General features: G+C 49.7%; 59 protein-coding genes and 1 pseudogene (1 of these 60 only partly in view). 39 read left to right on the top strand and 21 right to left on the bottom strand.

All coding sequences use genetic code 11. From position 1 onward, the window contains the following. Positions 1–243 precede the first annotated feature (243 nt). The gene (locus L6J37_RS06155; protein WP_237794570.1) at positions 244–1,203 is read left to right on the top strand and encodes a DMT family transporter; all 960 of its coding nucleotides are present in this window, start codon (positions 244–246) and stop codon (positions 1,201–1,203) included. 94 nt (positions 1,204–1,297) lie between these two features. Here the strand turns inward: L6J37_RS06155 and L6J37_RS06150 are convergent, their stop codons facing one another. Together L6J37_RS06150 and aceB are read right to left on the bottom strand one after the other, a co-directional pair. Beyond that, positions 1,298–1,738, bottom strand: coding sequence for a GlcG/HbpS family heme-binding protein (locus L6J37_RS06150; protein ID WP_218386408.1), 441 nt, complete (start codon positions 1,736–1,738; stop codon positions 1,298–1,300). Between the two features lie 188 nt (positions 1,739–1,926). Continuing rightward, positions 1,927–3,447 (bottom strand): malate synthase A, encoded by a 1,521-nt coding sequence (gene aceB, locus L6J37_RS06145; RefSeq protein ID WP_237794569.1) that lies wholly within the window; start codon positions 3,445–3,447, stop codon positions 1,927–1,929. 390 nt (positions 3,448–3,837) lie between these two features. On the opposite strand from aceB, the gene gcl reads away from it, so the two are divergent. The 4 genes from gcl (at position 3,838) to L6J37_RS06125 (ending at position 8,877) form a co-directional block, all read left to right on the top strand. Beyond that, positions 3,838–5,613: a glyoxylate carboligase gene (gene gcl, locus L6J37_RS06140; RefSeq protein ID WP_218386411.1), complete on the top strand. Its 1,776-nt coding sequence runs from the start codon at positions 3,838–3,840 to the stop codon at positions 5,611–5,613. Between the two features lie 29 nt (positions 5,614–5,642). Continuing rightward, positions 5,643–6,425: a hydroxypyruvate isomerase gene (gene hyi, locus L6J37_RS06135; RefSeq protein WP_237794520.1), complete on the top strand. Its 783-nt coding sequence runs from the start codon at positions 5,643–5,645 to the stop codon at positions 6,423–6,425. 10 nt (positions 6,426–6,435) lie between these two features. After that, complete coding sequence (locus L6J37_RS06130; RefSeq protein ID WP_192016497.1) at positions 6,436–7,323, top strand: 2-hydroxy-3-oxopropionate reductase; 888 nt, start codon at positions 6,436–6,438, stop codon at positions 7,321–7,323. A gap of 270 nt (positions 7,324–7,593) precedes the next feature. Beyond that, entirely contained in the window at positions 7,594–8,877 is a 1,284-nt protein-coding gene (locus L6J37_RS06125; RefSeq protein WP_218386412.1) for a glycerate kinase type-2 family protein, read from the top strand. Between the two features lie 478 nt (positions 8,878–9,355). On the opposite strand, the gene L6J37_RS06120 is transcribed toward L6J37_RS06125, so the two are convergent. After that, positions 9,356–10,096: a GntR family transcriptional regulator gene (locus tag L6J37_RS06120; protein ID WP_370630705.1), complete on the bottom strand. Its 741-nt coding sequence runs from the start codon at positions 10,094–10,096 to the stop codon at positions 9,356–9,358. A gap of 196 nt (positions 10,097–10,292) precedes the next feature. Beyond that, complete coding sequence (locus tag L6J37_RS06115) at positions 10,293–10,925, bottom strand: transglutaminase-like domain-containing protein (protein ID WP_237794518.1); 633 nt, start codon at positions 10,923–10,925, stop codon at positions 10,293–10,295. Positions 10,926–11,183: 258 nt separating this feature from the next. Between L6J37_RS06115 and L6J37_RS06110 the strand changes: the two genes are divergently transcribed. The 6 genes from L6J37_RS06110 (at position 11,184) to ald (ending at position 16,836) form a co-directional block, all read left to right on the top strand. Next, positions 11,184–12,245, top strand: coding sequence for a lipase family alpha/beta hydrolase (locus L6J37_RS06110; RefSeq protein ID WP_192016501.1), 1,062 nt, complete (start codon positions 11,184–11,186; stop codon positions 12,243–12,245). A gap of 142 nt (positions 12,246–12,387) precedes the next feature. Next, the gene (locus L6J37_RS06105; RefSeq protein WP_237794516.1) at positions 12,388–12,999 is read left to right on the top strand and encodes a 2OG-Fe(II) oxygenase; all 612 of its coding nucleotides are present in this window, start codon (positions 12,388–12,390) and stop codon (positions 12,997–12,999) included. Between the two features lie 342 nt (positions 13,000–13,341). Beyond that, positions 13,342–14,454 carry an S-type pyocin domain-containing protein gene (locus L6J37_RS06100; RefSeq protein ID WP_237794514.1) on the top strand — a complete coding sequence of 371 codons (1,113 nt, stop codon included), beginning with the start codon at positions 13,342–13,344 and terminating at the stop codon, positions 14,452–14,454. Continuing rightward, the gene (locus tag L6J37_RS06095) at positions 14,435–14,692 is read left to right on the top strand and encodes a bacteriocin immunity protein (protein WP_218384710.1); all 258 of its coding nucleotides are present in this window, start codon (positions 14,435–14,437) and stop codon (positions 14,690–14,692) included. The genes L6J37_RS06100 and L6J37_RS06095 overlap by 20 nt, the downstream gene beginning before the upstream one ends. 315 nt (positions 14,693–15,007) lie before the next feature. After that, on the top strand, positions 15,008–15,274 hold the full coding sequence (locus L6J37_RS06090; protein ID WP_192016504.1) for a hypothetical protein: 267 nt from the start codon (positions 15,008–15,010) through the stop codon (positions 15,272–15,274). A gap of 446 nt (positions 15,275–15,720) precedes the next feature. Further along, positions 15,721–16,836, top strand: coding sequence for an alanine dehydrogenase (gene ald / locus L6J37_RS06085; protein WP_237794512.1), 1,116 nt, complete (start codon positions 15,721–15,723; stop codon positions 16,834–16,836). A 341-nt stretch (positions 16,837–17,177) separates the two neighbouring features. On the opposite strand, the gene L6J37_RS06080 is transcribed toward ald, so the two are convergent. Further along, positions 17,178–17,825, bottom strand: a complete 648-nt coding sequence (locus L6J37_RS06080; RefSeq protein ID WP_192016506.1) for a murein L,D-transpeptidase catalytic domain family protein — start codon at positions 17,823–17,825, stop codon at positions 17,178–17,180. A gap of 467 nt (positions 17,826–18,292) precedes the next feature. Beyond that, positions 18,293–20,605: pseudogene (locus L6J37_RS06075) on the bottom strand (chitinase C-terminal domain-containing protein); the annotation flags it as partial. Positions 20,606–21,010: 405 nt separating this feature from the next. Here L6J37_RS06075 and L6J37_RS06070 point away from each other — a divergent pair. From L6J37_RS06070 to cyoE, 6 genes are all read left to right on the top strand, one after another. Continuing rightward, positions 21,011–21,769: a sulfite exporter TauE/SafE family protein gene (locus L6J37_RS06070; RefSeq protein ID WP_218384807.1), complete on the top strand. Its 759-nt coding sequence runs from the start codon at positions 21,011–21,013 to the stop codon at positions 21,767–21,769. Between the two features lie 536 nt (positions 21,770–22,305). Continuing rightward, complete coding sequence (gene cyoA, locus L6J37_RS06065) at positions 22,306–23,205, top strand: ubiquinol oxidase subunit II (protein WP_237794510.1); 900 nt, start codon at positions 22,306–22,308, stop codon at positions 23,203–23,205. Positions 23,206–23,213: 8 nt separating this feature from the next. After that, a complete protein-coding gene (gene cyoB / locus L6J37_RS06060; protein ID WP_237794508.1) occupies positions 23,214–25,244 on the top strand; it encodes a cytochrome o ubiquinol oxidase subunit I in 2,031 nt (676 codons plus the stop codon). Continuing rightward, entirely contained in the window at positions 25,234–25,839 is a 606-nt protein-coding gene (gene cyoC, locus L6J37_RS06055; RefSeq protein ID WP_237794506.1) for a cytochrome o ubiquinol oxidase subunit III, read from the top strand. The genes cyoB and cyoC overlap by 11 nt, the downstream gene beginning before the upstream one ends. After that, positions 25,839–26,150: a cytochrome o ubiquinol oxidase subunit IV gene (gene cyoD, locus L6J37_RS06050; protein ID WP_120510650.1), complete on the top strand. Its 312-nt coding sequence runs from the start codon at positions 25,839–25,841 to the stop codon at positions 26,148–26,150. The genes cyoC and cyoD overlap by 1 nt, the downstream gene beginning before the upstream one ends. Before the next feature lie 14 nt (positions 26,151–26,164). Beyond that, on the top strand, positions 26,165–27,028 hold the full coding sequence (cyoE, locus tag L6J37_RS06045; protein WP_237794504.1) for a heme o synthase: 864 nt from the start codon (positions 26,165–26,167) through the stop codon (positions 27,026–27,028). A gap of 247 nt (positions 27,029–27,275) precedes the next feature. Here the strand turns inward: cyoE and L6J37_RS06040 are convergent, their stop codons facing one another. Together L6J37_RS06040 and L6J37_RS06035 are read right to left on the bottom strand one after the other, a co-directional pair. After that, positions 27,276–28,466 (bottom strand): class I SAM-dependent methyltransferase, encoded by a 1,191-nt coding sequence (locus tag L6J37_RS06040; RefSeq protein WP_192016512.1) that lies wholly within the window; start codon positions 28,464–28,466, stop codon positions 27,276–27,278. 211 nt (positions 28,467–28,677) lie between these two features. After that, on the bottom strand, positions 28,678–30,078 hold the full coding sequence (locus tag L6J37_RS06035) for a methyl-accepting chemotaxis protein (RefSeq protein WP_237794502.1): 1,401 nt from the start codon (positions 30,076–30,078) through the stop codon (positions 28,678–28,680). An 85-nt stretch (positions 30,079–30,163) separates the two neighbouring features. Here L6J37_RS06035 and yccX point away from each other — a divergent pair, with 85 nt between their 5' ends. Then, positions 30,164–30,436 (top strand): acylphosphatase, encoded by a 273-nt coding sequence (gene yccX, locus L6J37_RS06030; RefSeq protein ID WP_192016514.1) that lies wholly within the window; start codon positions 30,164–30,166, stop codon positions 30,434–30,436. Positions 30,437–30,464: 28 nt separating this feature from the next. On the opposite strand, the gene L6J37_RS06025 is transcribed toward yccX, so the two are convergent. The 7 genes from L6J37_RS06025 to flgA all read right to left on the bottom strand — a co-directional run bounded on the left by L6J37_RS06025 (position 30,465) and on the right by flgA (position 35,535). After that, a complete protein-coding gene (locus L6J37_RS06025; RefSeq protein WP_218384800.1) occupies positions 30,465–30,794 on the bottom strand; it encodes a TusE/DsrC/DsvC family sulfur relay protein in 330 nt (109 codons plus the stop codon). A 162-nt stretch (positions 30,795–30,956) separates the two neighbouring features. Further along, entirely contained in the window at positions 30,957–31,619 is a 663-nt protein-coding gene (locus L6J37_RS06020; protein ID WP_192016516.1) for a Bax inhibitor-1/YccA family protein, read from the bottom strand. A gap of 216 nt (positions 31,620–31,835) precedes the next feature. Further along, positions 31,836–33,032: an amino acid ABC transporter substrate-binding protein gene (locus tag L6J37_RS06015; protein WP_237794490.1), complete on the bottom strand. Its 1,197-nt coding sequence runs from the start codon at positions 33,030–33,032 to the stop codon at positions 31,836–31,838. A gap of 113 nt (positions 33,033–33,145) precedes the next feature. Continuing rightward, positions 33,146–33,919, bottom strand: a complete 774-nt coding sequence (locus L6J37_RS06010) for a lytic transglycosylase domain-containing protein (protein ID WP_192016517.1) — start codon at positions 33,917–33,919, stop codon at positions 33,146–33,148. Between the two features lies 1 nt (position 33,920). Then, positions 33,921–34,352, bottom strand: a complete 432-nt coding sequence (gene flgN, locus L6J37_RS06005) for a flagellar export chaperone FlgN (protein ID WP_237794489.1) — start codon at positions 34,350–34,352, stop codon at positions 33,921–33,923. Between the two features lie 8 nt (positions 34,353–34,360). After that, a complete protein-coding gene (gene flgM, locus L6J37_RS06000; RefSeq protein ID WP_218384798.1) occupies positions 34,361–34,642 on the bottom strand; it encodes a flagellar biosynthesis anti-sigma factor FlgM in 282 nt (93 codons plus the stop codon). 80 nt (positions 34,643–34,722) lie between these two features. Then, positions 34,723–35,535 carry a flagellar basal body P-ring formation chaperone FlgA gene (gene flgA / locus L6J37_RS05995; protein WP_237794488.1) on the bottom strand — a complete coding sequence of 271 codons (813 nt, stop codon included), beginning with the start codon at positions 35,533–35,535 and terminating at the stop codon, positions 34,723–34,725. 64 nt (positions 35,536–35,599) lie between these two features. On the opposite strand from flgA, the gene flgB reads away from it, so the two are divergent. The 17 genes from flgB to L6J37_RS05910 all read left to right on the top strand — a co-directional run bounded on the left by flgB (position 35,600) and on the right by L6J37_RS05910 (position 48,468). Continuing rightward, positions 35,600–35,959, top strand: coding sequence for a flagellar basal body rod protein FlgB (gene flgB / locus L6J37_RS05990; RefSeq protein ID WP_027252394.1), 360 nt, complete (start codon positions 35,600–35,602; stop codon positions 35,957–35,959). Positions 35,960–35,964: 5 nt separating this feature from the next. After that, positions 35,965–36,402, top strand: coding sequence for a flagellar basal body rod protein FlgC (flgC, locus tag L6J37_RS05985; protein ID WP_192016521.1), 438 nt, complete (start codon positions 35,965–35,967; stop codon positions 36,400–36,402). Then, the gene (gene flgD, locus L6J37_RS05980; RefSeq protein ID WP_192016522.1) at positions 36,399–37,076 is read left to right on the top strand and encodes a flagellar hook assembly protein FlgD; all 678 of its coding nucleotides are present in this window, start codon (positions 36,399–36,401) and stop codon (positions 37,074–37,076) included. The genes flgC and flgD overlap by 4 nt, the downstream gene beginning before the upstream one ends. Before the next feature lie 26 nt (positions 37,077–37,102). Then, positions 37,103–38,290, top strand: a complete 1,188-nt coding sequence (flgE, locus tag L6J37_RS05975; RefSeq protein WP_192016523.1) for a flagellar hook protein FlgE — start codon at positions 37,103–37,105, stop codon at positions 38,288–38,290. 10 nt (positions 38,291–38,300) lie between these two features. Then, a complete protein-coding gene (gene flgF, locus L6J37_RS05970; RefSeq protein WP_192016524.1) occupies positions 38,301–39,032 on the top strand; it encodes a flagellar basal-body rod protein FlgF in 732 nt (243 codons plus the stop codon). A 17-nt stretch (positions 39,033–39,049) separates the two neighbouring features. Then, positions 39,050–39,835 carry a flagellar basal-body rod protein FlgG gene (gene flgG / locus L6J37_RS05965; RefSeq protein ID WP_218384790.1) on the top strand — a complete coding sequence of 262 codons (786 nt, stop codon included), beginning with the start codon at positions 39,050–39,052 and terminating at the stop codon, positions 39,833–39,835. Between the two features lie 23 nt (positions 39,836–39,858). Then, positions 39,859–40,521, top strand: a complete 663-nt coding sequence (gene flgH, locus L6J37_RS05960) for a flagellar basal body L-ring protein FlgH (protein ID WP_192016526.1) — start codon at positions 39,859–39,861, stop codon at positions 40,519–40,521. A 29-nt stretch (positions 40,522–40,550) separates the two neighbouring features. After that, positions 40,551–41,642 (top strand): flagellar basal body P-ring protein FlgI, encoded by a 1,092-nt coding sequence (locus tag L6J37_RS05955; RefSeq protein ID WP_225445250.1) that lies wholly within the window; start codon positions 40,551–40,553, stop codon positions 41,640–41,642. Between the two features lie 9 nt (positions 41,643–41,651). After that, positions 41,652–42,173 carry a rod-binding protein gene (locus L6J37_RS05950; protein ID WP_237794486.1) on the top strand — a complete coding sequence of 174 codons (522 nt, stop codon included), beginning with the start codon at positions 41,652–41,654 and terminating at the stop codon, positions 42,171–42,173. Beyond that, complete coding sequence (gene flgK, locus L6J37_RS05945) at positions 42,173–43,546, top strand: flagellar hook-associated protein FlgK (protein WP_192016529.1); 1,374 nt, start codon at positions 42,173–42,175, stop codon at positions 43,544–43,546. Before L6J37_RS05950 ends, flgK begins: the two co-directional genes overlap by 1 nt. Before the next feature lie 9 nt (positions 43,547–43,555). Next, the gene (gene flgL / locus L6J37_RS05940; protein WP_237794485.1) at positions 43,556–44,455 is read left to right on the top strand and encodes a flagellar hook-associated protein FlgL; all 900 of its coding nucleotides are present in this window, start codon (positions 43,556–43,558) and stop codon (positions 44,453–44,455) included. A gap of 15 nt (positions 44,456–44,470) precedes the next feature. Continuing rightward, positions 44,471–45,505 (top strand): flagellin, encoded by a 1,035-nt coding sequence (locus L6J37_RS05935; RefSeq protein ID WP_192016531.1) that lies wholly within the window; start codon positions 44,471–44,473, stop codon positions 45,503–45,505. Between the two features lie 377 nt (positions 45,506–45,882). Continuing rightward, the gene (locus L6J37_RS05930) at positions 45,883–46,359 is read left to right on the top strand and encodes a GNAT family N-acetyltransferase (RefSeq protein ID WP_192016532.1); all 477 of its coding nucleotides are present in this window, start codon (positions 45,883–45,885) and stop codon (positions 46,357–46,359) included. 62 nt (positions 46,360–46,421) lie between these two features. Then, positions 46,422–46,895 (top strand): GNAT family N-acetyltransferase, encoded by a 474-nt coding sequence (locus tag L6J37_RS05925; RefSeq protein ID WP_192016533.1) that lies wholly within the window; start codon positions 46,422–46,424, stop codon positions 46,893–46,895. Between the two features lie 137 nt (positions 46,896–47,032). After that, entirely contained in the window at positions 47,033–47,392 is a 360-nt protein-coding gene (locus L6J37_RS05920; protein WP_192016534.1) for a DUF805 domain-containing protein, read from the top strand. A gap of 24 nt (positions 47,393–47,416) precedes the next feature. Next, positions 47,417–47,959, top strand: coding sequence for a DUF4157 domain-containing protein (locus tag L6J37_RS05915; RefSeq protein ID WP_192016535.1), 543 nt, complete (start codon positions 47,417–47,419; stop codon positions 47,957–47,959). 104 nt (positions 47,960–48,063) lie between these two features. After that, a complete protein-coding gene (locus L6J37_RS05910; protein WP_218384772.1) occupies positions 48,064–48,468 on the top strand; it encodes a DUF1801 domain-containing protein in 405 nt (134 codons plus the stop codon). A gap of 66 nt (positions 48,469–48,534) precedes the next feature. Here the strand turns inward: L6J37_RS05910 and L6J37_RS21305 are convergent, their stop codons facing one another. Continuing rightward, positions 48,535–48,669: a hypothetical protein gene (locus L6J37_RS21305; protein ID WP_255557992.1), complete on the bottom strand. Its 135-nt coding sequence runs from the start codon at positions 48,667–48,669 to the stop codon at positions 48,535–48,537. On the opposite strand from L6J37_RS21305, the gene L6J37_RS05905 reads away from it, so the two are divergent. The 4 genes from L6J37_RS05905 (at position 48,668) to L6J37_RS05890 (ending at position 52,370) form a co-directional block, all read left to right on the top strand. Beyond that, a complete protein-coding gene (locus tag L6J37_RS05905; protein WP_218384770.1) occupies positions 48,668–49,030 on the top strand; it encodes a VOC family protein in 363 nt (120 codons plus the stop codon). The genes L6J37_RS21305 and L6J37_RS05905 overlap by 2 nt on opposite strands. Before the next feature lie 458 nt (positions 49,031–49,488). Further along, entirely contained in the window at positions 49,489–50,616 is a 1,128-nt protein-coding gene (locus L6J37_RS05900; protein WP_237794484.1) for an endonuclease/exonuclease/phosphatase family protein, read from the top strand. Between the two features lie 72 nt (positions 50,617–50,688). After that, positions 50,689–51,762 (top strand): DUF2278 family protein, encoded by a 1,074-nt coding sequence (locus L6J37_RS05895; RefSeq protein ID WP_237794483.1) that lies wholly within the window; start codon positions 50,689–50,691, stop codon positions 51,760–51,762. Positions 51,763–52,052: 290 nt separating this feature from the next. After that, positions 52,053–52,370: a DUF4144 family protein gene (locus L6J37_RS05890; RefSeq protein ID WP_192016539.1), complete on the top strand. Its 318-nt coding sequence runs from the start codon at positions 52,053–52,055 to the stop codon at positions 52,368–52,370. 79 nt (positions 52,371–52,449) lie between these two features. Here L6J37_RS05890 and L6J37_RS05885 read toward each other — a convergent pair whose 3' ends face one another. The 5 genes from L6J37_RS05885 to L6J37_RS05865 all read right to left on the bottom strand — a co-directional run. Then, positions 52,450–53,055 carry a hypothetical protein gene (locus tag L6J37_RS05885; RefSeq protein WP_237794482.1) on the bottom strand — a complete coding sequence of 202 codons (606 nt, stop codon included), beginning with the start codon at positions 53,053–53,055 and terminating at the stop codon, positions 52,450–52,452. A 193-nt stretch (positions 53,056–53,248) separates the two neighbouring features. Further along, positions 53,249–53,869: a bactofilin family protein gene (locus L6J37_RS05880; RefSeq protein WP_237794480.1), complete on the bottom strand. Its 621-nt coding sequence runs from the start codon at positions 53,867–53,869 to the stop codon at positions 53,249–53,251. Beyond that, entirely contained in the window at positions 53,773–54,723 is a 951-nt protein-coding gene (locus tag L6J37_RS05875; RefSeq protein WP_192016542.1) for a peptidoglycan DD-metalloendopeptidase family protein, read from the bottom strand. Before L6J37_RS05875 ends, L6J37_RS05880 begins: the two co-directional genes overlap by 97 nt. 135 nt (positions 54,724–54,858) lie before the next feature. Beyond that, positions 54,859–55,170 carry a hypothetical protein gene (locus tag L6J37_RS05870; protein WP_081669253.1) on the bottom strand — a complete coding sequence of 104 codons (312 nt, stop codon included), beginning with the start codon at positions 55,168–55,170 and terminating at the stop codon, positions 54,859–54,861. Positions 55,171–55,231: 61 nt separating this feature from the next. Next, a protein-coding gene (locus tag L6J37_RS05865) for a flagellar motor protein MotB (RefSeq protein ID WP_192016543.1) crosses the window boundary here: on the bottom strand, positions 55,232–56,107 show its 3' portion. The gene runs 90 nt beyond the window's last position; the window shows 876 of its 966 coding nt (coding positions 91–966); its start codon lies off the right edge, out of view; the stop codon is at positions 55,232–55,234.

The following is a 56,107-nucleotide window of genomic DNA, read 5'->3' as shown; positions in this document are numbered from 1 at the left end:
TAATTTTGGTAATGGGGCGTGTGGCTGCGGCTGGGTTAGTTTTTGCAAGAATGGCCGTCACTGACATGATGGCCATTTTTTATGCCTGACGCTCAATTCTTTCGTCTTAAGTCCACACGAAAAAACCAATCCCGTGCATCCCCATAGAAACCATTGCCAGCCTGGCGGTTTAGTGTTGATATGATTGTTACCGTGCTTTTGCACGAGTGTAATTGTCTGTTGTGGCACTAAAAAGGAGCGTTTCTGTTGAATCCGAACTATAAAGCAAGCGCGATTCTGGTGCTGACGACTATGCTCGCGGCTATCGGGTGGATTTTCTCTAAGGAAACGCTGCAGGGCTTGCCGCCTTTTCTGTTTATTGGCATGCGATTTCTGCTCGCTTCACTGTGTCTGCTGCCGTTTTGTTATGCGGCATTAAGGCGTACAACGCTCAAGACAATCAGTTTTGCTGCAATGGTGGGCGTGCTGCTGGGGGTGGCCATGATGTGCTGGATCCATGCCATGTCTAATACGGAAGCCTTAGCGGAAGGGGCATTTATTGCCAGTTTGTCAATGCTGTTTGTGCCGGTTGTCGCCTGGGTGCTCTTCAGGCAGAAACCGCCGCGGTCATTTTGGATTTCTATGCCAGTCGCGGTGGCTGGCATGGCGCTGTTATCACTATCCGGCGGCTGGCAGCAATCTGACAGCCAGATCTGGTTTGCCGCCTGTGCCTTTATGCTGGCGATTCATTTCAACGTGAACAGCCGGTTTGCCCAGCAGATACCGATACTCTTGCTTGCCTGTATTCAGTTATTTGTCACCGGCTTGCTGTCGTTGACTATGTCATTGACCGTTGAGCAGATACCTGCGCAAGTGCCGGCGTCTGTCTGGGGCTGGTTCGCCCTCAGTACCCTGCTGGCCACCAGTTTACGTTACGTGTTGCAAACGGTAGGGCAAAAACAGATCACTGCATCGAACGCGGCATTGATTATGTTGCTGGAACCTGTGTGGACAGCGACGCTCAGCGTGCTGTGGTATGGCGAAGTGTTCACTTTGAATAAAGCGCTGGGATGTGCGCTGATTTTGTCATCTCTGGTGTTGTACCGCGTGGGAGCCCGGCCATTTTGGGCAGTGCGCCGGGTAGCTCGCATTGAGCGCGGCTCTGATTCTTTTATCAACGCTTCAGCTGAAAAGCAGGCATGCAGTAAGAAGCGAGAAGAGTAACAGAAGCCACCATTTACTAACGTGTATGACTCGTCCTGAACAGTAAAAGGGCCATCAATGATGGCCCTTTACATAGCGAACGGGGTATCTGTGGTTACTCCACGACTTCCACTTCGTCCGGTACCAGATTCGCTGCTTTGATGCCGGCGATGGCACACAGCTCATCCAGTTCGGATAAATCACCGCTGATGCCAACCGCACCCAGCAGGCAGTTGTTGCTGCCGCGGATCAGTACGCCACCCGGTACAGGCAACAAGTTGCCTTCGGCCAGCACATTGACCGCCGACATGAACGCCGGACGCTGTTGGGCATCAATGGCGAGTTTACGGGAAGAACAACCCAGCGCCAGGGCTCCCCAGGCTTTGGCGATGGCAATTTCAGGGCGGAGCATACTGGAGCCGTCCTGACGTTGCAGAGAAATAAGTTTACCGCCGCTGTCGAGAACAGCCACAGTGAGAGGTGCAGCACCTTTGGTCAGGGCAGTGCTGAATGCGCCCTTGGTAATTACCAGTGCTTCGTCCAGTGTTAAGCTCATAGTGATCCCTCCGATCAAGAATTAATTGACTAACTTTTTGAGCGGCAGCCGGTTCCCGACTGCCGGGTATGTTGTTTATGTGCCACCAATCCATGCTCGGTGAGCGGCTTTACTCCTAAAATGCCATTCATACATGATGACCGGGAGTAAACGTCTCTACCGCTCTGGGAAATCCCCTGAGCAGACAATCAGCCTACCAACAGCGGGTAGCTTGGCAATGTCAGGAATGGTGCAAATTCGTCTGATGTCGACAGTTCATCAAACAGTTTGGCCGCATCGTCAAAACGACGATTCTGGCTGTTATCCGTTTGTTCAAGCTTGAGGCTGTCCACTTCCTGTTGCAGCCAGTGGCGGAACAGCTCTGCGGTAAATAGCTGACCATCGTCCAGCGTGACACCGTGGTGTATCCACTGCCAGATATTGGCCCGCGAGATTTCAGCGGTTGCCGCATCTTCCATCAGGCCATGGATTGGCACGCAGCCAAGCCCGCGGATCCAGGCTTCGATATACAGCAAAGCGATGCGCACATTCTTGCGAACACCGGCTTCATTACGGTGACCTTCACAAGGAGCCAGCAGATCGGCAGCTGTGATGTCGTTGGCGGCCGATGGCAGGTAATCAAGCTGGTTTGGCTTACCGCCGAGGCGCTGGTTAAACACTGTCATTGCGGTATCAACCAGACCAGGGTGGGCCACCCAGGTGCCGTCGTGACCATTGCTGGATTCACGCTCTTTGTCTTCGATGACTTTTTCAAGAACCTGCTTCATTTCTTCAGGGTCTTTACTTGGAATAAAGGCAGACATACCGCCCATTGCCAGCGCGCCACGCTGGTGACAGGTAGCAATCAGCAACTGGCTGTATGCCGTCAGGAAAGGCTGCGCCATGGTCACATCGTGACGGTCAGGCAGAATGCGGTCTTTATGTTGCTTGAGGGTTTTGATGTAACTGAAGATGTAATCCCAGCGGCCGCAGTTCATGGCAACGATGTAATCGCGCATGGCGTACAGGATTTCATCCATTTCAAAAACAGCGGGCAGGGTTTCGATCAGCACGGTCGCTTTGATGGTGCCTGTCTGCGCACCGAAGTAGTTCTCGGTGAAACGGAACACATCGGCCCACCACTGGCCTTCTTCCATCGACTCCAGTTTTGGCAGGTAATAGTACACACCTAAGCCTTTTTCAGCCCGGGTCTGGTAGTTATGGAAGAAATACAAGCCGAAATCCATCAGGCAGCCAGGGATAGATTTGCCCTGATACTGAATGTGCTGCTCAGGCAGATGCAGGCCACGAGGACGCGCGATCAGCAGGGCCGGATCATCATTCAGTACATATTCTTTCTGACGCTTGTCGTCGAAATAGCGCATTTCGCCCAGGTTGGCATCACGCAGGTTGATCTGGCCTTGTACCATGTTGTCCCAGCTCGGCGCAGTGGCATCCTCGAAACAACACATAAAGACTTTCGCGCCTGAGTTCAGCGCATTGATCACCATCTTGCGATCAACCGGACCCGTAATTTCCACCCGGCGATCCTGAAGCGGAGCAGGGATATCAGCAATTCGCCAGCTTTTATCATTTCTGATGTCTGCTGTGTCGGCTCTGAAACCAGGCAGTTTGCCATTGTCGAATTCACGCTGACGTGCTTCACGGCGGGCAAGCAGATCGTCCAGACGGCCTGAAAACTGACTGACAAGTGCAGTCAGAAACGCCATGGCATCGTCGTTCAGGATAGCCTGATAGTCGGGTGACAGTGAACCAACGGCGAGCTGTAGGGAATCGGCTTGTGCCTCATGATGTTGTTGGGTATCCAATTGCGTCTCCTTAGAACAAACGGTCTATCGTTTTGTATACATTTTATAATTTTCCTATTATCTATAACCTATATGGGCGTATCAGGTAAAGTGGTTTTTATCACTATGTAAATCTGATGTTGTTTTTATGTGTCGCTATTTTTTAAGATAACCTACTGTTATTTAAATAAATAGTGGGATAGCGGCATATTAAGTTTGTTTTAAATCGTAACAGCCCCCTTGCTAAGATCAATTATGTATGTCTAGAATACAATCATACACAACATTGTATACAATTATGCAGGAGGCAGTATGGCGAAGATGAAGGCAATTGAAGCCGCCGTTGAAGTTTTGAAAAAAGAAGGTGTTATTCAGGCATTTGGTGTACCAGGTGCAGCGATTAACCCAATGTATGCTGCACTGAAAAAACTGGGTGGCATTGATCATATTCTGGCTCGACATGTGGAAGGTGCTTCTCACATGGCTGAAGGTTACACGCGTACCAATACCGGTAATATCGGTGTTTGTATCGGTACTTCAGGCCCGGCGGGTACAGATATGATCACAGGATTGTATTCAGCAGCTGCTGACTCCATTCCAATTCTGTGTATCACCGGCCAGGCACCACGTGCTCGTCTGCACAAGGAAGATTTCCAGGCGGTTGATATCGAGAGTATCGCTAAACCCGTTGCTAAGTGGGCAACCACAGTACTGGAGCCAGCTCAGGTGCCACGTGCATTCCAGCAGGCTTTCCATCTGATGCGCTCAGGCCGTCCGGGCCCGGTATTGATTGACTTGCCTATTGACGTTCAGCTGGCTGAGATCGAATTCGATATCGACAGTTATGAGCCTCTGGAAGCGTACAAGCCAACAGCCAGCCGTGCTCAGATTGAAAAAGCATTAACCATGCTGAACCAATCCGAGAAACCACTGATTGTTGCGGGTGGCGGTGTGATTAATGCCGGCGCGTCTGACTTGCTGCAGCAGTTCGCTGAAATCACCGGCGTACCAGTGATTCCAACGCTGATGGGCTGGGGTTCGATTCCGGACAACCACGAATTGATGGTAGGTATGGTGGGTCTGCAAACAGCACACCGTTACGGTAACGCCAACATGCTGGCTTCCGACTTTGTGTTTGGTGTTGGTAACCGCTGGGCAAACCGCCACACAGGTTCTGTAGATGTGTACACCAAAGACCGTAAGTTTGTTCACATTGATATCGAGCCGACTCAGATTGGCCGAGTATTCTGCCCGGACTTAGGTATCGTATCGGATGCAAAAGCGGCACTGGAACTGATTGTTGAGGTTGCCCGCGACATGAAAGCCGCTGGTAAGCTGGCCGACCGCAGCGCCTGGGTTTCTGAATGTCAGCAGCGTAAAGCCACTATGCTGCGTAAGACGCACTACACTGAAACGCCAGTGAAGCCAATGCGTGTTTACGAAGAAATGAACAAAGTGTTTGGCGAAGAGACCTGCTACGTGAGCACTATTGGTCTGTCTCAGATTGCCGCTGCTCAGTTCCTGCATGTGTACAAGCCAAATCACTGGATTAACTGTGGTCAGGCTGGTCCTCTGGGCTGGACAATTCCTGCCGCGCTGGGTGTGCGTGCAGCGGATCCGCAACGTCCGGTTGTGGCACTGTCTGGTGACTATGACTTCCAGTTCATGATCGAAGAGCTGGCTGCGGGTGCGCAGTTTAACCTGCCGTATATCCACGTACTGGTGAATAACTCTTACCTGGGTCTGATCCGTCAGGCACAGCGTCAGTTTGACATTGATTACTGTGTACAACTGGCGTTCGAGAACCAGAATGCGCCGGAGCTGAACGGCTATGGTGTTGACCACGTTGCTGTGGTTGAAGGTCTGGGCTGTAAAGCCATTCGCGTAACGGATCCTGAGAAGATTGCCGATGCCTTACGTGAAGCGCAGGTTCTGATGAACAAGCACAAAGTACCTGTTGTGGTTGAAGTGATTCTGGAGCGTGTAACGAATATCGCGATGGGCGTTGAGATTGACGGCATCAACGAGTTCGAAGCACTGACAGAAGATCAGGCTGATGCGCCGACGGCCATCACCTTTAACCAATAATATTCCACGAATAGCAAAAGGAATGTGACATGCCGAAACTAGCAGCAAACTTATCCATGCTCTTTACGGAAGTACCTTTCATGGAGCGTTTTGAGGCCGCCGCGCAGGCGGGCTTTCACGGGGTGGAATACTTATTCCCGTATGCTTTTGAAAGCGATGCTATTAAAGCCAAGCTGGATGAGAATGGTCTGACTCAGGTACTGTTCAATCTGCCTGCTGGCGACTGGGATGCTGGCGACCGCGGTATCGCGGTCGACCCTAAGCGTGTGGAAGAGTTTCGTGCCGGTGTACCGGAAGCCATCCGCTATGCCAAAGCGCTGAACTGTACGCAAGTGAACTGTCTGGCAGGGATTGTACCTGCCGGCGTCACCCCGGGGCAGGCGGAAGCAACATTTGTTGATAACTTGCGCTTTGCCGCGGCAGAGCTGAAAAAAGCGGGTATCAACCTGATCATCGAAGCGATTAACACCCGTGATATTCCAGGGTTCTTCCTCAATACCACTCAGCAAGGTCTGGATATTATTGAGAAAGTCGGCAGTGACAATCTGGAGCTGCAATACGACATCTACCACATGCAAATCATGGAAGGTGATCTGGCAACGACCCTGAGTCGTGAACTGGGCCAAATCCGCCACGTGCAGCTGGCTGACAATCCAGGCCGTCACGAACCGGGTACCGGTGAGATCAATTACCACTTCATGTTCAGGCATCTGGATGAAATTGGCTATGAAGGCTGGGTCGGCTGTGAGTACAAACCGCAGACCACCACCGCAGAAGGCCTTGGCTGGCTGAAAGAATTTAATCAAATCTAAGGAGAGGATAATGACGACTATCGCATTTATCGGTACAGGCATCATGGGTAAACCAATGGCCGAGAACCTGCAGAAAGCTGGACACCAACTGGTCTTTTCCGACCATTACAATCCAGCTCCGGCAGATTTGGTTGCCAACGGTGCTCAGGTTGTCCATTCGGCGAAAGCCGCCGCGGAACTGGCCGAATACATCATCCTGATGGTGCCAAATACCCCTCAGGTTGAAGAAGTGCTGTTCGCTGAAAACGGTGTGGCTGAAGTGCTGAAAGCGGGTAAAACCGTTATCGATATGAGTTCTATCTCGCCTATCGAAACCAAAACGATTGCAGCACGAGTAAAAGAAACCGGTGCCGAGTTCCTGGATGCACCAGTATCCGGCGGTGAAGTGGGTGCGATTAATGCTGCGCTGACCATCATGGTTGGTGGTACTGAAGAAGCCTACGCAAAAGCACTGCCACTGTTTGAAGTCATGGGTAAGAATATTAACCTGGTTGGCGATAACGGTGCAGGCCAGATCTGTAAAGTGGCGAACCAGATCATCGTTGCACTGAACATTGAAGCGGTTGCTGAAGCCCTGGTATTTGCCTCTAAAGCCGGTGCCGATCCGGCGCGTGTTCGCGAAGCGCTGATGGGTGGCTTTGCCAACTCTAAAGTGCTGGAAGTCCACGGTGAGCGTATGGTGAAAGGCACCTTTGATCCGGGTTTCCGCATTCAGTTGCACCAGAAAGACCTGAATCTGGCGCTGTCCGGCGCTGAAGCACTGGGCATGTCTTTGCCAAATACCCAGTCTGCTCAGAACCTGTTTGACGCCTGTGTGAAACTGGGCGGCGAAGGCTGGGACCACTCAGCATTGATTCGTGCGATTGAAGAGCTGGCTAATCACAGCATCCGTCAGTAATCTGATGAAAAGGCGGCATCATTGATGTCGCCCCAGGTATACAGCTGGAAATCAGCTGTATCCTGAATAATTATTGTCACATAACAATTTTTAGTCTCCTTTGGTTATGTGGTCCCGAAACCGCGGGTTGGATATTAGGGCTGGCTTCTTGTCAGAGGTGGCTTAGCCGGCCCTACCAGTTCGATAAACAATGTGGGTGACAGTGACGGTTTCGGGTTTTTTCCCCTGTTGCTTGCCGTAACTGGGAGCTAACTTGACGTGGAGCGCAACATGCAAATGGAAACGCATGCATTTTTGACTGCACTGTTTAATCGTGCAGTAAAACAGGCCCTGCCCGGTGAAACCCTGAAACACTATTTACCTGAAGACAGAACAGGTAAAGCGGTGGTAATAGGGGCGGGTAAAGCCGCCGCCTCAATGGCCAGAGCACTGGAAAGTGTCTGGGAAGGTGAATTGGAAGGTCTGGTCGTGACTCGCTATGGTCACACCGCCGAATGCCAGAAGATCGAAGTGATCGAAGCCGCTCACCCGGTGCCGGATGATGCTGGCCGTGAAGTGGCAGAACGCATCCTAAACCTGGTTACCGGGCTCAACGAGAAGGATCTCGTGATCTGTCTCTTGTCTGGTGGCGGTTCGGCCTTGCTGAGTTTGCCTGCTCCCGGCATTACCTTCTCGCAAAAGCAGCAAATCAATAAAGCTTTGCTGAAATCCGGGGCGGCCATTGATGAAATGAACTGTGTACGCAAGCACCTGTCTGCCATTAAAGGCGGAAGGCTGGCTAAGGCCGTTGCACCTGCGCAGCTGATTACACTGGCCATTTCGGACGTACCCGGTGATGAGGCAACAGTGATTGCTTCCGGTCCGACGGTTGCTGATCCCACCACCAGTAAAGATGCCTTAGACATATTGAGCCGCTATCAGGTGAGCGTACCCGACTCAGTGACTGAGTGGTTACACAGTCCTGAATCTGAAACGGTAAAACCGGGCGATGCCTGTCTGGAGCGGGCCAGGTTCGAACTGATTGCCAGCCCTCAGCTGTCATTGGAAGCGGCTGCCGAAGAGGCAAGTCAGTGGGGTATCCCGGCGCATATCCTGAGTGACTGCATTGAAGGTGAATCTCGCGATGTCGCCAAGGTACATGCTGCATTGGCGAAACAAATTGCAGACCGCGAACAGCCTTTCACGCCGCCGTGCGTATTACTGTCTGGTGGTGAAACTACTGTGACAGTCCGGGGTGAGGGACGTGGTGGACGTAACAGTGAGTTTTTGCTGAGTCTTTATCATGAACTGCAGGGCCACCCGCAGATCTTCGCACTGGCCGCTGATACCGATGGTATTGACGGGGTAGAAGATAATGCCGGTGCGGTACTGAACCCGCAAAGTTATCACCAGGGACAGGCTCTGGAACTTAATAGCCAGGACTATCTGGATAACAATGATGGATACACTTTCTTTAAACAATTGGATTCATTGTTAACAACCGGTCCAACACTGACGAATGTTAATGATTTTCGCGCCATTCTGATTCTTCCGAAGGAGGAATCCGGTAACTGAATAACTCCTTGAGTTATGTTGTAAGTTGTAAGAGGCAACGGTAGGCACAGTTTTCTTTGTCCTTGGAGACTGTGTGCCCTTTGGGAATAGTGTCAGCGGCACTATTCCTTTTTTTATTGTTATTTCACCACGTACCGTCATTTCCGCGCAGGCGAAAATCCAGTCAGCCAACACATAACCCATGATTGATTGAGCAGAAAGGGCAAGGCTGAACTACACAGTCTGCCGGCTGGTTGTATAGGATACTTTGTGATTTTGTCATGCAAAATCTCAGTGAGCAAAAGCACATTAAGAAAAGATGAACACAGGTAAATATTTGTCTGAACAGACTAAAAAGAGGAATGGGTGGGAGCGTGCAGCACCAACTTATACAATACCGAACTGAACACGTAGGCTGCATGCCCCACTGAGAACAGTATAGGGCATGATGACATTGTATACAATGTTGTTCTTTATTTTGCGTTAAATTGTTTACGATTTATCTTCGCTTTAACACAACATCTGAAAAGACAGCGTGGAGGTCACTGCTAATGGCTTCATCATCAAGGGCTAACTTGGCATTGATGTGGCCCAGGTGACTGCGCATCAGTGAAACCGCTTTCTCTGTTTCACCCGCTTCAATGGCGTCAAGCAGCTGGTTATGTTCATCAAAGGAGCATTGACCACGGTTGCCGACTTCATAAAGTGCAATGATCAGAGAAGTTTGCGACACAATACTGCGCTGGAAAGAAAGCAAAGGAGGGTTATTGGCCATACTGGCCAGCTGGATATGGAATTCACCGGAAAGGCGGATACCCCGGCCCACATCGCCTTGGTCAAAAGCTGCATGCTCATCTTTAACCAGTTCACGTAATTTGGCGACTTGTTCGCTGGTTGCATGTTCAACGGCCAGCTCGGTGATGGCGAGCTCCAGCACTTCACGCGCTTTCAGTACCTGCCGGGCTTCTTCAACATTAGGTGCAGCGACAATGGCACCACGGTTCGGGCGAATTTTAACAATCTGCTCGACAGACAGGCGAAGTAAGGCACGGCGGATAATGGTTCGGCTGACACCGAAAATTTCACCCAGAGCTTCTTCATTGAGCTTGGTGTTTGGTGGCAGGCGCTGTTCCAGAATGGCATCAAAAATGTGTCCGTAGACAATATCATCCTGGGTAAGTGTCGGACCCACAGTGGGTGATTTCTTTAACGTTGACTTTTTTTTCACTGGCGTGGTCACTACTTCTCTCCTAAAGCTTCTCCAGCTGCCCCGTTATTGTATGCAATTAACGCAAAAAAGCGAATTAACTTTTCAGAGTAAAATAAATAATCATATTTTCTCCGGTTCGCTTGCGCTCTTGAATCGCGATTGATCAGGGAAAAATGAAACAGAGTGTATAACCGCGTCCTGATGGCGACTCACTGACGGGGCGAAACTATTGAGTGCTAACCCGATCCTGATTGAATAAATCTGCAAATTTTGGATAAGCCTCGGAGGCGGTTTTTCTAATAAATTCAATGGGCATGTCATCAAAACAACCGTGGTATTTTACATACTCCATGTGTTTGCTACCATCTTTTGTCGCGGAATGGAGAATAGCGTCATGTTTACCGTCAAATTCCAGTGGTTCAACGTTAAACTTCTCGCATAAAGCACGATCGAATACAGGCGTTACTTTCACCCAGCCCTGGTTCAGCCAGATCTCTGCATAACCATGCAAAGCGAAGTAGTCTGTTCCCAGCCATTCAACCAATGCCGGTGTTGATAAGTGATTGATCACATCCGCGAGACCAAGACGGGCCGGGATACCATGTTGACGGCACAGTGCGACCATCAGCGCCGCTTTTGGGATGCAATATGCCTGATTTTTCTGAAAGCAATAACTGGCTTTCAGACTGGGCAGGCCATCCTGCAGCGTGTAGGGATTGTAAACAATCTCATCGCGAACCAGATAATACATGCTGATGGCTTTCTCGGCCGCAGTGTTACCTGTCACCTGTCGACTGAAGCTTTGGATAGCCGGGTGATTAAAATCAAAGTAGTCGGTAGCGCTCAATTGGTCTTCCATGTTAAGAGATCCTTATGCTGTTATTCATTAGCAGACTAGAGTCTAAGCTCTATCTTGGCGAGTAGCACGGGAAGGTTTTGTGCGAGAGCTTGAGGTAATTCACATCAATGCTGGAACACCACAGATGGCCTGTGGACCCTATCCTATTCTTAGATATGACTGGCGACATACCAGAACCTTGATCTGTCGTGAGACGCAGCATTGCATGGTGGTGACCAGCGGTTGGCCTGATCTGAGATCTGATGTAAAGGTGTGAGTATGGTATTAAAGCGACGGATTAACCGAACACTTCAGTTGCTGTTAAGCGATCTGTCAGATCGAGCTCTTGTCAACGCGAATCAATGGCGGGCAGGTTTGGGGGAGTTTGTTGAAACCGGCTTGCCGCCTGTGCCCAGCGATCTGGTGATCGCCACAATGAACGGTGTGATGGGGGATTCGCTTGAAGAGCGCAAAAGCCGGTTAGCACAGAAAATGGCATTCAGCAGCGGTATGCAGCCACTGAGCCTGGATCCTATTACGCTGGCCGGGCAATTGTCGCTGCCGCAGTCCCGGATTGTGATTTGTGTGCATGGCTGGTGTATGAATGACAGCCAATGGCAACGTAAGCCCCATGATCATGGGCGAAATTTGGCGAAGTTTGGCTATACACCCGTTTATCTGCGTTACAACACCGGGCGTCACATTTCATCCAATGGTGAAGATTTCGCTTTATTGTTAGAGCAGTTGATTGCTGCGTGGCCTTGTCCGGTACAGGAGATTGTCATTATTGCCCACAGTATGGGGGGACTGGTCAGCAGGAGTGCATGCTTTTATGCCAGCAGACATCAGGTGAGCTGGATAAATCAGCTCACCACACTGATTACCCTGGGCACCCCGCATAACGGTGCGCCTCTGGCAAAATTGGCCAGCTGGGCTGAAACACGGATTGCGGCTGTGCCTTACCTGCAATCTGTGGTTAACCTGACCCGGCTGCGCAGCGCCGGCAGTAAAGATCTCAGTCTGGGAACCATCTGCCATTCCGACTGGCAACGTGAGCCACCGCCGCCTTACCCGCTTCGTCCTCCCTTACCTGAGGGCGTGGCCTGTTACGCTGTTGCCAGCTGTCTGAGCAAACATATACAGGATGAAAGAAGCCGCCGTATCGGCGATGGCCTGGTGCCGGTCGCGAGTGCGTTGGGGGAAGGGGATGAACAGCAGCTGGCAGTGGGTTTTCCGGCCGTTAATCAGTGTGTCGTTGGCAGTGTGAATCATATGGGATTGCTCACACATCCTTTCGTTGCCAGAAGAATAGAGCAGTGGGTTCTGGCAAATAGCGGATAACCATCAAGCAGATTATTTTATGGTGAGAAACTGTAAAATTTATCCATAAGTTTTTTTTATCTTTCCCATTCAACCAATGATTTGTGACTCGCGAGGTGAGTGTCTATAAAGCTTCAACGCTAGGCTAATACGGACTCATCGCATGGATCTCGACACTATGCTTGATAGCCTGCACACGCAGGGTTGGTGTGTGTGGGACGATTTTCTTTCTGCAAACGAAATATCTGCATTGTTGCAATGCTTACCCTCTGAATGGTCACAAGCTGGCATTGGGCGTCAGGATGCCCATGCGCATGTGGCGTCTATCCGAAGCGATAAGATTCATTGGCTGAAAGAAGAGATGGGCCAGCCGGTTTATCACTATCTGGATAAGATGGAAGTGATCCGACAGGCGGCTAATCGCTACCTTTACCTGGGGCTGTTTGAATACGAGGCGCATTTTGCCAAGTACGAGCAGGGGGATTTTTATAAAAAGCATCGTGATAGTTTTCGTGGCAAAGCCAACCGTATTCTTACGACTGTGTTGTATATGAATGATCAAGACTGGCAGGAAACGGATGGCGGAGAGCTGGTTATTTACAATAATGATGAGAGCTTTCTGACAAAGCTGGTGCCTAAAGGCGGGCGTCTGGTGATGTTTCTATCTGAAGATTTTCCTCATGAGGTGCTGCCAGCACATCGCCCGCGTTTCAGTATTGCGGGTTGGTTTCGGCTCAATGGCGTGAGCGCAGGCAGTCTGGATATCGCGGTGTAATTGTAGAATGATCATGCGCCCTGCAAGGGTCAACGTATAGGGTCAGCCGTCTTTCATTTCCACGCCCGAAACCGGTAGTTCGCAACCAACAACCTGTTATTTTCACTGACAAACCCCCTCAAAAACCGTCACACCGCAACCGCTTCCCAGTGGTAAAATCTTGCGCAAAATGTTTGATGTAGCTGCTTTTTTGTTAAGGGGGCATTGTGAGTGCGGATGACGATTCAGTGAAAAAAAGATATCCCAGGGCGTCTTATGCGCCCCTTGAGGATTACTCCACCCTTGCACCTCCGCCGCCGGCAGGGGAAGACCCGGAGCCAGTGGCACAGTTCGAGTACAGTTTTGATCTGTCCTGTTCGGCAGAGTCATTGCACCAGCACAGCACTTGCGAGCAGTGCTGGCGGCGCGGTTGGCAACAAGGCACTCAGTTCGGCCAATAAGGATGCCGCTAACGCTCTCATCAGGCTGACCGGTAAACTCGGCAGTGTGCTGGACGACTATCGGCTGATGACCTCAGGCGGCATTACCTCAGTGCTGATGATGCAGCGTAAAATCTGGCACGATGACGACACCCAGCACACCGAAGAAGAACTGCACAACCTGGAAAGCGTGCAAAGCCGGATCCGCATCCGCCTGACCGACCCGGCGCCGGGCGAATCTTATCCGCAGGTTCGTGCGTATCACATGGATGACACCCGCATTCCGGTGCGTTATGTCGGACTGGATAAAAAGACCAACAGCTACTCCGTTGCGCTGGAGGAAAACGGCCCGCATATTACCTGGACGCCGAATGAAGAGGGTAAGCCAGAGTGGCAGCTGACACCGGATCATGACAACGGTTTTGAGACGGGTGATATTCATACTACACCGATATCAGATATTCCAACCCCGACGGTTGAAACCTATCCTGCCGCAGAAGAAGCACACTGGAGCGATGCGATCCTGGTGTTTCCTGTCGATTCAGGGATTGAGCCAATTTATCTTGTTTACAAAGAAGACAGGCGTAATCAACCGGGTGTTGTCACAGGTAAAGGAAAAGATGTACCGTGGGAAGATGGTTACTGGCTGGGCAAGGCGGCCAATGAAGGTCAGGGGCAGTATATTCCTACTCACATCGCCACTGCCTTGCGAGGGCAAAAGTTCAACCGGTTTTCCGAACTCCAGTCTGCGTTCTGGCTGGAGGTGGCTAAAGATCCGCAGCTGATGAGTCAGTTTAATCGTCGTAACCAGGCACTCATACGCAAAGGTAATGCGCCAGCTACAGAAAAAGAGTTTCACTGGGGAGCGCCTGGAAAAGAAAAAAAATTAAAGAAATTTTCGTTGCACCACGTCGAGCAAATCCAGCACGGCGGGACGGTATATGACCTGGACAATCTAAGAGTGGTGACACCTCGCCTGCATTGGGGGGAGATCCATGGCACTAAGGGGAGACTCAATGTTAACAATGAAAAATAGCTTGCAGGACTACACAGAAGCTGAGTTCTTCGAAATTCTGGAGCAGACCATTGAAGCCGAAGAGGAAGACGTCGACACACTGGCGGACTTTTTTGAAGAGCATGTTCGTCATCCAAAAGGGTGTGATTTGTTGTTCTATCCAACCAAATGTGGAATTGAAGACTCGCCTCAAGCAGTGATTAACGAATTAAAACGCTGGTATGCCGAGCAAGGTTTACCCTGCTTCAAATCTGAATAATCATCGTACTGCACGCCACAATTGGTGAATTCCATTGATTGTGGCGTGTAATTCTCCCCTCAGCCCGATTTACTGGCAAATGTCTCCCTTCATTTAAACCGCATCCGCCTGACCGACCCGGCACCGGGCGAATTTTACCCGCAGGTTCGCGCGTATCACATGGATGACACCCGCATTCCGGTGCGTTATGTCGGACTGGACAAAGTTTAGATAAGTTATTCGGTCTCACTGCAGCAGCCGAATTAGTGTTACTTGTTCGGCTACGGTAAGATTGGGAGAAATCTTACTGATAAAGCGTTAAGAAGGGCAGGCAGTATGCAAGATGATGAGATCATGACAGGTGAAATGCTGGTTGAAACGGTTGAAAATCAACTGGCTGAAGGCAATCCGATTAAAGTAAAAGAAACGTTGATGCGCCTCGTGATGACAGGGACACCAAGGGAAGAAGCCATTGAGATGATTGCTTGTGCGTTGTCTATTGAAGTGTTTGATGTGGTGAAAAATGACGGTGAGTTTAATCTGAAACGCTATTCAGAGAATCTTGATGCCTTACCCGACATGGATTGGGAAATTGAAGACTGATATTGCACTTTCTGTCGGATTGTCCGCGCCACCTCAGGGTGGCGTTTTTATTTATCCCCGCTGAAATTCTTATCTGCAGTGATAAATCTCCCTAAACAGCGAGACTGCTGGGTAAAAACCAGCATTTTATATGGCTGAAACGAAACTGTCAGTATCTCTGCATTTATTTAGCTAATGAAGAAGATCAGTAAAGTCAAAAATGCTTAAACGACCTTAATATTTAGACTTAAAGCCTGATAAATTGGCTTGAAACTAGTGTCAAGGTCTAATTATTGGTGTTTTCTTGACCTTTTGTAGTGTGATGATCGTCATAAACAGAGTGATGTGCTGCTAAATCTCTTGTGGCTGGTTTCATTTGTTGCTTTTAGGTTAAAAAACGGTGACACATTTCAAATGTATTCCATTATTGTTTTCACAACCTCTGACAAGCAGCAAGGAAACTTACAATGATTATTGGTGTACCAAAGGAAATTAAAGTTCATGAATACCGCGTAGGCATGGTGCCTGCTTCTGTCAACGAAGCGGTTGCCCATGGCCACACTGTGTATGTTGAAACGCAAGCTGGTGTAGGTATTGGTTTCAGCGATCAGGACTACATTGACGCCGGTGCAAAAATTCTGCCGACCGCCGCTGATGTGTTTGCAGAAGCTGAAATGATTGTGAAGGTTAAAGAACCTCAGGCAGTAGAGCGTGCCATGCTGCGCGAAGGTCAGATTCTGTTTACCTATCTGCACCTGGCACCGGATCCAGAGCAGACCAAAGATCTGGTGGACAGTAAAGCGGTATGTATTGCCTACGAAACCGTTACTGATGATTTCGGCCGCTTGCCTCTTCTGGCACCTATGTCTGAAGTGGCTGGTCGTATGTCGATTCAGGCGGGTGCTTTTGCGCTGGAAAAATCTCGCGGCGGCAGCGGTATGCTGCTGGCTGGTGTTCCAGGTGTTGAGCCTGCGAAAGTGGTGATTATCGGCGGTGGTGTTGTGGGTGCGAACGCCGCTCAGATGGCTGTCGGCCTGCGTGCTAATGTTGTTGTTCTGGATCGTAGCATTGATGTGCTGCGTAAACTGGATGCACAGTTTGAAGGTAAGGTTCAGTGCGTGTATTCAACCAAGGACGCGATTGAAAAGCATGTACTGGAGGCTGATCTGGTTATCGGTGGTGTGCTGGTGGCAGGCGCTGCCGCGCCTAAGCTGGTAACGGCTGAGATAGTGAAGAAGATGAAACCTGGCTCTGCCATTGTGGATGTTGCTATCGATCAGGGCGGTTGTGTTGAAACCTCTCATGCTACGACGCACAGCGAACCGACTTTCATCGTTGATGATGTTGTTCACTATTGTGTTGCCAACATGCCTGGCGCCGTTGCCCGCACTTCTACCTTTGCCCTGAATAATGTGACATTGCCATATATCCTGAAACTGGCCAACAAAGGGTATAAAGCGGCGCTGCAGGAAGACAAACACCTGCTGAACGGCTTGAACGTTTACCGCGGTCAGATTACCTGTCACGAAGTATCAACAGCCTTGGATCTGCCATTCGTCGAGGCTGATAAAGCGCTGGCCTGATAAGGCTGAACTTGACGATAGTATTTATATCCCTGCTTCGGCAGGGATTTTTTATGCCCAAGTAAAGTGAACGAAATTACGATGACTGATAGTGGATAATCTCTGGCTGTGAATCACCGGATTATTAAAGGTGAATGACAGGGTTTAAATTCTCGGAGTGAAGTCAATTAAATCTGTCCTGTGTGTCTGCAAAGCCGGTCATATAAAATGCAATAGTCAACGAAAATGAGACCATCCTAACAACTCTGAATACCAGATTTTAATTTGATATTACTCTGACAAAACAAAAAGCCCTTATGAGAACATAAGGGCAAGAAATAAAATTAATCAGTCAGGTGACATTACGCTCGAGCGTATATGACGCTGCCACCTTTAATGGTGTCGATGATTTTCTTAGAAAGATTTGCCGGAAGAGCAGGGCAGCCCCAGCTACGGCCTAAATAACCGTGGCGTTGAATGAAATCTTCAGACGCATAGGGAGCGCCGTGAACAACAATATAACGGCGGCGCGCATTGTCATTAAGGCCTTTTGTCAGTCCGTCAAGACGCAGTGAATAGCCATTGCCCCCGAAGTAGGTCGTATCTGTCAGAAAAGTACCCAGCGAGGTTTGGCGCGAATTGACGATGTTCGAAAAGTGCTTTGCAACCACACCGCCACTGTTGACACCGTGTGTCACGTAAGTGTGATATAGCAGTTTATTCCGTTTCAGGTCGATAACAAAAAAACGCTTTTCAGTAGATGGCTTGCTGTAGTCAATAATAGTCAGTAATTGCTTTTTTCGTGCCTTGGTATTGTAATAAGCATTATAACCATTTTTAAATACTTCGAAGTCTAACTTTCCTTTCAAACCCGCCTGTTCATATACATATTTGACAATGACTTCAGGATTTTGAGTTTGTTGTGAAAGTGGTCCCTTAATTGTGCTTGCTGATGCATACTGTGGTAAATAACAAAACAGCAGAATGAATAGGTAGATGGCTTGTTTCATTTCCTTGTTTACACTCTTTTAATTAGTTTGTGCCAGTGACGATAGGACTCTACCATAGGATTTGAATTTTTTTAGCCCTTGCATTGAAAGGGTTAAGTTAAAATTATCCCATCATCAAAGTATTTAAATTTTATATGATTATATATTTATCAATATAAAACAGTGCATTAGAATATGAACATTGTTTAATCGAAAATTAATCTCAACATGTCAGTTTTTTTTACATTTTCAGTAAATAGCCAGGTCTGACACTATTAATCTTCTGTTTTAGAAAAGAAAAATAATGAGGGCATATCAAAAACATCAAATAATCATTCATTTAACGGTTTGTTCGTATTTTGAGCTTGATATCGCATTTTAATCACAGGAAATAAATTTTGGGGTTAAAAAATGAACAATCTCAGTGCATGAAAAAGCGGGCTGAGTGCCCGCTTTGGTAAACAACGTAATAATGACTCATGGTTTTGTTATTGAACCGTACAAACGGTATCCCAACTGCCGTCGCTGCCCGGCACTGAATTCGTCCACCATTTAGCCTGGTAAACAACGCCGTTGTAGATAATTTTGTCACCGGTACCAGCGTGGCTTGGATTACCTGCCCAGTCAGTTTGCGGCCAGTTAGGGTAGGTATTCACACCTGTGGTTACACAGTCGCCATTATTGCCATCACCGCCACCATTGTCGCCGCCGCCATTGCTTAAGTCTGCAATCGGTAAGTCAGGCTGTTCGAATGCCAGTGCATAGTCAGCATTGTTGACTCGTACGCTGTAGTTCGCCGGGCCGGAAATCGGCAGGAAGTAGTTCAGGGTCAGCTCAAAGCTTTCATTGTTACCCAACTGCTTCCAGCTTGGCAGAGTGAATGCGACACGGTGGAAGTTGCCGTCCAGGCCGCCAATGTTGTCGCCTCGGGTGTGGCCAGAGGAAATGACCTGCAGATTGGCTCCTGATTGATCCGACATGTTATCCGGTGTTGAGGTTGGAATGTCGAACTGGAACTCGGTGCCGCCAGGCAGAGTCTGACCTGTTTTATTGGTTAACGTCATTGTCGGGTTGAGCGGGTAGTTCTGATCGCCCACCTTGAATCCGGTGACAGACACGTCGATATTGACAGCTTCTGTCGGGATCGCGCCTTCGGCAAGGGTATTGCCATAAGGTGTCGCAGTGGCAAACTTGTTATGAATGGCCTTGGTCATGGTGTCGCCCATGTGGTATTCACCGTTGCCTGTTTTACAGGCGTTTTCAGTAGGATCCACTGTGGTGCGGTTACCGTTGGCATCCAGGTTGTAACAGCTGTAGTCACCGGCCAGTTCCCAGAACATGATACCGCCGATACCCTGTTCAATCACATAGTCTGCCTTGGTGTTGATCGATTCTTTATCTTCGGTCGACAGGAAGACTTTTTTGTCTGCGTTCCACAGCCAGGGGGCGACAGAGACACTGTCGTAGTGGCGGGTATAGGTACCAGTCAGCGCGTCCTGAGGATCGTTAACCGGATCTAAGCCATAGGCTGCGGTATAGCTGCCGTAAACACCGTTTGCCAGGTTCATGGCATGCCACATAGGGTTAGAGCCGGCGCCCATTTCATTGCCGTTGGCGTCTTTGTCGTGCCACATATTATCGATACCGATGGCACCATAACCGCAATTACTGGTACCAGCACCGGTACCGGTTGGGCAATCGCTCTGATTAGGCAGCGCCGCTTTACCCCAAAGTCCGTTGGTTCCGCCTGTGACGCCTTGCCAGCCACGGGTGTAATAAGGCACACCAATGTTGATCCGTCCCGCAGGCATTGAGCCGCGGAAATAATGGTAAGCCCAGTCAGTATTCAGATAACCGGTTTTTTTGTACTGAGCTGTACCGTATACGTTACCGGCTTCCAGCTCCGCATCCAGGCCGCTGTCAAACAGTGATGCGTTGTGACCTACGTAGTCGTTCCATGCACCGTGCAGGTCATAGCTCATGATGTTGACATAGTCGAGGTACTTAGTGACCGACATGGTTTCCATACCGCGCAGCAGGTACCCGGATGAAGGTGCGGCAATGGTCAGCATATAGTGGTGGCCGTCTTGCGCACTGGCCTGATCCAGTTTTTCACGCAGTACTTTCATCAGTTCATGGTAAGACTTCATTAAATGAGGACGCATTGCATCAGAGTAAGCGAAGTCATCCGGGTTACCTGCACCTTGCATACTGGTGGGGTATTCGTAGTCGATGTCCAGACCGTCAAATTTGTACTGGCGCATCATAGCCACGGCTGAGTCAGCAAAAGTCTGAATTCCCTGATGATTGATACTGCCGTCTGCATTGGTTGTCATGGTATAAAAGCCGCCGTCAGCAACACGGTTGCCGTTGTCATCAAAATGACCCCCGGTTTCCGCCCATCCTCCGATGGAAATCAGTGTCTTAACACCATGCTGAGCTTTGGCTGTTGCCAGCGCCCCAAAGTGGCCTTTAAAGCCGAGTGCCGGGTCTATCTCAACGCCCGGCCATTCTTTGCCGACCGCAGGGTTGTCCGGGTTATTGACATTACCGATGTTTACTTTGCCGTCAGAGCCGATACTGACGAAGGCGTAGTTAATATGAGTCAGGCTGTCCCAGGGAATATCATTGACCAAGTAGCTGCTTTGCGGGTCGTTACCGCTGCGCCAGCTGGTGAAGTAGCCGATAACGCGGCGCGGGTGGTCTACGCCCATTTTTTCGCGGCCATCCTGATCGTACACAGTACAATAAGGCACAGTCACACCCGGTGTTTGATACAAGCCGTCCGGGCGGCAGTTAGCGGCTGCCTGGGCCTGAAAGCTCAGCATACAGGCTGCGCTGAGAGTCGCGAGAGCGAAGCCCTGCTTAGCACGCTTGCGCTTCATATTTAGCTTTAGCATTAATGGTTCCTCAGTGAAAAAATCAAACGATAAAATAAGTAACAGGCTTATGTTTAGCCGTAAAATTACTATAGGTTTTCCACCGGAACTCCGAGGTTTTTTGTTAAAATATTGATCTAATATCACATTAATAAAGTGATTATCTGTAACATTTTCGTCATTATTTTGCGTTGACAACCAAATGGTGTACTTAATTGTGTTTATGAAATAAATCGGTTAATCAATAGATTAGTACACTGCCACCTGTACACCTGTGCAGCCTATAGAGTATAAAGTGGGGCTTTGGAATTACTTTCAGGATCAGAGATGGATATCACCTTATTCCACGCCGCATTGCTCATAGGTACTGGGTTCCTTGCCGGCATTATCAACACCCTGGCAGGAGGCGGATCAAATTTAACCTTGCCAGCCTTGATGGTGATGGGCATGCCAGCAGAAGTGGCGAATGCGACAAATCGGCTGGGTGTCGTTTTACAGGCTGTGACTGCAGTGCTGGGCTTCAAACGGCATGGAAAATTAGAGTTAAGTGATACCGGCCCTATCATGATACCGACATTGATCGGTGGCCTGGTTGGTGCTGGGGCGGCGGCATACGCGCCACCCGAGTGGATAAAGCCCTTGCTGCTGGGCACCATGCTGTTAATGGCATTCATCATTTTGGTCAAGCCTGCAGTGGTGGCTCCTGAACCAGGCAGCCTAGCGCGAAAAGTGGCAGATACGCCCAGCTCCTGGTGGGGATTAGGACTGGCTGGCTTTTATGGCGGTTTTGTTCAGGCGGGGGTAGGTTTTGTGTTGCTTGCTGCGCTGGCGGGTACCTTGCGATATGACCTGGTACGGGCGAATGCATTAAAAATGTTATGCACCCTGATGTTTACTGTGGTTGCCCTTGGTTTGTTTATCTACGAAGGTCTGGTGCTCTGGATGCCGGGTCTGATACTGGCGGCCGGGACTATCGCTGGCACCCATCTGGCGGTGAAGTTTGCCATTAAAGCCACCGCAAAAACGTTGAAATGGTTTTTGTTTTTAATGACATTGTGCGGCTGTATTGCTGCGATGCTGAACTAATCCGCAGTAAATAATTAAATTATTACTGTAATTTTGTTAATTTAATTAACATTTATCGTGTGTTACTTTTTGCCTAAATAAATATTGTGCTGTTCTTCTGCCATTGTTAGAGCAGCTCACTAAATATATTTTTTCCTTCATAATGAAAGCCCGCTATTAGCCATGTAAATAATATGGTTAATGGCGGGCTTTTTGTCTTTATGGTCATAATTTGGCCATGATTCCAAATGCTAGATCTAAAGTTTCATTTTTAGTGAGTGTTAACTTAACAGCGAAAGTGGCAAAATATTTCAGTTGTAACAAAATGTGAGGGGGTGTAACCATGAGTGAAATCAAGTGAGTATGTGTAAACTGTTTGGTGAATCAGTTAGCGCTTTCACGAGCACAAAAGTGATTGATTATTGTTAATAGTGACATATAACAACTTGATTTTACGTGAAATACAATGATTCAGATCAAAATAATAACTCATGTAGTCATTAAAAAGTGCTACTAGCTGTTGGTGACGACTTTTGCCCAAAAAGCTGAGAGAGAACATGAAAACCTCAAGATATAAGAACATCTTGTCGGGTGGGTTTGTATTTTTTATAAGCCTCTTCCTTTCAGGATGTCAATTTGCGCTGCTTGATCCCAAGGGACAAATTGGTGCTGCAGAAAAAGATTTGATAATCACATCGGTACTACTGATGTTGGTTGTCGTTATTCCCGTTATTCTGATGACCTTCTATTTTTCATTTAAATATCGTGAATCGAATACGGGTGAAAAGTATACGCCAGAGTGGGCTCATTCAACCAAAATTGAACTGGTTGTCTGGACTGTGCCAATTATTATCATCGCCATTTTGGGCACTATTACCTGGCAGTCTACTCACGCGCTGGATCCAAGAAAGCCAATCGAAAGTTCAGTAAAACCAATGACCATTGAAGTGGTTTCGCTGGATTGGAAATGGCTGTTTATCTATCCGGATCAGCACATTGCAACGATCAACGAAGTGGCCTTCCCGAAAGATGTGCCGGTTGAGTTTCGTGTGACGTCCAACAGCGTGATGAATTCCTTCTTCATTCCACAGCTGGGCAGCCAGATTTACGCCATGGCAGGGATGCTGACCAAGGTCCATCTGATTGCTGATGAAGCGGGTGTTTACGATGGTATTTCAGCGAGCTACAGCGGCCATGGTTTCTCTGGCATGAAGTTCAAAGCACTGGCGATGCCAGATCAGGCAAGTTTTGATGAGTGGGTGCAGAAAGCGCAGGCGTCAAGCAACAAACTGGTCACGCTGAAGGACTTCGAGACCATTGCGGAGCCAAGTGAGAATGCACCAGTGAGTTACTACTCCAATGTGCCTTCAAGCATGCTGACAACCATACTGAATCAATTCGAAGGCTCGCTGATGTGCACAATCACGCCATCAAATTCCACTGAGCAAACATTCTAGGACATATTATGTTTGGACGATTAACACTGGACGCCATACCGTTCCATGAGCCAATTCTCATGGTAACGATGGCGATCATAATGCTGGGCGGCGCGGCTCTGGTAGGCGGTATTACCTACCTGGGTAAATGGCGTTACCTCTGGACAGAGTGGTTCACTACTGTCGATCACAAAAAAATCGGTGTGATGTATATCATCGTCGCCTTTGTCATGATGATGCGCGGTTTTGCCGATGCCATCATGATGCGTAGTCAGCAAGTGCTGTCTGCCGCGGGTGAAACCGGCTATCTTCCGCCTCATCACTACGATCAGATTTTCTCTGCGCATGGCGTAATCATGATTTTCTTCATGGCGATGCCTTTCATCATTGGTTTGATGAACATTATTATCCCGTTGCAGATCGGTGCGCGTGACGTTGCTTTCCCGTTCCTGAACTCCCTGAGCTTCTGGTTGTTCGTGGTGGGTGTAGTGCTGATCAACCTGTCGCTGTTTGTCGGTGAGTTCGCGCAAACAGGCTGGCTGGCTTATCCGCCGCTGTCGGGCAAGGAATACAGTCCCGGGGTAGGGGTAGACTACTGGATATGGGCACTCCAGATATCCGGTATCGGTACCACGTTATCAGGCGTTAACTTCTTTACGACGATCATGCGCCTGCGTACACCGTCAATGCCACTGATGAAAATGCCTGTTTTTACCTGGGCTTCACTGTGTGCCAACGTACTGATCATTATTTCGTTCCCGATTCTGACAGTGACCATTGCACTGCTGACGCTGGACCGTTACCTGGGTACGCACTTCTTCACCAATGACATGGGCGGCGACATGATGATGTACGTCAACCTGATTTGGGCCTGGGGTCACCCTGAAGTCTACATTCTGGTGCTGCCGGTATTCGGTGTGTTCTCAGAAGTGGTCGCGACTTTCTCGCGTAAGAAACTGTTTGGCTACACCTCGCTGGTGTGGGCGACGGTTGTGATCACCATTCTGGCCTTCGTGGTCTGGCTGCACCACTTCTTCACTATGGGTGCCGGCGCGAACGTGAATGCCTTCTTCGGTATCGCCACTATGGTTATCTCCATACCAACCGGTGTGAAGATCTTCAACTGGCTGTTCACTATGTACCGTGGCCGCATTAAGTTCACCACGCCTATGCTGTGGACTGTCGGTTTCATGGTCACCTTTACCATAGGTGGTATGACAGGCGTACTGCTGGCGGTACCAGCCGCGAACTTTGTACTGCATAACAGTCTGTTCCTGATTGCACACTTCCATAACGTGATTATCGGCGGTGTGGTATTCGGCTGCTTTGCCGGCTTTGCGTACTGGTTCCCGAAAGCCACCGGCTACATGCTGGATGAGAAATGGGGTAAACGTGCCTTCTGGTTCTGGATTACCGGTTTCTTCGTGGCCTTTATGCCGCTCTATATTCTGGGCTTCATGGGTATGACCCGTCGTCTGAGTCAGCACATTGAACCTCAGTACTTCCCGATGCTGGCGATTGCCGCCTTCGGAGCAGTGCTGATTCTGTGCGGCATTATGTGCCAGATCATGCAGCTGTACGTGACTTTCCGTGACCGTGAAGCACTGCGTGATGTGACCGGCGACCCCTGGGATGGCCGTACCCTGGAATGGGCGACATCGTCTCCACCGCCGTTCTACAACTTTGCCCATTTGCCTGAAGGCAATGAGCTGGATGCGCACTGGTATCAGAAAGAACGTGGTGAAACCCATCAGTCGAGTGATTATCAACCCATCCACATGCCGAAAAATACCGGTGCAGGTGTGATTATTTCAGCGTACGCACTGGTGTTCGGCTTCGGCCTGATCTGGTACATCTGGTGGCTTGTCGCTATCGGTGTGGTCGGCATGATAGGCACTTGGATCAAGCACAGCTTCAACGAAGACGTGGATTACTACGTGACGGTTGAAGAAGTGACAGCGATCGAAGACGCACATAAAGCCCGTGTTGCAGGCGCAAGCACTAAACCTGCCACCAATAACGACGACGAAGATGAGATGGAGGTCGAATATGCAAACTAATGCTGTCGATCATCACGAGCACGACGAACACCATCACGACATAGGTGAAACCAAGCTGCTGGGCTTCTGGATTTACCTGATGAGCGACTGCATTCTGTTCGCAACGCTGTTTGCTACCTACGCCGTATTGTTTAGCAATACGGCGGGCGGTCCGAGTGGAAAAGACATCTTCGAGCTGCCGTTTGTGTTTACCGAAACTATGATGCTGCTGTTCAGTAGTATCACCTTTGGCTTCGGTATGATTGCGATGAAACGCAAAGACATTGGTGGTCTGAAGCGTTGGATGTACGTGACCTTCCTGCTGGGCTTCGGCTTTGTGGCGATGGAAGTGTACGAGTTCCACCACCTGATTGAAGAGGGCTTTGGCCCGGATCGCAGCGCGTTCCTGTCTTCCTTCTTTACCCTGGTGGCGACTCACGGTCTGCACGTTACTGCCGGGCTGATCTGGATGGTGGTGTGCATGATTCAGCTCAATACCAAAGGCCTGAACGAGATGATGGAAACCCGTTTCCAGTGTCTGAGCCTGTTCTGGCACTTCCTGGATATCGTGTGGATCTGCGTGTTTACCATAGTCTACCTGTTGGGAGTATTGTAATGGCGAATCAACCGCATCAAACCGGTTACGGTGATTACATCAAAGGATTCATTGCGTCATTAATCCTGACCATTATTCCTTTCTACTTTGCGGCGACCAAAAGTCTGCCTACCACAACCACCGTCATGATCCTGGTGGCCTGTGCTGTGGTTCAGCTGGTGGTCCATTTGGTGTATTTCCTGCATCTGGATCGCTCAGAGAAAGGCATGTGGAACTCAATGTCCTTTGTGTTTACGGCGGTTATCGTCCTGATTCTGATTGCGGGTTCAGTCTGGATCATGGTCAATCTGCACGAAAACATGCTGCTGTAATTCGGATGACGATAATGATCAAAGGATACATCTCCATTACCAAACCTGGGATCATCATCGGTAACCTCATCTCTGTGCTGGCCGGATATTTTCTGGCCGCTAAGACGGAGGGGCTGAACGGGCCCCTCCTTATTTACACATTGCTGGGTGTTGCTCTTGTGATCGCCTCCGGTTGCGTGATCAACAATATTTTTGACCGGGATATTGATCAGAAGATGTCCCGTACCCAAAGTCGTTTACTGGCGAAAGGAGCAATGAATGCAGACGCCGCTTTTGTGTACGCGGTTGTGTTGCTGCTGTCAGGTACAGCTGTGCTGTATCAGAAAGCTAATCCGCTTTCAGCGGTCGTTGTGCTGCTGGGGTTTGTTTTTTACGTCTTTTTTTACACCATGTGGTACAAGCGACATTCGGTCTACGGCACGTTAGTGGGTAGTGTGTCAGGCGCCGTGCCGCCTCTGGTAGGGTATCTGGCGGTGACCAACTACATCAGCCTGGAAGCCATGCTGCTGTTTACCATGTTCTGCCTGTGGCAAATGCCGCACTCATACGCGATTGCTATGTTCCGCATGCAGGATTACAAAAATGCTGAGATCCCTGTATTACCTGTGGTTGAAGGCATTCATAAAGCCCGCCGTCATATGATGGCTTATGTGGCTGCGTTTACTGTTGTTGCACTGGCAATGTTTGCTTTAGGCTTCAGCGGTTATGAATATTTACTGGTGACGTCGGGTGTGTGCCTGTGGTGGTGCATCGTCACTTTCCGTCCTCTGAGCGAGGACAACTATGTACAGTGGTCAAAATCAGTATTCAAGACGTCACTGTTTGTGGTAACCGGAATCAGCTGTGTGCTGGGCCTGGAATTAATTCCGTTAATATGACGGCAGGCGGTTAATCACAATTTACCGATTCAACACTCTCTTGGCTAACAACTTACATTAGCTGCTTTTGTTCCGGTTTGGGTTTTTCCTGCCTCGATACTATCTCCATCGAGTCAGAGAAAAACCTTTTTTTCTTTTCATTCATAAAAAACCGAGCGATTATCGCCCGGTCTTGTCTGTCATTTCCTGCAACTGACTTTGTTGCTTATTCAATACGGCTTGTGCAACGTCGCTTATTTAGTCCGGTTTACTTCACGTAGCAGGCAAAACCTTTGAGGTAGAAACCTTCCGGATACGCTGAATCGAGCGGGTGATCTGCCGCCTGGCTGAATCGCTCAATAAATTGCACTTCACGTTTGGCATCCAGCGCCGCATCAGCAACTATTTTCTGGAACAGGTTGCTGTCCATCAAACCAGAACAGGAATAGGTCAGCAGTGTGCCGCCCGGTTTCAGGATTTGCATTGCCAGCATGTTGATGTCTTTATAACCCCGGCAGGCGCCCACCAGCTGTGCTTTGGATTCAGCAAATTTAGGCGGGTCCATGATCACCACATCAAACAGCTCACCACGTTCGCGGTACTCGCGCAGCAGTTTAAACACATCGGCATTAACGAAGTCAGCGTTTTCCGTTGGCAGACCGTTGATCTCGGCATTGAGTCTGGCGGTATCCAGCGCCGGTTGCGAGACATCAACGTTGATGACTTTGTCGGCACCGCCTTTGAGCGCATACAAGCCGAAACCGCCGGTATAGCAGAAGCAGTTCAGCACCCGTTTGCCTTTCACGTACTTGATGGCAGCCTGGCGGCTGTCGCGCTGATCCAGATAGAAGCCGGTTTTGTGGCCACCAACGATATCAACATGAATCTTGATGCCGTTTTCTTCAATGGTGACAATTGCCGGCGGAGTCTCGCCATGCAACACGCCGGTGCGAGGCTTCAGGCCTTCTTTTTTACGTACTGATACATCAGAGCGCTCATAGATGCTGCACTCTGGGTAGCAGGTTTTGAGTGCTTCAATCAAATTGTCTTTCTGTGCTTCTGCGCCAGCACTGAGCAACTGACACACCAGGAAATCCTGGTATCGGTCGATAGTAATACCCGGTAGTCCGTCTGACTCAGCAGCGATCAGGCGATAACCTGTCAGCCCGTCACGTTCAGCCAGAATGTCCCGCAGTCCCTGAGCGGCGTTCAGACGCTTGATAAAGAACGCGGTATCAATAGTATCGTTTTGCTCAAAGGACCAGACACGAACACGGATCTGAGACTGGGGAGAATAGGCACCACGGGCTAGCCATTCACCTTTGTGATCAAACACATCAACGGTGTCGCCCAGTTCAGGTTTCCCTTCAACACGTTGAATACCACGTGAAAAAACCCAAGGATGGCGGCGGCGCAGTGATTTATCGCGACCTTTCACCAAATAGATAGAAGCTGTCATGTTAGGACCAGAAGCTGTAAAGAATGGAGGCGTATTATCTTGTTCAGTGTGAGGAAAATCAACCGCAAGTCAGGGCATTTCAGGAATAGTGAAGTTCCCCCTTTAAAGGGGAGGAACCAAGAGGCGTTCAGATTCCCTCCCCTTATGAAGGGGAGGGTAGGGGTAATACCGCGATTACGGTGAGTGTTGAAATCGTCAGGGCAGCCCTGAATCAGGCTTTCACGCCATTCATCAGCATTTCCAGTTGCTGCGCCTGTTGATTCAAGCGCTCTATATCACTGGCCGTGTGGGCAATGACTTGCTTGACCTGGCGCGATTGCTCCCGCACCTGCTCAACGCTGCTGGCAATCCCGTCCGCGACCGACCCCTGCTGCTCTGCGGCAGCCGCAATTTCCGTGCTGCGATCTGAGATATGCTGATTTCGCTGCGATATCTGGGTGATTTGCTGGTCAACCGAGCCCATCAGGGTTTCACTCTCACCGGCGTTGGTGACTGTGCTCTGCATTACGGCCATCAGGGTCTGACTGTTTTTTTGCAGCGATTCAATCATCTGCTGGATTTCGACGGTCGCGGTTTGTGTCCGGCCCGCCAGCGTGCGCACTTCGTCCGCGACCACGGCAAATCCGCGCCCTTGCTCGCCAGCGCGGGCCGCTTCAATGGCGGCGTTCAATGCCAGCAGGTTGGTTTGCTCTGAAATGGCATTGATGGTGGTGACCACTGCGTCAATTTTTGCGGCATTACTGTCGAGTGCATTAACGGCTTCAGCGGCCTGATGAATTTCGCGAGTCAGCTGATTGATGGCCTGCTTTGTATTGCTGACCTGGATGCGACCCTGTTCAGTCACGTCCTGGGCTTCCTGGGTCTGCGCTGAGGTGTCGTGCGCATGGGTGGCAACTTCACGAATTGAAGAGGCCATCTCTTCTGTGGCACTCGCCAGCGAGTCCAGATGAGCTTGTTGGTCGGCTGAGAGGTTTTCAGTTTGCATCGAGCGCTGATGAAGCTCGCTGCTGATTTGCTGCATCAGTGCGGTGGCTTCCTGTGTGGCCAGCACCAGTTGCTGTTCACGATCAGCCACTTTGTCGATAGTGATGGCAATGGTGCTGAACTCATCCCGGACTTTAAAAAAGTTCAGGCGCTGCGTCAGGTCGCCATCAGCCAGGGTCGACAGTGCTTTGTGCGTAGTGAACATCGCACCACCAATAAAGGTCATGATGTAGTACACCATGGCACAGGCCATGAATACCACAAAGAGACCCAATCCAATCTGAAACCCTGTGAGGTAGTCAAACAAGCCCGATGACTCAGTGGAAATCAGGCTGTAATTCATTCCCGCCACCGATACTGCATCGATCCCACGTCCAATGGTGAGATCTGAACCGCTTAGCAAGCGTGCCGCATCAGCCTGAGAAACGTTGAGTTCGGACAGCAACTTAGCGGAAGCCTGTAATTTTTGAGCGATAAGTGATTGATACTGCTTTTCCCCAGCATCAGCTAAAATTGCACTTACAGTGATCATTCCGATAAGCGGCAATAAGAACAAGAGGTAGAACTTCTCCTGCAGCCTGAGGTGAATGAGATATTTATCAATCCATCGAAATGCAACTTCTTTCATTTTTTCATCCTGAATATAGGGGTGGTGTGGCGTAAGTGAATACTAATATTTTATCTTTTAAATAGGACTAATCTTGAGGTGATATATGTCACAAATTTGCGTCTTGGTCAGAGTCTCTGGCCATGTTCAGGGGGTGGGGTTTCGTTTTCATACAGCGCATGAAGGGTTGAAAATCGGTGTAAGCGGCTATGCGAAGAATTTACCCGACGGCAGCGTCGAAGTATTGGCGTGCGGTAAAGCCGAAAAAGTTGAACAATTGGTAGACTGGCTGGCAAGTGGTCCCCGCACATCTCGGGTGGACAGTGTAAGCCGGGATGATCTTGAATGGCGTGCGATTGACGGATTTGAAATTATTTAGCCGAAGCAACGTTGCCCCGGCCATAGGATCACAAACATTTTGCCGGTTTAGGTAAACCCGCCAGTTTGGTGGCTTGTTTAGCCGGCCCTTTGGGAAAGAGTTTGAACAGGTACTTGGAACTGCCTTTTTCTTCACCGTATTTTTTTGCCATTGCCTTCACCAGCATGCGGATAGCGGGCGAGGTATTGAATTCCAAATAGAATTCACGAACAAAAGTCACTACTTCCCAGTGGGCGTCAGTGAGCTCAACGCCTTCATCTTTCGCCAGTAGGGGCACCATTTCCGGTGTCCAGTCGCTGACATTCTTTAAATATCCCTGGGCGTCGGTGTCGATAACATTTCCGTCAAATTCAAGCATGGTCGGTCTCACAGTTATTAGCCCGGCAAGGATAGTGATATCGCACGTCCTTCGCAAGTGTTCTGCGCACTATTGCCTCTTAACTGAAGACCATTTACCGCATCGCAGAAAAACAAAAAGCGCCCCGTAGGGCGCTTCTGGCATTGTCAGTGATAGACGAGATTAATCGTCGCTGCCCATGATGCCCAGAATTTGCAGCAGGCTCAGGAACAGGTTGTAAATAGATACATACAAAGTCACGGTTGCAGAGATATAGTTTGTCTCACCGCCGCGAACAATCGACTGAGTCGTCAGCAGGATTGCCGCAGAAGAGAAGAGCACAAACATTCCGCTGATCACCAGAGACAGCATTGGCATTTGCAGGAAGATGTTTGCAATTACTGCAACCACAATAGCAATAAAGCCAGCCAGCAGCATGCCGTTCAGGAACGACAGGTCGCGTTTAGTAGTCAGTGCATAAGCAGAACAGGCCATGAAGGTCAGTGCAGTACCGCCCAGTGCCGGCATGATCACATGTCCCATACCTGCGCCAATATACATGTTCAGGATTGGGCCAAGGGTGTAACCCATGAAACCAGTGAGCAGGAAGGTAAAGACCAGCCCCAGGCTGCTGTCACGGTTCTTTTCTGTCAGGAACAGCAAACCGTAAAAGCCAACCAGGGTGATGATGATGCCAGGATGTGGCAGGTTCATTGCCATTGAAACACCGGCTACCACGGCTGACCACAGTAAGGTCAGGGATAACAGGAAATAAGTGTTACGCAGAACCTTGTTAGTTGACAGTACGCCTTCGTAGCCATTACTACGGACAATACGATCGTTCATAAATGCTTCCCCTTAGGGTTAGTGTTGAAATCTACTATGCCATATATGGCGGCAACGCCGGCAAGTTTCAATAGTAAGTAATTGAAACTTTGAACCGAAATTGAAAAAATCGTCGAAACTATTGGCTTAAATATACTGGAGACAGTGCCAATACCTATGATCAAAGATGTAACAGTATGTAAATTTGACGGTTTGGCCTATCTGGTTCAGGCAAGACTAACGTATCGGGGGCGCATAATGCAAACCTCCCTGTGTCCAGAGACTGTTTTGTGCCCGTTGTATATGAAGCGGAGACTGGATGCCGACTGTGCGATCAAAGCTTTCGCCGTAATTACCCACTTGTTTGATAATTTGGTAAGCCCAGTCAGGCTTAAGACCCAGGCTTTTCCCCTGTGGGCCGTCTAAGCCAAGAAACCGGCGTATTTCAGGAATGTTGCTGCTTTTCATCTCATCAATATTTTGCGAGCTGATCCCCAGCTCCTCGGCATTGATCATGGCATTCAGTGTCCATTTCACTATGTTGTACCATTGGTCGTCTCCCTGACGAACCACAGGTCCCAGCGGTTCTTTGGAAATGATATCCGGTAAAATAATCGCGTCTTCGGCATTTTTCAGATTCAGCCTTAAGCCGTAAAGGCCGGACTGATCCGCGGTCAGCACATCGCAGCGGCCTTCTTCAAAGCCCATGATGGTTTCCTGCGCAGTATCGAAGGGAACCAGAGTGTACATCAGATTATTGAGTTTGAAATAGTCCTCAAGGTTCAGCTCGGTGGTGGTACCAGACTGAACGCAAATGGTGGCGCCGGACAAATCTGCCGCTCTGTTGGCATTGAGGGATTTTTTCACCATAAAGCCCTGGCCATCGAAATACAGGATACCGGCAAAATGCAGTTCAAGCGCCGTGTCGCGCTGCAAGGTCCAGGTGGTATTGCGTGACAGTATGTCTATTTCGCCTTTCTGCAGTGCCGCAAAGCGCTCTCGGGCATTGAGAGGGATAAATTTGACTTTGCTTTTATCACCCAGCGCTGCGGCGGCGACAGCCTGGCAGAACTCTACATCCAGGCCATACCATTCGCCTTTCTGATTGGGTATGGAGAATCCGGGCAACCCGGTACTGACCCCGCATTCGAGATAACCTTTTTCTGTTATACGTTGTAAGGTCGGGGAAAAGCTGATTTTTTTGCTCAGCCGGCCCCTGAGTGTATTGACTTCTTTTTCAAGCTCTTCAACACGTTGCGAATCCTGACTCAGGAGGCTTTGTACCGGCTGTTCTTCCAGCTGCTGTTCGAGCATCTCGACTTTGTTTTCCAGCGCTTTGACTAACGCTTTGTCTTGTGCGTTATCGCGATCGCACCCTGAGATCATCAGCAGGCATAGGGCTCCCAGCAGACAAGCCTGAATCGTGTCCGTCATAACGTGTCCTTCTGCTTCATCGGCCTGTCGGTGAGAACCGACAGGTAATGCTAATTAATAGAAATATCAATCTTCAGTATAGGAACCGTTCACGGATGTGCGAGTATCAATATTTATAAAGGGATCAGTGGTTTGACAGGCGACATATTAATGACCTCCCGTTTAGCAAACAGATCAGTCAGTATCCGGGTTTCCATATCGGTGGGCGGGCGGCTGACGGTCAGCCTCAGAAGAGGGTCTTTTGAGCTTGCCTGTCGGGTCAGTGCGTCCAGATCCACAACCGAAAGCAGCGCATGAAATTTGTGCACATAGTCGCGGGTTTCCTTCGGTAACGAGAGCGCCGTGAACCGGCGGCTGTTGGCTTTTTTTATGGCCCGGCCGACCCTGCCTTCACCGGCATTGTAGGCGGCCAGTGTCAGCGCAAGGTCCTGATCGAACTTGTTATACAGAAATGACAGATAAGCGACGGCGGCCTGAGTGCTCTTTTTAACATCAAAGCGTTCGTCGTTATCTGCCTGGACCTGTAATCCGAACCGCTCGGCGGTGGCCGGTATCAGCTGCCACAGGCCGGCTGCATTGGCTGACGAGATCGCATCCACCCTGAACGTGGATTCAATCATGGGCAGTAACGCCAGGTTGGCCGGGAGCTGTTTACTACGCAGTACCTGCTCAATATTTAGCAGTGTTTCTTTATTGCGCAGCAGGTGTCGCTGAATCAGCTGGCGGTGGGGCAGTAACTTGTCGACCTGAGCCTGTAACGCATCGGCACTGAGAGAAAAAGACGAAGAAGCCGGGTTGGCTAATGCGAAACCCGGCAGGATGATCAGTGTGAACCAACAACAGAAACCGGCCCAAAAGCAGGAGCCGGTTTTGCGGGCAATCGTCATATCAGCTCTGCATCAACGCCGTGCCATAGGCAGGTTCGCCTTTAATCTGCATCAGCAACTCACCGTAAGAGGCGGACAGATTGCCGTTTACCTGATTGGCTTTCTGGCAGGACTGGATGTGATTCTCCAGTTGCTGCCAGCTCTGGCGAACCTGAGTATTCAGGGGGGACGGCAGTTTTTTCATCAGTATTGTCATACCTTGCTTATCGGCAGACAGCCCGAGCTGTTGTAATAACTGCTTGCGCTGCGAGGCGCTGTGCTGAAGCTGAGCAAGCAAATGTTCCTGCTTTTTTACCAGTTCGGATAATGTCGTGCCGTTAAACTGCAGATAACTGGCTTGCTGCCTTAACAGCAGTTGTCCGAGTTGCTGGTAAGCCTGAAGGTCGTGGCGGATCCCTTGAATCAGTGCTTTCACTATCTGCTGCTTGCTCATGTCTGGCCTCATTCGTGTCCGGTGTGGAATTCCAGAATCGCGCTGGACAGGGTATCAATGTCGAGTTTGAGATCGCCTTTTGCCAGTGCTTGCTTTACCGCATGCACTTTTTCCATATCGATGTCTGGTAAGTCGGCCAGTTTTTCCTGCGCCTGTGAAATGATCTGGTTGCTGACGCTGATCACTGGCTCCAGGCCTTTTGCCTTACCTGCGGTTTCCACTTGTGCCGGGCTGGACGGACGCTGTGTTGACGACGCCACTTGAGAATTAATTACTTTGTCAATTTTCATGAATTTATCCTGCTCGCTTTTTCTACCGCTTGAATTTAAGTATCTGCTAAAGAGGAAAAGCGACCGCTTCCGGGCGGAAATTAAAAAATAGTTTCAACTTTTCCACGCTCAACCACTAAAGCCTGAATGACCTTTCCTGAACTGATATTGCGGACAGAAACTTGTTCACCTTTAACACCACTTTGTAAAGCTTCTCCTTTCATGCTGGCCTCCAGGCCATTTTTGCTGGCCACTATAACGACAGCGTCACCTTCCTCGACCAGCCACAGTGGCTGGAGCTGCAGTGGGTTGATGATCTGGCCGCTGCGGATTCGTCTCAGGGTTCGCTGGCCAATGAGCTGCTCGGGACGGGTCGCAAACGCTTCATTGCGGCTCAGAGTCAGGGTCTGAGGTTTGAGCATGGTTGCCGACAGCTTGGTATCCCGCCTGATGTGTGTGGTTGAGACGATAACCGGTAACCGGATACTGACCTGCGCCGTAATGTTCAGTTTCCATGGCTGAGGGCCGGACTGGCATTCGAGCTGACGGCGCAAATAGCCCACCGGCAGGCTCTGCTGATCGGCGGCGCTGATGTACAGCGCAGTGTCACAGGCCGGCAGGTGATCCACGGAAGCCGGCACACTAATACTGATCTCAGTGTGATAGTCCGGCCATTGTTGCCTTGACGCATAGCTGGCGATTTCCTGCTCTATCTGAGCCTGAGTCCAGGCCACCAGTTCAGACTCATCCTGTTTGTTGCCGCTGTCAGCCAGGACAGCAGAAGGGATCATTAATGCCGTTGCCCACAGCGCGAGAATGTAGCCGGATTTCCTGTTTCCTGATTTCCGCTTATGTGTGAAAGGGCGGAAGTTCCGCTTCCCTTCCTCTTTGTAACCTATTGAAAAATAATGCATAAAATATTGGCATGCTTCTTGTTAGTAGTCATGGTGCAAGCGTGACCGATTTAAAGGAAAAACAATGGCGATCAGTTTTGAAAATGCGCTGGGTGTCCATCCTGATGCGCTTAATTTCAGGGTACAGCGCAGCAAAGTATTGGCAAGCAACTTAGCAAATGTCGATACCCCTGGATATCTCGCCAGAGACCTGGCGTTTGAAAGCGTGATGAAAAACACAAGCTCACGAGTGGACACCCCCCCACCGCAATTGGATGTGAGCGCGAAATACCGGGTGCCGTACCAGAACAGCAAAACCGGTAACACCGTTGAGCTGGGCGTGGAACAAGCCAAGTTTGCCCAGAACAACATGGATTTTCAAACCAGTCTGACCTTTATGAACATGAAGTTCAGCGGACTGGCCAAAGCAATTGAGGGTCGTTAAACACTATGGCTTTTACGGACATCTACTCAATCGCTGGTTCTGCAATGACGGCGCAAACCGTCCGTCTGAATACGGTAGCCAGTAACCTGGCTAATGCCGATGCAGTAGCCAGCAATCCTAATGATGCTTACAAAGCGCTGAAACCTGTGTTTGCCACTGTGTACAGCCAGACACAATTAACTGCCGACAAAGATGTGTACCCGAATGCGGAAGTGCGCATTGTCGATGTGGTTCAGCATGAGAGCAAAGTGGACAAGCGTTTCGAACCGAATAACCCGCTGGCGAATGATGAAGGCTATGTCTTCTATCCGGGTATCGACGTTGTGGCGGAAATGGCAGACATGATGTCCGCCACCCGTAGTTACGAGACCAATGTCGAAGTGCTGGCCAATGTGAAAAGTATGCAGCAGGGCCTGCTGCGTCTGGGGGAGGGTAGCCGATGAGCTTAGCACAATACACCGCCTTGTCCGGGGATAGCCCGGCAACCACAAGCGGCAATAACGGTGTTCAGGCAAACCGTACCAGTGATAACAGCGCCGATGCCCTGCAGAACGAGTTCCTGACCCTGATGGTGGCTCAGATCCAGAATCAGGATCCGCTCAACCCGCTCGACGGCACAGAATACGTCGGTCAGCTGGCGCAGTTCTCTCAGGTTCAGAGCACCGAGAATATGTCCAAGATGATGCAGAACAGCATGGTCTTGATGGACAACATGCAGGTACTGGCAACGGCGGGTTTAGTCGGTCAGACCGTGTATGTCAGCACCAATGAAATGACACTGGGTGAAGGCACGCAGAGCGGCAAGATTGAACTGGCGCACGCGTCTAATCAGGTCAATCTGCTGCTGGAAGATGACTATGGCCGTGTGACCAAAGTACCGCTGGGAGCGCACGGTGCCGGGGATGTGGATTTCACCATCGACCCGGAAGCGCTGGAACTGCCGGAAGGTAACTACACAGTGTCAGTGGAAGTCCAGTCCGGCCAGACAGAGCCCAAGGTGCTGCTGGCTGGTCAGGTTGAACAAGTACGTGTTCCAAGTAACGGGGGCTCAGCCCTGGTCAATGTTGCCGGTGTCGGCAGCATTCCTTTCTACCAGATTAGCCAGTTCGGCAGCTGATTTTCATACAAGATAACGAGGATATTATGAGTTTTGATATCGCGCTGAGTGGCCTGGGAGCCACCAATACACAGCTCAATACCATCAGTAACAACATTGCAAACGTGTCGACCACGGGTTTTAAAGAGTCACGTACTGAGTTCTCTTCTGTTTACAACGGTATTCAGGCCGGTGGTGTGGAAGTGGCTGCTATCTCTCAGAACTTTGATAAAAATGGCACGGTCAGCGGAACAGGTCGTTCACTGGATCTGGCTATCGGTGGTAACGGCTTTTTCGTCACCAAAGATACCAGTGGTCAGGTTGTTTATACCCGCTCTGGCGTGTTCAACACAGATAAAGACAACAACATTATCAGTAACACTGGCATGAAGCTGCAAGGTTATACCGTTGACGGTAATAACAATCTGCAATCGGGCGCTGTGGGTGATCTGCAAATTAAAACGGCGTCGCTGGCTGCCAAAGCCACTGATCGTGTGGATTTCGTTGCTAACTTCGATTCTCGCGTGAACACGCCTGCGGTTGCGCCGTTCAATATGGGCGACCACGATACGTATAACTCTTCTTACACCACCAAGGTGTACGACTCGCTGGGTAATCCGCACACCATGACCCAGTATTTCGTGAAAACCGGTGCTAACGCCTGGGACATTCATGTTTCTGTTGACGGTGCTGCACCGGGTGCGCCTCAGGCGGCGACATTTAATACTGACGGTACGCTGGCCACACCGGCGGCACCTTTCAATATTGCCTTTAACCCTGCCGGTGCTGACCCAATGAGTGTGGACATCGACCTGCTGGGTACTACACAGTTCGGCGCCGATTTCGGCACCAGTACCAACAACCCGAACGGTTATTCATCCGGTGAACTGACAGGCGTGCGCGTTGAAGATAACGGCATGGTATACGCCACTTACACCAATGGTCAGTCGTTGCTGCAGGGTCAGGTCATGCTGGCCGATTTTGCTAACCCGCAAGCTCTGGTCAAAGTCAGCAACACTGGCTGGCAGCAAAGCTTTGGATCGGGTGCACCGATTACCGGTCAGCCTGGCAGCGGTATTCTGGGCAGCCTGTCGCCGGGGGCACTGGAAGGCTCTAACGTGGATCTGACCAGCGAACTGGTCAACCTGATGACAGCACAGCGTAACTATCAGGCGAACGCCAAAACCATCTCGACCACAGAGCAGCTGACCCAAGCGCTGTTCAACGCAATTTAAGGGTGAGTTGATGGATAGCTTGTTATACACAGCAACCAGTGGAGCAAGTCGGGTACTGAGCGCACAGCAGGTGCGCTCGAACAACCTGTCGAATGCCGATACCACAGGTTTTCGTGCCGACATGGAAAGAGCAAAGAGTTATGCCATTCAGGGACGCGGTTTTGACGGCAGCACTATGGTGGTGACGAACTCGGCCTCGACCCGTTTTGATGCTGGTGACATGGTGAAAACCGGTCGCAAGCTGGATATCGCCATTAATGGTGATGGTTTTCTGACAGTACAAAGCCCGGATGGCGGCGAGTCTTACACCCGTGCCGGTAACCTGAAAATTGATCAGCAGGGCAACCTGACAGTCAACGGTTTCCCTGTAATGGCAGAAGGCGAACCTATCGTTATTCCGCCTAACCAGAGCATTGAAATCAGTGAAACCGGCATGGTGACTGTCATTCCGCCGGGTGGTGGTGCGGAACTGGAAGTCGGCCAGCTAAAACTGGTTAACCCGAATATTGCCGATGTTCAGAAAATGAATGATGGCTTGCTTCAAGCCCGTGACGGTAATGATTTCGCTGCGGATGCCACAGTGCGTCTGGCACCTGAACACCTGGAAGGCAGTAACGTTTCCGCGATTGAAGAACTGGTCAGCGTCATGTCGCTGACGCGTAATTTCGAAATGCAGGTGCGGATGATGAAAACCGCAGAAAAACTCGCTCAGGCTGGTAACCGTCTGCTGCGTAACGGCTAATAAAAAGGAGAGATCACATGCATTCTGCATTATGGGTCAGCAAAACGGGTATGGCGGCGCAAGACACCAAGATGACCGCCATCTCGAACAACCTGGCAAACGTTAACACAGTAGGTTTTAAACGCGACCGCGTTGTTTTTGAAGACCTCTTCTACACCATTCAGCGTCAGCCGGGTGCGCCGGTCGATCAGGTTAATGAACTGCCGACAGGTGTGCAGTTGGGTAGCGGTGTGCGTGTTGTCGGCACACAGAAAGTCTTTACCCAGGGTAACACGCAAAACACCAGCCAGGACTTGGATATGGCCATCATGGGTGGTGGCTTCTTCCAGATTGAAAACTCTGACGGTGAAGTCATGTACAGCCGCAACGGCCAGTTTCATGTCAACTCGGAAGGGCTGATTGTCAATACTCAGGGTCTGCCGCTGATTCCTCAAATTGAGATCCCGAATGCGGCCACCCGAATCAGTATCGGTGTAGACGGCACAGTCGCGGCGCAGGTTGCCGGTGATCCGCAGCCGCAGGAACTGGGTCAGATCACTCTGGCGCAATTCGCAAACCCGGCCGGTCTGGAAGCGCTGGGCGGCAACCTGTATCGCGAGACAGAAGCCAGCGGCCAGCCGGATGAACTGGTACCGGGTCTGGACGGGGCGGGCAGCATCAAACAAGGTGCGCTGGAAGGCTCTAACGTGCAGGTGGTGGAAGAGATGGTCGATATGATCACCACGCAACGTGCGTACGAAATGAACGCCAAAGTCGTCTCAGCTGCGGATGACATGCTGAAGTTTGTCGCGCAGTCAGTTTAATGCTTACACCGAAAGGAAATCCTATGAAGTGGCTGATTCCATTTCTCATGGTGTTATTGACAGGGTGCACCATGCGCCCTGAATTCTCCACACCAGAACCCGATGATGAAGCCTTCGCGCCACCGGTACTGGATTACTCTTTGCCGGAAGCGTCTGACGGCAGTCTTTATCGCAACAACTACATGATGACCTTGTTTCAGGATCGCCGTGCTTACCGGGTAGGTGACATTCTCACCATAGTGCTGGACGAAGAAACCCAGTCGAGCAAAAAAGCCAATACCCAGTTTTCCAAAGACTCAGAAGTTGGCATCAGTGCGCCGGTATTTGGCAATTACACCGCAGACAACTTATCGGCCAGTGTGGATGCCAGCCGCGGCTTTGATGGTTCATCGCAAAGCTCGCAGGGCAACAAACTGAAAGGGGCGATTACAGTGACGGTGAACGCCGTGCTACCTAACGGCGTGCTGCGTATCCGCGGGGAAAAATGGCTGCGTCTCAATCAGGGCGATGAATTTATCCGCCTGTCAGGGATTGTGCGGGTCGATGACATTAACCGCTTGAATCAGGTGTCTTCGCAACGTATCGGTGATGCGCGTATCACCTATTCTGGCCGCGGAGCACTGGCTGACAGTAACTCAGCCGGCTGGCTGACTCAATTCTTTACTAGTCCATGGATGCCGTTCTGATGAAATCGTTCAAAACCCTATTGCTGTTTATGGCAGTGGCGCTTTGGGGAGCTCACTCTGTCTCTGCCAACGCCTCCATTGCTATGCCTATTATGGATTTAGTGGATGTGCAAGGCATCCGTGGTAACCAGCTGGTGGGCTATGGTCTGGTCGTTGGTCTTGATGGTACGGGTGACCGTAACCAGGTGAAATTTACCAGCCAGTCTGTCACCAATATGCTGCGCCAGTTTGGTGTGCAGATCAGCGAGGGCACCGATCCTAAGCTGAAAAACGTGGCGTCGGTCAGTGTGACTGCGTTTATCGATCCAATGGCAGGGAAAGGCCAGACAGTGAATATTGTGGTGTCATCCCTGGGTGATGCCAAAAGCTTGCGCGGCGGGACATTGCTGCTGACCCCTTTGCGGGGCGTGGACGGCGAAGTCTACGCGGTGGCACAGGGCAACGTGATTGTCGGCGGCGCCAGTGCTGAAGGTCTGAGTGGCTCGAAAGTGACCATTAACACCCCAACAACGGGGCGTATTCCGAACGGCGCCACACTGGAGCGAGAAATCCCGACTGATTTCAATCAAAAGCCCAATATCACGCTCAACCTGCGTACCCCGAGCTTCACCACCGCGAAAAACATTGCCCGCGCCGTCAATAACACCTTTGGTTCGGGTGTGGCTACGGCTATCAATAAGGCCAAAGTGGAAGTGCTGGCCCCTATGGATACCCAGCAGCGCGTGACCTTTATGTCGATGCTGGAAGAGCTGGTTGTCCAAGAAGGCCGTCGTCCGGCCAGAGTCGTGTTCAACTCCCGTACCGGTACTGTGGTGGTCGGCAAAAACGTGACAGTCAGCGCCGCAGCCGTCAGTCATGGCAGCCTGACAGTCACCATTCGTGAAATGCAGTCTGTCAGCCAGCCAAACGCCTTTGCCGACGGTGAAACCAAGGTGGTGAATAACTCGCTGGTCGATATCAGCCAGGACGAAGCACCTATGTATATCTGGCCGGAAGGTACTGAACTGAGCACGATTGTCGATGCGGTGAACAGCCTGGGGGCAACGCCGGATGATCTGATGTCAATTCTGCAGGCCCTGCATGAAGCGGGTGCGCTGAATGCTGAGCTGGTGGTTATTTAAGGAGTGGCAATGAAAATTGATGGTCAGGCTAACGCCATGCTGTATCACGATAACAGTGCAGTGAATAACCTGAAGTTTCAGGCTGATAAAAAACAGGCCCTGCATGAAGTGGCCGGTCAGTTTGAAGCCATGTTTCTGCAGATGGTGCTGCGTCAGATGCGCAGCAGCAGTGATGTACTGGCAGCGGAAGACAACCCGTTTTCGAGTAAAGAACAAGGCGTTTTTCGCGACTTCTATGACGGCCAATTGGCGATGGACATGGCGAAGCGACAAAGTGCCGGCATTGCCGACATGCTGGTTAAGCAACTTAGCCCGCATGACAGCAGCGATTCGGCGCTCAGCCGTGAAAATCTGGCGGCCAACAGCCCGTCGCTGGCACCGGAGGCGGGCAAATTTAACACCACCAGTGAGCAGGTCGCCCTTGATAAAGAACAGCTTCCTGCTACTCAACGAGTGACAGCCATTAACAATATGGCGTTTCAGCAGCCGCTAATTTCCAGGATTGATGCGAAAATGGAGCACGGATCTTAATGAGCATAATCAACATTGCATTAACCGGTTTGAATGCAAACCGTGCTGGCCTTGATGTTACCGCGCAAAATGTCGCTAACGTGAATACGCCGGGTTACAGCCGTCAGCAGGCGCAGTTTGCTGCGCTCGGTCCCAGTTCTGCACTGGGCACCAGTGCAGGTAACGGGGTGGAAGTCACCAGTATTCGCCGTATATCCGATGAATTTGTAGTGAGACAAACCTGGGCGACCCAAAGCCAGGCGTCCTATTCTTCACGTTATCTCAGCAATATGTCTCAGCTTGAGAACGTGATGGGGGCAGACAGCTTTAACATCGCCAAAGGTCTGGACAACTTGTACGCCGCCTTGAATGATGCGTCGGTGAAACCCGAGTCAACGCCGCTGCGTCAGCAAATCATCAGTGAAGCAGATGCCCTGACGCGCCGTTTCAATACGCTGTCTGAGTCTTATTACTCCCAGCATAAAGATCTGAGTGAACAGCGCACGGCGGCGGTCGAACTGAGTAACAGCCTGCTGGTGAATATTGCCGATGTGAACAAGCGTATTGTTGAAATGAGCTCGACCAACGGCAACCCGTCTCAACTGCTCGATGAACGTGACGCACTGATTGGACAGCTGACTGAAATGATGTCCATCAAAACCAATAAGCAGCCGGATGGCAGTCTGCAGGTCACTCTGGCATCCGGTCAGCCGCTGGTGCTGGGTGATCAGGCCTCTCAGATCAAAGCCATTCCCGATCCGTCTGATCCCTATCTGGCCGACATGGAAATCGATTTTGCCGGTCAGCGTTTTCCAATTAACGGTAATATTGGCGGCGAGCTTGGCGCGATAGCTGATTATCAGGTAGAGACCCTGCTGCCTTTCCGTCAGACGCTGGATGAAATGGCCGTGGCGTTTGCTGATGCCTTTAACAACACCCTGGCCACCGGGCAGGATCTGAACGGCAATGCCGGCCAGCCATTGTTTACCTATGACCCGGCCAGCCCGTCTTCGAGCCTGAAGATTACCGCCCTGAAACCGGAAGAGCTGGCACTGTCTTCAGACGGTACTCCGGGTAACAGTGACGTGCTGACCGATTTAGTCGCTCTGAGCAACCAGACCTTTGCAATTACCGGTTACGGCAATATCGCTATCAGCGATACCTTTACTGCCATGGTAGGGGATACGGCGATCAAAGCACGCCAGGTCACCTCAGACGCAAAAGCGGCGGAAAACCTGAATGCACAAGCGATCTCAGTCAAAGAAAACCTGAGTTCAGTGAACAGCGATGAAGAAGCTGCCAATCTGATGATATTTGCCAATGCGTATCAGGCAAACATGAAGGTGATCAGTACGGCGAATAACCTGTTCGATACTGTACTGGCTCTGTTTTAAGGAATAATTATGCGTATCAGTGACACTCAATTCAGCCAGATGATGCTGAGCAGCCTGAGCAAAAACAATGTGGGTTTGGGCGAAGTGATGCAACAGATGTCGACCGGTGACCGTCTGACTAAATTGTCGGACGATCCGATTGATTCCATCAAGCTACTGAACCTCGGACGCGAAGGCAGCGCACTGACTCAGTATCAGGCCAATATCGCCAACGTGAAAACCACGCTGTCAAGTCAGGAAGCCTATTTAGACACGGCAAGCGATAGTTTAAAGAGTTTACGTGATCTTGTGCTATGGGGTTCAAACGGCACCATGACAGATGAAGATCGTCAGGGCATTATCACGGAGATGGAAAGCCTGAAAGAGGGCTTACAGGCGGTGTTCAATGCGCAGGACGAAGAAGGTATCTATCTGTTTTCCGGCACCCAGACCGACACACAGGCTCTGACGGATACCGGCGCAGGTTACACCCTGAACGGCAATGCTGATAAGCGTCTGGTGACCGTTGCCAAAGGGGTCACGATGGAATCTAACGTGACGGCGCTGGAGTTGCTGGATTTAGGTGGCGGTGCCACTGTCTTTCAGAAAATTGATGATCTGATTGCGGAATTTCAGGCTCCGACGGCCAATTTCAGAACAGAAGTGGATGACACCCTGGCGGCTATAGATACCACTTTTGGCAACGTGTTAGGCGCCATGACCGACATGGGCGGCCGCCACAATAACCTGGATCTGATGTCAGACGGACACGCCGATAACAAACTGTTCGTTGATAAAGTGGAAGGCGACCTGAAAAACCTGGATTACGCGGAAGCGTCTGTACGTTTGAGCAATTATCTCTCGGCACTTCAGGCATCACAGGCCAGCTTTACCAAGATTAACGATCTGTCATTGTTTGATCGCTTATAAGGAAGAGAGAACACTATGGTGAACTCTACTGCAGAGATTCGGCAACAGTCGATTTCACTGCTGAAAAATGACAAGGCAACAATTTCACCACCGGCACCCGCCGGTGGCTCTGTTTCCGCTGTTCAGGACACGGCACCGGCGCAACGCCCGGCTGTTGTAAAAGGCGGATACACGGCAACCAGCGAGTTATTCTCGCAGGGCCAGCAACAAGTGACCCGGGGTCAGATTGCGTATCAGAGTCTGGTCAGCGTGGGCCGTGATCTACAGGGGATGAAAAAAATCCTCACTCAGATGCTGGGCAGTTCGACCGCGATTACCCAAGGCCGTGTGGACCAGCTCCAGCGCCACCATAGCCACATACAGCAAACGCTGAATGGCAGTCGGTTTGATGGTGAACGGGTGCTGGACAGTCAGCTTCAGTTTCAGCCCAAAGGCGATCCCAAGCAAAGCTTTACGGTGAACGGGCTGAACCTGGTACGCCAGCGACAGCAGAGTGAGCAGCTTCACCTGACGGTACAGGATCGCGGCACGGCGCTGCTGACCTTTGATGCCTCGCAAACCGATCGCCAGCTGACCCAGCAAATAGACAAAGCAGTCATTCCGCTCGGTCTGCGGGCGGCTGCCACAGAAAGCGGCGATGTGATCTTCTCAACCTCTCAGTCGGATTTTCAGACCTTAGGCCAGCATGTCACCATCAGCGGGCAGGGCCACCGTTACCCGGCCGGTCAGCCGAATCGCATTAAAGTGCAGCCCGAGCCACAGGGCATTGAAAGTATCTCCCTGAAACTGGCAGACGGTGAGCAAATTCGCCACACCATGCGCCATGTCAATCAGGGGTTGCAACAGATCCAGAAAGGGCTGGATCAGTTGAGAAACTTCCAGGCCGATCTGGACTCGAAAGTCGGCAAGGCGATGGCCGGCCAGTCTGCTGAGCGCATTGATACCAAGCTGCAATCGTTGCAGGACACCCGCTCCTTTGCTGCCGCCTTCCAGGTGGTATCAGCCCAGGCGAACGTTCACCGTCATACTGTGGTTGCTTTGTTGAAGTAGCGACTGTTTTGTTGAAGACACTAGTGAAAGGAAGCTCAGCTTCCGCCTGAGTGGATAAGTTTTCCCACCATACTGAATAACGGTCTGCACAGCAGGCCGTTCTTTTTTCATAGGCAGTGTATCTGCCTGCACAAAAATCTGTGCAAAGCCACAGATATGCATGTAAACACATGATATTTAGTGAAACTTAACTCATATCAAAATATGATGCTTGCCTTAAATAATACCTACCATCAAAACGCTAAACCCACTTCGTGACTTGATTGTCAGGGGCGGTAACATGTCTGGCAATGTCTATCGGAAACGGCACTGCGGTACCGAGCTGGACGGCGCGGTGGTGCAGGAAATGTTATGCGTACAACTTAGGAAGCAAATTTATGATCACAATCCGAAAGGCGATTAAGTCAGATGTTCAGGCAATTTTCGATCTCAGAAGTCGTGCGATTCTTGACCAATGTTCAGCATACTATTCCTTAGAGCAGTTAGCATTGTGGACTCAGAGCGGAATAACGGACTCATTAATCCGGGACATTATCGAAACATTCTATGTTTCAGAAGCAGATGATCGAGTGATTGGTTGCGGTAAGCTTACTGCTGCTACGGGTATGGTCGATGCGATTTTTGTCGATCCTGATTACTTTGGTAGAGGTGCTGCAAAGCAAATGCTGGCATTTCTAGAGGAGTTAGGCAAACAACATGGCCTGTCATTGCTAAAGTTAGAATCGACGTTGAACGCAGCGCCTTTTTATCGCTCCTGTGGTTTTATTGGTGAGGCGCTTTCTACTTATCATTCTCCAAGAGGCGTGAGTTTGGATTGTATTCCAATGGAAAAACCCCTGACAAAATACGTATAACAGAGATGGGTAAGTGAGCGTTAACAGGACAGTCTCGTTATGAGTTTTCAGCGGAAATGAATATGGAAATTTTAGTCAAACATCTCGAACCAGGAAATAGTGAACATAAAAATCTATTTGAGTCTTTGTTCAGAGAGTATCTTTCCGGCTTTTCTGTAGCGTTTGATCCTGCAGTCATTGAACAATTGTTTGCGTTGTCCTATTTTCACGGTTTTATGAGCTTCATTGACGACAAGCCTGCAGGTTTTGCTGTTTGCTTTGAATCTTTTTCTACATATCGATTGCAGAGAGTCATGAACATTCATGACTTTATGGTTGCGAATCGCTGTAGAGGTAAAGGGGTAGGTAAGGCGCAACTTCATGCGATAGAGCAGTATTGTCGCGATAATCACTATCTGAAAATTACCCTGGAAGTGGCCGATGATAATATTGCTGCTAAAAAACTGTATAGCTCATGTCAGTACGAAGATTACAGGGTAGTTTTGAAAGGTCAGCAACATTGGCAGAAATATCTGAATAATCGGAAAAAGCATTAATTTAACCTGCAGCCCGTCGCCCTTAGCTGTGCATGAAAGCTGTTTGATTGCTAAGGCATGAACGATTTGCCTGTCATTCAAGCGTTTTCTCGGCACTTCATTGATAACGATGTTGATAAAAATAAGGGTTGGCAGGTATGAGAGATTATTTCAGTGTGATCAAAAAATATGCGGATTCAGAAGGCAGGGCTCGTCGTCAGGAATATTGGATGTTCTGCCTGATGAATGCGCTGATAAGTTATCTGTTTTTTTTCATGGGTGAGGCCATTAACGATGATTATGCACTTTTCGCTGTGTATACCAGCCTGACTGTAATCCCTTCGCTCATGGTTACTGTACGCCGATTGCATGATACCAATCGTAGTGGTTGGTGGATGCTGGTTGCTTTTGTACCTGTGATTGGCGCAATCATTGGTCTCAGTGTCATGATGGAAGCAGGGACTTCGGGTGAGAATGACTATGGTCCAGACCCGAAAGCGGTGCCTGCTTTAATTTAATACGTGTAAAACAAGGAGAGTGACGTGTATCAGAAAGTCATCGTTTTAATTGCCGTCATCTTTGCTGTTTCTGGCTGTAAAGATCGTGATGAAATATATGCAAACCCACCGCAAGAGTTGCTTCAGCATGTGGAGACCTTGCTTCCTGCCGCAGAAAACTATGTTCGCGGCAATGAAGCAGAGGCATTGGAGAAGGGTATGCCATTGGATGCAAATCAGTTGAGGATTGCCTCTAGGGTTGGTTTGAAATCGCCGGAGAAAGTGCGTGTTTATTATGTCGATAAACTCCCTTTTCCTGATGATCCTGATCTGGCTGCGTTAGCCAAAAAGTATGGCTACAGTTCCCCTTTAACGGGTGCGTATACTTATGGTTACGGACTCTGGATTAAACGCTCAGAGAAAGACAATCAGGAGCTGCTGGCACACGAGCTCATTCATGTTCGTCAGGCAGAGCAGATGGGCGTAAGGGAACAGACTAAACAGTATTTACTACAATTGTTTATTTACGGCTATCGCGATGCGCCTATGGAGCTTGAAGCCTACCGTGAAGCCAGCCAGTATTTGTGAGCACTGAATCTGTGATGGTGCTGCTTCAGTCGATAGGTTATAGCAATGTTGAAATAATAATCAGGGAGTGATTGGAATTCAATTCCACCATCAGGAAAAAAGACATGGACGAAACAGTAAAAGCAAAGTTTGACAGTTATCCGGCACATATTAAACCTGTGATGCTAAGCCTGCGTAGTGTGGTGTTAGGTGTTGCTAAAGCCCATGAGCTGGGCAATGTTGAAGAAGCACTGAAATGGGGCGAGCCCAGCTATCAGGTGAAAGGGGGCAGCCCGGTCAGGATGAACTGGTCACCTAAAGATCCTGCACACTATTTTCTCTACTTTAACTGCAATACCCGGTTAGTGGATACTTTCCGTGAAGTATACGGACACTCGCTGTCTTTACAGGGTAACAGGGCTATAGTGTTGAATGTTGCTGATCCTCTGCCAGCAGCGATTGTCAGTCATTGCGTCGAGCTGGCGTTCAATTATAAACGTCTGCGTCATTTACCACTGTTAGGTGTGTAACTTAAGGTAAACAGTGATCCGCATCATTGAATATTGCGATGCAGTAACAGCAGCCCTTTTTGCCGACTATGCTAATGCATGCTCACGCTTGGTCGGTTTATCAGTGAAAACCTGAGTGTTTGCCAGTGTGAGTGTTTTACCGTCATAGTCTTTGAACCATCGGGTAACTTGTGCCGTCTGGTAAATAGGAGGATTCATCATGAAAGCTGTGTTTAAACCCGGCAACAATATTGCAATGAAGATACCTTCGCATGAGTATGAGAAAACGCTGCATTTTTATCGTGAAGTGATTGCCATTCCGGAGCTGGCTCGTGAGAAAGATACGGATACGCCCCGTTTTCAGTTTGGCGATAAAACGCTGTGGCTCGATAACGTCCCGGGTATCAGCCAGGCCGAAATCTGGCTCGAAATTGTGACTGATGATATTGCCGCTGCAGCAGAGCACCTTGCGAGTCACAAGATTGCCCGATGTGATGAGATTGAACCTTTGCCGGAAGGATTCGCCGCATTTTGGGTTGCCAGCCCTTCGAATATTATTCATCTGGTATCGCAATCGGACTAAGGCCGTTCATTATGATTTAGTTAACAAAGCCCAGATATAGTTGAACTTCTATTGAGTCGAGCGCGAACGGTTGGTGTATGGTACCGACTCAATACCGTGTGAATAATTAATGGGATCCCTAAATGCGAGGTGAAACTTGCTATTACGTTACAAAGGGTGATTTACAAAATAATTGAAGCTGCTGTCTTCGTCCCTATTCCTGACGAATTTGGGCCCAGACTCGAAAGTTTTTCCACTGAAATCACAGTTCAACCTATGATTTAGAGTTTTCCTTGAAGAAGGAACTAGCATAAACACTAGAGTTAACGTGGTCCCACGACACGAGTGGACTCATCAGCTTTAGCTTTACTGTACATCAATGTTTCCAATTAACTAATGTAATCTGCTCAGACGTGATTACAAGTATTTGGAATCATATCTGACATAACATCTGAGGTTATTCTTTTGAGGTGCCGTACATGCGTGTTGCAGCATTCAACGTCGAAAACCTATTTGACCGTGTTAAAGCCTTTAATGACGAAACTATCAATACTCACAATGACATTCTCGATGCACATGCCGCATTAAATAAGTTATTTGAGAAAAAGTTATATAGTTCCACCGATAAAACCAAAATGTTGGAACTGATGGGTAAGCTCGGCATCTTGAATAAAGATGAGGGACCCTTCGTTTGGCTCCGAAAAATACGCGGCAAGATTGTTGTGCGTCCTAGAAAAGGCTCTGTCAGAATCGAAGCGAATGGCCGAGAGGACTGGGTCGGTTGGCTTGAATTGAAGACAGCGCCTGTAGATGAGAAAGCCATCACGATGACAGCACGTATGATTCGTGACATGAGTGCTGATGTTCTTGCTTTGGTCGAGATCGAAAGTCGACCTGTGCTGATCGACTTTCACGATCTCATCTATGCGCCACTATCAGGCCATCGCTACAAACACATGATGGTTATCGACGGCAATGACCGACGCGGTATTGATGTCGGTATTATGGCCAATGACGGATTCTCTATTCCTTCAATGCGCAGCCATGTGGATGAGGAACACAATGACAAGAAAGTTTTCTCAAGGGATTGCCCAGAGTACATTCTTGAAACACCCGGCGGTGAAAAAATCGCAGTGCTGCCAAACCATTTCAAGTCAAAGTATGGCGGGAATAATAAGGCATCAAGAGATAAACGAGAAGCACAGGCGCAATTTACAGCACGGTATTATGAACGCTTGTTGGCTGATGGAATAGAGAACGTGATCGTTCTGGGTGATCTGAACGACACGCCCGATAGCAATGAGCTTCGACCACTGCTTAATACCTCGCTGAGGGAAGTGACAGAACATCCTGCATTTACAGAATTCGAGTTTTTTGCTTCAACTGGTGACCGCGGAATTGGCACGTTAGGATCGGGCGCTGACAGCAAGAAAATCGACTATATTCTGCTTTCTCCTGCGTTGTGGGCCAAAGTGCAGCGTGGTGGTATTTTCCGCAAAGGTATCTATACAGCGTCTGGGCGTTGGCAAATGTACGAAGAACTGACCAAGACGCATTATGCAGCCTCAGATCACCATGGTATCTGGGTCGATCTTGATCTGACCTAATCCAGTAACTTTCCGATCATCTGATACATCTCTGTCTGGCTATATGAGCAACTATAACGAGGAGGAATGAACATGCCGATACATCCATATGGCGTCTGGTGTGCAAATGCTGTCCGAGTTACTGCAGAAACAGCGCAAGACGATCCTGACTCACCACATATCCATCTTTTTTATGAAGATGGTCGCGGTGAGGAATACCGTGCGTCGATCAATGTGAAGTCGAAGGGCTCTTTATCAGAGCTAGCTTATTATCGATTTGATAATTTCCAGCACCCTATCTTGACTGAGATTTCTGGGCTTGGGATGGGGTGGCACGAACTGGATAAAAAACCGGGAGGTGGGGCGCTCGACTATATTCGGGGAAACCTTCTTAACTTTGAAGACGGCATTCTGCTGCCCCATGATATTCCGGGTGTGGGTAATGATCTTCTGGACCTGATTATGCCGATTCTACGGACGGCTTCTTCTAAGAAATCGAAAATTTACCTATTTGGCGAACCTTATAGCGATATGAAGGGAATTCACGATGTTCATATGAACCAAGGAAGTGCAGGCCGCTTTGCTCAGTATAACGGTGTTTGGCAAGACGGAGGGGTGATAATCGAAGATGCTGATACGGGCCGACACATCGCATTGTTTTTGGCCTTTGGTTCGCAGGCAATCCATACTGACGAAACGACTGGCCATGCCTTGCCGAATTCGCAGGTCGTGGCAGAGATTCTTGGTCATACCCGTCCAGAGCCAGGTGATGGCGACATCCTGCCACCAAGAGCTGATGATATCGACATTATTATGGATGATCGCCGTGTCGCTATAGTCGGTGCGCTTGTGAATCCTGAAGGCCCAGAGGGGCAACCAGAGTATGTCGGCAAGCCAGAACTCGTTTATCTGATGAACCGGAGCAAGTCAGGTATTTCGCTTGGCGGTTGGAAATTGTTGAACCAAAATGATGAAGCACACACACTTTCACAAGATATTTGGTTGGCTCCGGGCGAAATTCGTACTGTCACTCTCGGGAGTGTACCTTTATCGAACAGGGGAGGTTTAATCTCTTTGCTTGACCAAAATGGGCTGAAAGTTGATGGCGTGAGTTATACCAGAGAAGAAGCCAAAAAATCAGGCGAGGTGACGCTCTTTAGAGTCTGATTATCATTTTTGCGTTAATGATGACTTCAGAGACAACTGACAAGTAATGCCAGTTGTCTTTGTGCAGCAGAGCATCTTGCGAGCCACAAGATTGCCAGGTGCGATGAGATTGAACCTTTGCCGGAAGGATTTGCCGCATTTTGGGTTGCCAGCCCTTCGAATATTATTCATTTGATATCGCAATCTGACTAAGCGTCGCTCCCGCAAATAACACCGGCTGGCTGGGTACTTGCCTGTTGTACCTGAATGCGGGCAATATGGGCGGATTGAACCAGTAAGGTGGATTATTCATGGTTGTTTGGCCCGCGGTGTTGAAATATGAGGGTGATCAGGAGCTGAGTGTTGTTGCTGATCGCCATACTTGGGAGTCGGATTCTGATTTGCATTGCTTTGGCTTTCAGCCGGGTGATGCGCTGATTGATTCAGCCGGGCAGGTGTTTCGTCTTTTGAGCCTGCGCCCTGGCGACACCAGCTTAGAAAAGACGGAACAGACAATGCGCCTTGATGAGATTGTTGAGATCATCAAAGCGCATCAGTCTTGTCTGGGAGCATGTTGTGCGGCTAAGGTGTCTTTTGCCTCTGTCGCAGAGGCTATCAGTGCTTTATAGAAAGCGCTCTTAAAAAAGTGCGATATAAGACAGTGCAATACAATATCCCGGCTAGCCGCACGCGCAGGGGCTGATTATTTTATTCCCAGCCAAATACCGCATCGTAGGTTTGGCAATTACTGACCAGAGTTTCCGTATCTTCAAGGTAGAGCTGTTGCTCAGCCGATACCGGATAAGTCAGCCATTCTGAACACTGAGCACTCTGTCCGTTGCCGATCACCAGTTTGCTGCCTGGCTTCAGCTCACACCGTGTCATTTTGTCCAGCGGCGACCATTGGTAGCAGATTTCGTACCCAGCCCGGTATTGAGCCACTTTGCCGTTTGGCTGATTTGCCGCCCACCAGGCACCAAACTGGCTGTTCGGGTTGGTGCTGTTCCAGGCCCGAAAGACGGTCAGTGCTTCCCCTTCTTTCACTTTGTACACTTTTCCCTGACACAACTTGCCCTTAGTAGGCTGACCGAGAGAACTGGCCAGCAACTGGGGATCATCGACAAGGTTTAACTTACTGGCCCATGCCGCAGGCGGCTCTGTTGAGCCAATACAGGCACCGGCATCAAGAATGTCCTGAGTAGCGTTGGCGGGATTGGCCGTATCAGTTTGTGCGGTATCGCCCGGAGTTGATGTGCAGCCTGAGAGTGCAAAACTGGCAATAAAGATGGCGGTCAGGGTAAGCCTTGTTTTCATTTCATGATCCTTATGTATCCAACTGAATATGTACTGATTATCGTATCTTGATGATTGCTTTTCTGGACTAACTGAAAGTAAACGATGAATTTGAGAAGCAGATAACAGTTTTTATTTGGCAGGCGGTCAGCAGGAGAGTGCGGAGAGAAAACAGAAGAGAAAAAACCGGAATGCTGGATTCCGGTTTTACAGGTTATTTTCGGGCGTTGACCTGCTTTTTGGTATCAGTAACAGGTGCCGCCACTGTTGATGCCGGAGAGGGCGCGGGTTTAACCGCCGTCGCTGCTGCGGTTGCTACGGGCGCTGCGCTTTTATCCGTAGTGCTGGATGCCTCTGCTGATTTGAGCTGAGTCGGTGGCGTTAGTGGTGCGGTCTCTTTACCGCTTTCTTTCTTGCTGAGATCTGGGGAGGCCTCGGCGGCTTTTACCGGTTCTTCTTTATTGATAGTGACGACTTTTTCTTTATCAGCCGGGTAAGTCTGACCGTGGAAGCAACCGCCTCGCTCAATGCAAATATCATTAGTGTAAATGACACCTTTGGCTTTGCCTTTTTCCAGGATCTCAATGCTGTCGGCGTGGCAGGCTCCTTCATGCAGGCCGTTGATGACCACTTTGCTGGCAAAGATCTCGCCAGACACACGGCCCGTTGCACTTATCGATAACGTTTGTTCGGTACGAATACGTCCTTCGATGTAGCCATCAACCTGGATATTACCGCTTAGTTCGATATCTCCTTTAAAGGAACAGCCTTGTGCAATGATAGTTGCAGTTGAGTGCTTGCTTGTGCTTCCAGCACTTTTACTAAAGAGTCCCATTGGATGCTCCTCTCATGGTTAAACAGATAGTCAAAGTTGTCGGGTCCCCAGTTAATAAAATACTTGGGATTCAAAGCCCGACCCAGAAAACGGACCTCATAATGGAGATGGGGGCCAGTCGAGGTACCACTGTTGCCTGATAATGCAATTAAATCGCCTTTTCTGACGAAATCACCGGTTTTGACTTTGAATGCTTTCAGGTGCGCATACAGAGTCATGAATCCATAGCCGTGGTCAATTTTCATTAAATTGCCGTAGCCTTTTTTACTCGGTCGTACCAGCTCTACCACGCCATCGGCAGGGGAGTGCACTGATGTTCCCGTGTGTCCACTGAGATCGATACCCAGATGACGACGCTTGTTACCGTAAACCGGATGGTTACGCGAGCCGTATGAGGAAGAAATACGCCGGTATTCCATAGGGCTACCGTTAGGTATTACTTTCAGCATGGCGACACGTACCGCCGAGTTCAGTGCAGCTGTATCCAGACGGGTATCCAAAGGTTGTTCCCCTTCGCTTTCAATACCCAAAACGTTTTCCAGCTCATTCACGCGGCCAGAAATCTGCTCCAGTTCATAGCGCCTGTCAGCCAGGTTTTGCTCCAGCGACTGCCGGTCGCTTTCCAGATTAAGAATTTCATCTTTCAGTTCATTGGCATGTTGGTTTAACTGCGATTTTTCCTGTTGTGTCTGATCAACAGCATTCCATAAATACTGAATCGAAAATGCCATGACCACGACGGCGACGATGAACAACAGCAGGGTTGCTATCAGGTTCCGCCGTAAATACTTACCCAATTGAAAATGGTAAGACCCGTTAATCGTTGATATCGAGATAGTGAGTTGATCTTTCATTACGCTAAGCTCATTCGCTTTCTCTAATGCATTAGGCGACAAACTGGATGCAGGATTAACCTTTGCCGGGAAAAGAAGATGTAAAACTGTGCTCCCTGGCATAAGTTCATTAAACGTGTCCTGCTGCCGGTTCTATTACGCAATGAGAAAGAAAAAATACAGAAATAGAATAAAAGCCAGCAATATCGCGGCGAGAGTAGGGTAGATAATGTAGAAATCACCGCTACGTCGTGCGCGTTTGAAACACAGATAGGAAAGCAGTCCGTTGTAGCCTAAAAGCAATAAACTGATTGTCGTCCCTGTATTCAGTGTCATGCTGTGCATCCTCAGCAAAAAATGGCTGAGCAGAAAATAATCCAGCACTATGAGCCAGAGAAATAACTTTTGCAGACTGTCCGGTCGACGTTCACTTGGGACAATTGCGGAAGAAGATGCAGCTCTTTTCATGGGTTAACTTCGCTAAAGTTCTCCAGGTGGCAAAGGGATAATCCCTTTGCCGGTTACTCAATTAAGACGCTTCAATGTAGTCCTGACGGATAACAGGCTGATTAAATTCTGCTTTCTCACGGGCCTGCTGTATCACAGGACCGTCATCGTTAGCCGGTGGCCCTTTGAACAGTGTTTCCACCATTCGGGCAGCCACTGATGTGAGGACAAACAACTCAATACGTCGGTTTTCGCTGGCTTTCGGTTCTTCAGGGTTCAGCGGCGCACGATCAGCCATGCCAGCAACCTGCAAGACATGATTTTCAGGCGCTCCGCCGACAATCAGAGTCTGGCGAGCTGCATTGGCGCGTGAAGCCGACAGCTCCCAGTTTGATCTTTCGCTGAAAGTGCCGCTGTAACGAACCGCATCTGTGTGGCCACTGATAATCAGCGGATTCTGAATCTTCTGGAAAATGGGGGCCAGTGCCAGTAATAAATCCTCAAAGAAAGGCGTCAGCTCGCTGCTTCCCCGGTGGAACATGTTCTGGCGGAAGTCGTCCTGCAAGACAATGCGAAGTCCTTGCGGCGTCACATCGACATGCACGTTTCCTTCTGCTGAAACCTGCTTCGCCAGTTCCTCAACCACTTGCGCCAGTACTTTCAGTTGTTCCTGAGTTTCATATGTACCCTGAACCAGTGCATCAGTTTGTGAACCATCGCCATTTCCGTCGTAGAAGGAGGTGACAGTCACAGCAGCATCATGCGAGCTGAGGTCCGCCGCTTCACCGCCCAGATCGATAGGAGACAGGCTGGTGGAGGTATTAAACGGATTACCTGAAGCCTGATCGAACAAACTGGAGCTGTTGAGATAAGCAACGATCGCTTGGCGTTCCGTCTTGTCGACAATGGCCAGGATCCACAGCACAAGAAACAGCGCCATCAGGGCTATCATGAAGTC

Source organism: Photobacterium sp. WH77 (assembly GCF_022014395.1).
Classification (GTDB): Bacteria; Pseudomonadota; Gammaproteobacteria; order Enterobacterales; family Vibrionaceae; genus Photobacterium; species Photobacterium arenosum.
This window is presented reverse-complemented; position numbering and strand designations above follow the sequence as displayed.

Excerpts from the sequence above, each read along its gene's own strand:
- L6J37_RS05955 (WP_225445250.1), top strand. The coding sequence starts at position 40,551 with ATGGCAGTGGCGCTTTGGGGAGCTCACTCTGTCTCTGCCAACGCCTCC.
- flgG (WP_218384790.1), top strand. The coding sequence starts at position 39,050 with ATGCATTCTGCATTATGGGTCAGCAAAACGGGTATGGCGGCGCAAGAC.
- L6J37_RS05900 (WP_237794484.1), top strand. The coding sequence starts at position 49,489 with ATGCGTGTTGCAGCATTCAACGTCGAAAACCTATTTGACCGTGTTAAA.
- L6J37_RS06040 (WP_192016512.1), bottom strand. The coding sequence starts at position 28,466 with ATGACAGCTTCTATCTATTTGGTGAAAGGTCGCGATAAATCACTGCGC.
- L6J37_RS06010 (WP_192016517.1), bottom strand. The coding sequence starts at position 33,919 with ATGACGATTGCCCGCAAAACCGGCTCCTGCTTTTGGGCCGGTTTCTGT.
- L6J37_RS06090 (WP_192016504.1), top strand. The coding sequence starts at position 15,008 with ATGCAAGATGATGAGATCATGACAGGTGAAATGCTGGTTGAAACGGTT.
- L6J37_RS05905 (WP_218384770.1), top strand. The coding sequence starts at position 48,668 with ATGAAAGCTGTGTTTAAACCCGGCAACAATATTGCAATGAAGATACCT.
- L6J37_RS05930 (WP_192016532.1), top strand. The coding sequence starts at position 45,883 with ATGATCACAATCCGAAAGGCGATTAAGTCAGATGTTCAGGCAATTTTC.
- flgH (WP_192016526.1), top strand. The coding sequence starts at position 39,859 with ATGAAGTGGCTGATTCCATTTCTCATGGTGTTATTGACAGGGTGCACC.
- L6J37_RS06115 (WP_237794518.1), bottom strand. The coding sequence starts at position 10,925 with ATGGAAGACCAATTGAGCGCTACCGACTACTTTGATTTTAATCACCCG.
- L6J37_RS21305 (WP_255557992.1), bottom strand. The coding sequence starts at position 48,669 with ATGATGAATCCTCCTATTTACCAGACGGCACAAGTTACCCGATGGTTC.
- cyoD (WP_120510650.1), top strand. The coding sequence starts at position 25,839 with ATGGCGAATCAACCGCATCAAACCGGTTACGGTGATTACATCAAAGGA.
- L6J37_RS05890 (WP_192016539.1), top strand. The coding sequence starts at position 52,053 with ATGGTTGTTTGGCCCGCGGTGTTGAAATATGAGGGTGATCAGGAGCTG.
- L6J37_RS05910 (WP_218384772.1), top strand. The coding sequence starts at position 48,064 with ATGGACGAAACAGTAAAAGCAAAGTTTGACAGTTATCCGGCACATATT.
- flgB (WP_027252394.1), top strand. The coding sequence starts at position 35,600 with ATGGCGATCAGTTTTGAAAATGCGCTGGGTGTCCATCCTGATGCGCTT.
- L6J37_RS05875 (WP_192016542.1), bottom strand. The coding sequence starts at position 54,723 with ATGAAAGATCAACTCACTATCTCGATATCAACGATTAACGGGTCTTAC.
- flgE (WP_192016523.1), top strand. The coding sequence starts at position 37,103 with ATGAGTTTTGATATCGCGCTGAGTGGCCTGGGAGCCACCAATACACAG.
- flgL (WP_237794485.1), top strand. The coding sequence starts at position 43,556 with ATGCGTATCAGTGACACTCAATTCAGCCAGATGATGCTGAGCAGCCTG.
- L6J37_RS05895 (WP_237794483.1), top strand. The coding sequence starts at position 50,689 with ATGCCGATACATCCATATGGCGTCTGGTGTGCAAATGCTGTCCGAGTT.
- L6J37_RS06130 (WP_192016497.1), top strand. The coding sequence starts at position 6,436 with ATGACGACTATCGCATTTATCGGTACAGGCATCATGGGTAAACCAATG.
- L6J37_RS06150 (WP_218386408.1), bottom strand. The coding sequence starts at position 1,738 with ATGAGCTTAACACTGGACGAAGCACTGGTAATTACCAAGGGCGCATTC.
- L6J37_RS06020 (WP_192016516.1), bottom strand. The coding sequence starts at position 31,619 with ATGAACGATCGTATTGTCCGTAGTAATGGCTACGAAGGCGTACTGTCA.
- L6J37_RS05925 (WP_192016533.1), top strand. The coding sequence starts at position 46,422 with ATGGAAATTTTAGTCAAACATCTCGAACCAGGAAATAGTGAACATAAA.
- L6J37_RS06095 (WP_218384710.1), top strand. The coding sequence starts at position 14,435 with ATGTTAACAATGAAAAATAGCTTGCAGGACTACACAGAAGCTGAGTTC.
- L6J37_RS06105 (WP_237794516.1), top strand. The coding sequence starts at position 12,388 with ATGGATCTCGACACTATGCTTGATAGCCTGCACACGCAGGGTTGGTGT.
- flgK (WP_192016529.1), top strand. The coding sequence starts at position 42,173 with ATGAGCATAATCAACATTGCATTAACCGGTTTGAATGCAAACCGTGCT.
- cyoA (WP_237794510.1), top strand. The coding sequence starts at position 22,306 with ATGAAAACCTCAAGATATAAGAACATCTTGTCGGGTGGGTTTGTATTT.
- flgM (WP_218384798.1), bottom strand. The coding sequence starts at position 34,642 with ATGAAAATTGACAAAGTAATTAATTCTCAAGTGGCGTCGTCAACACAG.
- flgA (WP_237794488.1), bottom strand. The coding sequence starts at position 35,535 with ATGCATTATTTTTCAATAGGTTACAAAGAGGAAGGGAAGCGGAACTTC.
- L6J37_RS06015 (WP_237794490.1), bottom strand. The coding sequence starts at position 33,032 with ATGACGGACACGATTCAGGCTTGTCTGCTGGGAGCCCTATGCCTGCTG.
- gcl (WP_218386411.1), top strand. The coding sequence starts at position 3,838 with ATGGCGAAGATGAAGGCAATTGAAGCCGCCGTTGAAGTTTTGAAAAAA.
- L6J37_RS05920 (WP_192016534.1), top strand. The coding sequence starts at position 47,033 with ATGAGAGATTATTTCAGTGTGATCAAAAAATATGCGGATTCAGAAGGC.
- L6J37_RS05950 (WP_237794486.1), top strand. The coding sequence starts at position 41,652 with ATGAAAATTGATGGTCAGGCTAACGCCATGCTGTATCACGATAACAGT.
- flgD (WP_192016522.1), top strand. The coding sequence starts at position 36,399 with ATGAGCTTAGCACAATACACCGCCTTGTCCGGGGATAGCCCGGCAACC.
- L6J37_RS05870 (WP_081669253.1), bottom strand. The coding sequence starts at position 55,170 with ATGAAAAGAGCTGCATCTTCTTCCGCAATTGTCCCAAGTGAACGTCGA.
- L6J37_RS06070 (WP_218384807.1), top strand. The coding sequence starts at position 21,011 with ATGGATATCACCTTATTCCACGCCGCATTGCTCATAGGTACTGGGTTC.
- L6J37_RS06125 (WP_218386412.1), top strand. The coding sequence starts at position 7,594 with ATGCAAATGGAAACGCATGCATTTTTGACTGCACTGTTTAATCGTGCA.
- aceB (WP_237794569.1), bottom strand. The coding sequence starts at position 3,447 with ATGGCGTTTCTGACTGCACTTGTCAGTCAGTTTTCAGGCCGTCTGGAC.
- cyoB (WP_237794508.1), top strand. The coding sequence starts at position 23,214 with ATGTTTGGACGATTAACACTGGACGCCATACCGTTCCATGAGCCAATT.
- L6J37_RS06080 (WP_192016506.1), bottom strand. The coding sequence starts at position 17,825 with ATGAAACAAGCCATCTACCTATTCATTCTGCTGTTTTGTTATTTACCA.
- L6J37_RS05885 (WP_237794482.1), bottom strand. The coding sequence starts at position 53,055 with ATGAAAACAAGGCTTACCCTGACCGCCATCTTTATTGCCAGTTTTGCA.
- L6J37_RS06025 (WP_218384800.1), bottom strand. The coding sequence starts at position 30,794 with ATGCTTGAATTTGACGGAAATGTTATCGACACCGACGCCCAGGGATAT.
- L6J37_RS06110 (WP_192016501.1), top strand. The coding sequence starts at position 11,184 with ATGGTATTAAAGCGACGGATTAACCGAACACTTCAGTTGCTGTTAAGC.
- cyoC (WP_237794506.1), top strand. The coding sequence starts at position 25,234 with ATGCAAACTAATGCTGTCGATCATCACGAGCACGACGAACACCATCAC.
- L6J37_RS05880 (WP_237794480.1), bottom strand. The coding sequence starts at position 53,869 with ATGGGACTCTTTAGTAAAAGTGCTGGAAGCACAAGCAAGCACTCAACT.
- L6J37_RS06035 (WP_237794502.1), bottom strand. The coding sequence starts at position 30,078 with ATGAAAGAAGTTGCATTTCGATGGATTGATAAATATCTCATTCACCTC.
- flgN (WP_237794489.1), bottom strand. The coding sequence starts at position 34,352 with ATGAGCAAGCAGCAGATAGTGAAAGCACTGATTCAAGGGATCCGCCAC.
- hyi (WP_237794520.1), top strand. The coding sequence starts at position 5,643 with ATGCCGAAACTAGCAGCAAACTTATCCATGCTCTTTACGGAAGTACCT.
- yccX (WP_192016514.1), top strand. The coding sequence starts at position 30,164 with ATGTCACAAATTTGCGTCTTGGTCAGAGTCTCTGGCCATGTTCAGGGG.
- flgC (WP_192016521.1), top strand. The coding sequence starts at position 35,965 with ATGGCTTTTACGGACATCTACTCAATCGCTGGTTCTGCAATGACGGCG.
- ald (WP_237794512.1), top strand. The coding sequence starts at position 15,721 with ATGATTATTGGTGTACCAAAGGAAATTAAAGTTCATGAATACCGCGTA.
- flgF (WP_192016524.1), top strand. The coding sequence starts at position 38,301 with ATGGATAGCTTGTTATACACAGCAACCAGTGGAGCAAGTCGGGTACTG.
- cyoE (WP_237794504.1), top strand. The coding sequence starts at position 26,165 with ATGATCAAAGGATACATCTCCATTACCAAACCTGGGATCATCATCGGT.
- L6J37_RS05935 (WP_192016531.1), top strand. The coding sequence starts at position 44,471 with ATGGTGAACTCTACTGCAGAGATTCGGCAACAGTCGATTTCACTGCTG.